A 57671-nucleotide genomic window follows, 5' to 3' on the forward strand; every position below is an offset into this window, starting at 1 on the left:
ATTTCTCGTGTCCGGCGGTACTCTGGATACAGCTGGCTACTTCCCCTTTTCGCTTACGTGGTTCTCACACTCTTTGACCGGCCTTCCCAGACCGTTCAGCTAAGGTTTCGCATGCGTGTTGCTGTCCGAACCCCGAAAGTATTGCTACCCTCGGTTTGGCCTCTTCCGCGTTCGCTCGCCACTACTAGCAGAATCTCATTTTGATGTCTCTTCCTCGCCCTACTTAGATGTTTCAGTTCAGGCGGTTCCCCCCATGCAGCTATTGATTCACTGCACAGTGACTGGATATGTTTCCAGCCGGATTGCTCCATTCGGATGTCTTTGGATCAAAGCCCGCTTACGGCTCCCCAAAGCTTTTCGCAGTTTGCCACGTCCTTCTTCGGCTCCCAGTGCCAAGGCATTCCCCTTGCGCTCTTTGTAGCTTGACCATGTGTTTCTTTTGGTTCTCTAAAACTCGTAAAATTGCAAAATTGTAGTAATTTTTTTAAACTTTACTTGATATCGTTTTTCGCATTCTTTTCTTTATTCAGTTTTCAATGTACAGCTGGGGTTTCCCCCTCTGGTGGGCTTAAGTGGACTCGAACCACCGACCTCACGCTTATCAGGCGTGCGCTCTAACCGGCTGAGCTATAAGCCCATTTCCCGGCTTTCCGGTTCTCACCAGAAGCCCTTGGTGGAGATAAACGGGATCGAACCGTTGACCTCCTGCTTGCAAAGCAGGCGCTCTCCCAGCTGAGCTATACCCCCATACTGGTGGCTTTCTTTCCCTTCCACCACTTTGAGACTCTTAGTTTCCCAAGACCCTCAAAATTAAACAACGATCGACAAGCTTTTGATCCGACCGACCTAGGATTTCGCCTAGCTTGTTTCATCTAAGCTTACTCTCCATAGAAAGGAGGTGATCCAGCCGCACCTTCTGATACGGCTACCTTGTTACGACTTCACCCCAGTCGCCAATCCTACCTTCGGCAGCGTCCTCCTTGCGGTTAGACTACTGACTTCGGGTATTACCGGCTCCCATGGTGTGACGGGCGGTGTGTACAAGGCCCGGGAACGTATTCACCGCGGCATTATGATCCGCGATTACTAGCAATTCCAACTTCATGCAGGCGGGTTTCAGCCTGCAATCCGAACTGAGACCGCTTTTTGAGGTTCGCTCCGCCTCGCGGTTTCGCTGCTCTCTGTTTACGGCCATTGTAGTACGTGTGTAGCCCAGGTCATAAGGGGCATGATGATTTGACGTCGTCCCCACCTTCCTCCGTTTTGTCAACGGCAGTCCTGCTAGAGTGCTCTTGCGTAGCAACTAACAGTAAGGGTTGCGCTCGTTGCGGGACTTAACCCAACATCTCACGACACGAGCTGACGACAACCATGCACCACCTGTCTCTACTTTCCCCGAAGGGCACCTTATGCATCTCTGCTTCGTTAGTAGGATGTCAAGACCTGGTAAGGTTCTTCGCGTTGCTTCGAATTAAACCACATACTCCACTGCTTGTGCGGGCCCCCGTCAATTCCTTTGAGTTTCAACCTTGCGGTCGTACTCCCCAGGTGGATTACTTATTGTGTTAACTCCGGCACGGAAGGGGTCAGACCCCCCACACCTAGTAATCATCGTTTACAGCATGGACTACCAGGGTATCTAATCCTGTTTGCTACCCATGCTTTCGTGCTTCAGCGTCAGTTAAAGCCCAGTAGGTCGCCTTCGCCACTGGTGTTCCTCCCGATCTCTACGCATTTCACCGCTACACCGGGAATTCCACCTACCTCTACTTCACTCAAGCTGAACAGTTTCAATTGCAGGCTATCGGTTAAGCCGATAGTTTTCACAACTGACTTGCTCAGCCGCCTACGCACCCTTTACACCCAGTAAATCCGGACAACGCTCGCTCCCTACGTATTACCGCGGCTGCTGGCACGTAGTTAGCCGGAGCTTGCTGCTTGGGTACCGTCATTATCGTCCCCAAGTACAAAAGTTTACAATCCGAAGACCGTCTTCCTTCACGCGGCGTTGCTGCATCAGAGTTTCCTCCATTGTGCAATATCCCCCACTGCTGCCTCCCGTAGGAGTCTGGGCCGTGTCTCAGTCCCAATGTGGCCGTTCAACCTCTCAGTCCGGCTACCGATCGTCGCCATGGTGGGCCTTTATCTCACCATCTAGCTAATCGGACGCGAGTCCATCTTACAGCGGATTGCTCCTTTGATTACAAAGCCATGTGACTTCGTAATATTATGCGGTATTAGCGTCCGTTTCCAGACGTTATCCCCCTCTGTAAGGCAGGTTCCTCACGCGTTACTCACCCGTCCGCCACTAAACTTTCTACCGAAGCAAAAAGTTTCGTTCGACTTGCATGTGTTAGGCACGCCGCCAGCGTTCGTCCTGAGCCAGGATCGAACTCTCTAAAATATGCTATCTAAACGCCTTTCGGCTGTCTAAATCAATTTCAGAGCTTTCGTAGCTCTCTTTGATACGCTTGCGTATCTTGCTTGTTGTTTTTTTGCGAGTCAACTTCTCGCCATTCCTCTCGGAATTTTCGGGTCCGTTACTTGTCTTTCGTTGTTTAATTTTCAAGGTCCTGCATCTCCGCTTTCCTTGCTCCCCTCTGCTTTCTGTGGGGCGCCTCTCTTGCGGCGACTCATATATATTACCACTGCATTCCCCCTTTGTCAACTCCTTTTTTCACTTTTTTTCGCTTTTTTTAAATTCTTTTTACGCTTGTGCACATGAAGTGTCTTTTTCCGGGCACAATTTTTGTAAAAGGAGGATCTACATGAAAAAAGCAGGTATTACAGCATGGCGTGTGCTGATTGTCATTCTTGTCGCTTGTGTTGCATTCGGGGTAGCTTCTCAGTACAGTCAAAGCACACAAACCCTTTCCCGCGTAGGGTCAAGCGGAGCAGAGGTCACAAAGATCCAGACAAAGCTGAAAAGTCTCGGCCTTTATACCGGCAAGACTGATGGCATTTACGGCAGCTCTACCAGAAAGGCTGTTGTTACCTTTCAGAAACAGCAGGGCATTACTGCTGATGGGGTTGCCGGCAGCCAAACTCTAAAGGCCCTCGGCCTTGGCGGCGGCTCGGCCAGCGCGGCGACCGGCGGCCTTGGTAAGTACTCCAGTAATGACGTAAAGCTTTTGGCAACTATCATCTCTGCCGAAGCGCGGGGTGAACCCTATGAGGGGCAGGTGGCCGTTGCGGCAGTTATTCTCAACCGCATTGATCACCCCTCTTTCCCCAACACCCTTGCCGGCGTTGTCTACCAGCCGGGAGCTTTCAGCTGCCTGACAGATGGCGGTGTCAATGCCGCTGTGGCGGATTCCGCTTACAAAGCAGCACGTGATGCCATTAACGGCTGGGACCCCTCCAACGGCGCAATTTATTACTACAACCCCGCCAAGAGCACAAACAAATGGATTTTCTCCCGCCCGACCATTACCGTTATCGGCAAGCACCGTTTCTGCTCCTGAGTGAAGAAGACGAAAGGTACCCGCTAAAACAAAGCTGGGTACCTTTTTTCATACATATTATTATACAGAAGGTTCTACAGCAGAGAGTCCTCTTCAGGCCTGCTTTTCGTCGTCCGGCTTTTTCCAGAAATTCACCGGCTCATACTCCTGCAGCTTCGCAAGGAAACCCAATTCCTGCAGCTTTTCCTGAATCAGGTCCAATGTCTGCTCATCCTCTGCGACGATAGTATGATAATGGTACCCTGAAGTTACATTCATCAATAGGCTGGACTTTCCGCTCTTTATTTTTTCTACAAATCCTTTTACATCCCTGCGGGAATGAATATTGATATCCGCCCGCACAACACCGTATGCTTTGTGGTAAACAAAGACATCCTTTACCCAGCCGCCCAGGTCAACGACAGCGTCAAGTTCCTTTTCGACATCTTTTTCATCGTGAAAAACTTTTAGGATGCGGCTGCACTCCTCTTTTTTGCGAATCACATATCCTTTGTTTGTAGAATAGACCGCAATATTCTGCGCCCTCATCAGAGCAATATCCTGTACAATGACCTGACGGCTGACAGAAAGCTGCCGTGAAAGTGCCTGCCCGGACAGGGGCACCGCGCTGTTCTGCAGTAATTCTGCAATTTTTTGTCTGCGTTCTCCGCCATTCATGTAAAAAGTCCGTCCTTTCCTATAAATCAAACTGCATGTAAATGTTTCATGGAAATATCCATAATCGGGGCGGCGTACGTCAGTGCACCGCTTGAAATATAGTCTACACCAAGGTCCCTTAGTTTTGCAATGTTTTCACGGTTAACATTTCCCGAAACCTCGACCTCGGCCCGGCCGTCAATCCACGCGACGGCTGTTTTCATTTCCGCATGGCTCATATTGTCCAGCATGATAATATCGGCCCCGGCCCCGATCGCTTCCTTTACCATCTCTAGGTTTTCGACCTCGACCTCAATTTTGCGCACAAAGGACGCGTATTTTTTCGCCATGGTGACCGCCTGCCTTACACCGCCGGCGGCACCGATATGGTTGTCTTTTAAAAGGACACCGTCAGAAAGGTTGTAGCGGTGGTTGTTTCCCCCGCCAACCCGTACAGCGTATTTTTCAAAGATGCGGTTGTTGGGCGTTGTCTTGCGGGTATCCAGCAGCTTTGTTTTGGTGCCCTCTAAAAGCACCGCAACAGAATTGGTATAGGTTGCAATGCCGCTCATGCGCTGCAGATAATTGAGCGCTGTCCTCTCGCCGCAGAGCAGTGCACGGATATCCCCGTAAATTTCGGCCATTGTCTGCCCTTTCTGTACCCGGTCGCCGTCTTTTGCGTGAAAATCCACATGGCTTGCCGGGTCCAGCAGAGCAAAGACGCGCGCAAAGACCTGCAGGCCACAGATAATGCCGTCCTGCTTGCAGATAAGGTCCACCTCTCCCTGCTTTGCTGCCGGCATAACGCTGTTGGTAGACACATCTTCGCTGGTGATATCCTCTTTCAGGGCACTTAAAAGCAACGGGTCTACGCTGAGCTTCATGGTCACTTCGTCGAACATATTGTTTCCTCCTGCGTCTGTGGTTTTCCTTAAGCTGTACGGGCTAATTTGTCCGCTTTCTGTATCTCTCGCTGTACAGCATCTTTGTACACTTGGTCCAAAGCCTTTTCATCGCTGTACGCAGAAAGGTCGGCAGAAGCCAAAACCTTTTCCCGCTGTGCCTCGGCATCCGCAGGAACCCTGCCGTTGTTTTCTGAAATTTCGCGGGCCGCACGCTTGGCAAAGACCAGGCTTTCCAGCAGGGAGTTGCTGGCCAGGCGGTTTTTGCCGTGCACACCGTTACAGGCGGTCTCACCCACTGCGTAAAGGCGCTCCATCGAGGTTCTGCTCTGATAGTTTACCTGTATGCCTCCCATATAATAATGCTGTGCCGGCACGACCGGAATACATTCTTTAAAGACATCATACCCCATTTCCGTGCAGTGTTCAATGATATTGGGAAAATGGGCGCGCAGTTCATCGGCGGGTATGGTGCGCAGGTCTTCCCACACATGGGCAGTATGGTCTTTTTCCATCTGGGCATAAATAGCATTGGTCAAAAGGTCGCGCGGAAGCAGCTCATTTACAAAGCGGTGCATCTCCTTATCATAAAGCTTTGCGCCCTCTCCGCGCACGGACTCGGAAATCAGGAAACTGCGGTCCTCTTCATTTTCGCTGTAAAAGGTGGTCGGGTGAATCTGCACATAGTTGACATTTTTCAGCGCAATGCCGTGCTTGATGGCAATCGCCACGCTGTCGCCGGTCAAATGGCGGAAATTGGTGGAATGGCGGTACAGCCCGCCGATGCCGCCAGTCGCCAGCACGACATCCCCCGCCTCAACAACTTCGGGGGCTTGGTCCTGCTGTTTGATGACCGCGCCGCAGCAGGTATTGTCTCCCTCAAGAATATCCAAAAGGCGCGTGTAGGTCAGAAGCGTCACGTTCGGCAGCTTTTTGACCTGCTCCAGCAGGCAGCTCGTGATTTCTTTCCCCGTAATATCCTCATGGTACAGAATGCGTTTATGCCGGTGTGCACCCTCTCGGGTAAAAGCAAGGCTGCCGTCGGCGTTGCGCTTAAAGTCGACGCCATAGCTCAGAAGGTCTTTCACCACGTCCTGTGAAGAGTGAATCATGATTTCCACTGATTTTTTGTCGTTCTCATAGTGTCCGGCTTTCAGTGTATCCTCAAAGTAGCACTGGTAATCCGACTCGTCTTTCAGCATACACATGCCGCCCTGCGCGAGAAAAGAATCGCTGCTTTCCAGATCAGACTTGGTAATCATCAAAATCTTTTTGTCACGCGGCAGATGCAGCGCACAGTAAAGCCCCGAGCAGCCGCAGCCCACAATTAAAACATCCGTTTTCATTCTTTTATACCCCTTTCTGTACAGACACACTGTGCATTATCCGTTTGCAAGCTCCAGCATTTTATCGAGCGGCTTGAGCGCTGCCTTGCGCAGGTCATCATCTACAAAGACCTCGTTGGTCTCGTTTTTCAGGACATCATAAACCTTTTGCAGCGTGACCTTTTTCATATTGACACAAATCTGCGGTCCCCGGACCGCATAGAACTTTTTATCTGGGCAGCTGTACCGAAGGTTGTGCAAAACGCCGAGCTCTGTCCCGATAATAAATTCTTTTCCGGCGCTGTGCTCCGCGTATTTGATAATGCCCGCTGTGCTGCCGATATAGTCGGCCTCATTTAAGACCTCTGCTGTACACTCCGGGTGCGCGAGGAACTCCGCCTTGGGGTGTTCTTTTTTTGCCTGCAGGACATCTTCTTTGGCAATTGACTGGTGCACCGGACAGAAACCGGGGTGCAGAATGATATTTTTATCCGGAACTTGTTCTTTTACATAATGGCCGAGGTTGCCGTCCGGTATGAAGTAAATATTCTTGTTTGGCAGTGCCTTTACAATCTTGATGGCATTTGAGCTGGTCACGCAGACATCCGAGCAGGCTTTCAGAGCGGCTGTCGAATTGATGTAGCACACGACCGCCAGGTCATCGTATGCTTTTCTCACTTTTGCAACATCTGCCGGGTCTGCCATGTGGGCCATGAAGCAGTCCGCAGCAGCGTCTGGCAGAAAGACGCGCTTGCCGGGATTTAAGATTTTGGCGCTTTCCCCCATAAAGGAAACACCGCAGAAAATAATAGAGTCCGCGCTTGTAGAGGCGGCCACCTTGCTCAGAAAAAAGGAATCACCAACATAGTCGGCAATCTCCTGCACCTCATCTACGACATAGAAATGCGCGAGTATCACTGCATTTTTTTCTTTTTTGAGTTTTTCTATTTCATCAGCCAGCATATCTCTCTGACCTCCCAATGATTTTGCATGTAAGTATACTCCTTTTCTTTACAAGTGACAAGACACATGTAAGTACTTTTTTATATTTCTGTATTTTTATCATCTGTACGCAAAGAAAAGGCTCTTGTTTTGTGCGCTCCGCTGTAAAATTCCGTTTTTTACATGCAAAAACAGATTTTTCCGCGCTGCCGCTCTTTCGCTTTTGAAAAACAGGCATAAAAAAGCCCGGATTGCTCCGGGCGTAAAAAAGAATAGCCTATCGGTAAGTACAAAAAAGCCGCTGCAAAACTGCAGCGGTTCTAAAGATTCAGGACTGAAAGGCTTTGAACTTTTCGGTAGCGGCTTTCTGCAGAGCAACGCTGTCGCTGTCAGACAAAGTATCTTTGTACACCATCATATACTTGCCGTTGTCGCTCAGGCAGGCAGAAATTTTCTTTTCAAACAAGGTAAAGCTGCCGGTCGACTTCACTTCATCCAGCACTTTCTTTGCCGTGGTGCTGGGGTTGGCCGCGTCAAATTCGTAAAGCTCAATGGTAATGGTCTCTTTTTTATTCACGGTTTTGGTATAGCGAAAGCCGCCCTTTGCGCCAATCATCTGATACTCCAGCTGAACACCGCTGCCCTCAATATAGCCGCAGGCATTCATATAGTTGCCAAGGCCCTTTAGGTTGTCTGTGTATTTTGCCGGGTCTACACTGGCGGTGGAACTGGCCGCCTGAGAAGAAGCTGCAGAAGAAGCCGCCGAGGAAGCCGCGCTTTCTGTACCAGAAACCGGTACATTACCCGGCCCGCACGCCGCACACGACAGCACCAGCACAGCCGCAGCCGCAAGGATGAGTGCCTTTTTCATAGTAAACCTCCCGCTGTCTTTTGCCATATAGTAGAAAAACCGCTGCAGAGAGCGGTTTTTCCGGTTCGTTCTTACAGCAAAAGCTGCTTTTTTGGTGGACACGAGGGGACTCGAACCCATGACCTCTCGCGTGTGAGGCGAGCGCTCTTACCAGCTGAGCTACGCGTCCACAGTTGAACAATAATAAAAAGAAATAAGTGGTGACCCGGACGGGATTCGAACCCATGAACCCGCCGTGAAAGGGCGGTGTCTTAACCGCTTGACGACCGGGCCATAATGGTAGCGGCAATAGGATTCGAACCTATGACACTTCGGGTATGAACCGAATGCTCTAGCCAGCTGAGCTATGCCGCCACAAATGGCGCTTCGCACGTTGCGAAGCGCTTATTATTATAGCTGAAATGGACTTGCTTTGTCAAGGCTTTTCTGAAAGAATTTAGTAAAAACAGAAATTCTGCAATGCTGTTTTCCGCTTTCCTGCAAAAAGCGCTTTACTTTGCCTGGTGGCTGCCGGAATCTTTCAACAGGACATCATGCGCGCCCCCCTCGACAATACTGACACTCGAGACCAGCGTCAGTTTTGCTTTCTTCTGCAGCTCGTGGATAGTCAATGCGCCGCAGTTGCACATAGTAGATTTTACTTTGTACAGGGTTGTCTCTACATTGTCCTTTAAGGCGCCGGCGTACGGCACATAAGAGTCTACGCCCTCTTCAAAGGAAAGCTTTTTCGCACCGCCCTGGTCATAGCGCTGCCAGTTGCGGGCACGGTTGCTGCCCTCGCCCCAGTACTCTTTCATATACTGCCCATTGATATTGACCTTATTGGTCGGGGACTCATCAAAGCGGGAGAAATAGCGGCCCAGCATGACAAAGTCGGCGCCCATAGCCAATGCCAAAGTCAGGTGATGGTCATAAACAATGCCACCGTCAGAGCAGATCGGCACATAAATGCCGGTTTCGGTATAATACTCATCGCGGGCCTTTGCTACATCGATAACCGCTGTGGCCTGCCCGCGGCCAATGCCCTTGGTCTCGCGGGTAATGCAGATAGAGCCGCCGCCAATGCCGATTTTTACAAAGTCTGCACCGGCCTCTGCCAAAAAGCGAAAGCCGTCGCCGTCTACAACATTGCCCGCGCCCACTTTCACAGAGTCGCCGTAGTTTTGGCGTATCCACTCGATGGTCATCTTCTGCCAGTCGCTGTAGCCTTCAGAGGAGTCAATGCACAAAATGTCTGCGCCGGCCTCCAGCAGGGCCGGTACGCGCTCTTTATAGTCGCGGGTATTGATGCCGGCGCCGACCATATAGCGCTTCTTGTCGTCCAGCAGCTCACAGGCGTTCTCTTTATGGGCAGAGTAGTCTTTGCGGAAAACAAAATAGCAAAGTTTGCCGTCTGCATCGACGACCGGCAGCGCATTCAGCTTATTTTCCCAAATAATATCGTTGCATTCGGAAAGGGTGGCACCCATTGGGGCAGAGATAACCTTTTCAATCGGCGTCATAAACGTATGGACCTGTGTGTCAACAGACATGCGGCTGATACGGTAATCGCGACTGGTGACTACACCCAGCAGCTTGCCGGTGCCGGTGCCATCGTCTGTTACTGCCACTGTAGAGTGGCCTGTCTTCTTTTTCAGCTCCAAAATATCCGCCAGGGTCTGGTCCGGCTTAATGTTGGAGTCACTCGGCACAAAGCCGGCTTTATAGGCTTTTACGCGGGCAACCATAGCGGCTTCCTGCTCAATGCTCTGAGAGCCGTAAATAAAGGAAAGGCCGCCCTCTTTCGCCAGCGCCACCCCCAGGGTGTCATTGGAGACTGACTGCATAATGGCCGAGGTCATGGGAATATTCAAAACGATGTCCGGCTTTTCCCCTTTTTTAAACTTTGTGATAGGGGTCTTCAGGCTGACATTGTCCGGTATGCACTCAGCAGAAGAGTACCCAGGCACCAGAAGATACTCATTGAAAGTATGGCACGGTTCTTTGAAGTAAAAAGCCATTTGCTTACATCCTCCATTTTTTTGTTTTATTTTTTGTTCTGCACACAGCAGGGTGATAAAAAGGAAGCCGTTAAAAACGGCATTGTTGCACGCGGTTTCAACAGCATTGGCAGTACGAAATTTCATATAAATTTATTGTACATTATAACACCCGCAAAAGCTGATTTCAACACAGGCCGCGCCTTGTTTTGTGCTTTTTCGGGATTTTTTCAGTTTTTCGCTGAAAAACGGAAGAAATGCCGCCTTTTCTAGTGATTTCTCCATTTTACTTTCTTTCAGCATTGCACTAATGCGGAAAAGCTGCGAATCCCCTGTTTGCGCCCAGAAAGCAAAAATCCATTTTTGCGCCGTTCCCCCTGTATCTGCAGCATATCGCCCAACACGGCTTCTGCCATGTAGCTGATATGCACCTGCTGCCAGGCACGGTACTCTTCCGGCAAAAAGTCCTCTACAATATCGCCGTAAATTGTGTTGGTCAGGTGGTGGTTCATATCCAGGTCGCTGTAGCGCACCGGGCGCTCACCCAAAAGCGGCAGGTCCTCATTCACGCGAATCTTTGGCACCTGCTTTTCCTGTGGAACGATATTATCCGGAAAAACATTGTATTTGAAAATTGCTTTCTGCGGGCGCAGCGGACGGTGGGTCTTGCTGTCGACACAGACACTTGCCTGCATAATATCGGCGACCTTTTCCTCCCCGCTGTAAAACAGAAATTCGCGGTAAAGGTGAACCCCAACCGCACCCAGTGCATTGGTGACAATGCGCAGCTGTTCGTTGCGCACCGGCATACGCTGCAGCCTGACCGAATTTTCTGTAATCAACAGGACAATGCCGTCTTGCAGCATTTTTTCATATCCAAGCCCAACCTGGTCCATGTGCTCTTCGCCGGTTTCCTGCTCCATACGCAGCAGCGCGGAAAGGCGCATTTTGCCGCTTGCACCAATCTGATGGCTTTCTACCCGTACGGTCCGCTCAAAGCCGGCCGACTGAGAAGCCCCAACCGTTTTCTGCATTTGTTCATCCTCCTTTTGACATTTTAAAACAGGGCTGTCACGCCGCGCCCTTCTTTGGCACAGACAAGACAGCCCTGAAACATTCTGCTTTACCGGTCTGTCAAAATTCGCCTGCTTCCTTTAGTCTTTATCAGGCCGAATGACATCAATCCCCATATACGGGCGCAGTACTTCCGGCACAGTTACACTGCCATCCGCATTCTGGTACTGCTCCACGATAGCGGGCATGACACGCGAAGTCGCCAGACCAGAGGCATTCAGTGTATGCACAAAGTGCAGCTTGTGGTCAGCATCACGGTACTTGATGTTGCCGCGGCGTGCCTGATAGTCCCGTGCATTCGACGCAGAAGAAACTTCTTTATAAATGCCCATAGAGGGAATCCAGACCTCTATGTCATAGGTGCGCGCCATAGAGAAAGAGCAGTCCCCTGCAGCCAGGCGGCTGACACGGTAGTGCAGGCCCAATTCCTGTACCAAACGCTCTGCCTTGCCAACCAATTCCTGGAATGCGGCGTCGCTGTCCTGTGGTTTCGTGTACTGCACCATTTCTACTTTATTAAACTGATGGCCGCGAATCATACCGCGCTCTTCGCTGCGGTAAGAGCCTGCCTCCCGGCGGTAGCACGGGGTATAGGCAATGTACTTGCGCGGCAGGTCTTTTTCGGTCAGGATTTCATCGCGATGCAGGTTGACCAGCGCTGTCTCAGCGGTGGGCAGCAAAAATTTCTTTTCGCTGCTGGTTGGGTTCTGAATCCAGTACACTTCATCGCTGAATTTCGGGAACTGGCCCGCAACATAGCCGCACTCATAGCCGAGCATGTGCGGCGGCAGAATCAATTCATAGCCATCGGAAAGATGTTCATTGATAAAGAAATTGAGGATTGCCCACTCCATGCGGGCACCCCAGCCGCGGTAAATCCAGGCACCGCTGCCCGCGATTTTTGCGCCGCGCTGATAGTCGATAAGGCCCAGGCTTTCGCACAGGTCTACATGGTTTTTCGGCTGAAAGTCAAAAACCGGCTTCTCTTTGAAGTAGTGATCGGGAATATTGTTTTCCTTGCCGCCGGCCTGTACATCCGGGTCAGGCAGGTTTGGCAGAGAAAGCATCAGCGTTTTCTGCTTGTCGTTAATCTCCTGCAGCTTTGCGTCCGCTTCCTTTACCTCGCCGGAAAGGGCTTTCATGCGGGCCAATACCTCAGAAACGTCGCCGCCGGCTTTTTTAATTTTTGGAATCTCTTTGCTGACAGCATTTTGCTCTGCCTTTTTGCTTTCGACTTTTCCGGTTGCTTCACGGCGCTCTTTGTCCACTGCAAGGATCTCGTCGACCACGCTGTCGAGGTCCATTTCCCGCTTTTTAATGGCCGCTTTGACAAAGTCCGGTTTTTCCCGAATGAGCTTAATGTCTATCATCGTTGATTTCTCCTTTGCAATACCTCTGCATATATAATCTTAAAACAGTTTTTTTCAGTATGGACAGAAAATTCTTTATTCAAACTGCTTGAGCAGTTCTTTTAAGTCATCTTCCCCGCTAAACTCAATGTGCAGCACGCCTTTTTTGCGGTTTCCGGTCACTTTTACGCGGCGGCCGAGCTGCTCATGCAGGGAAAGCGCCGCCTCATCATAATAGGGAATTTCACGGCGCAGGCTGCCCTCTTTCGGTTTCTCTGTTATTTGTCTTGCCAGTTTTTCCAGCTGCCGCACGGTCAAGCCGTCTTTGATACAGCGCAGCGCCATTGGCAGCTGCTGTTCTTCTGGAAAAGCGAGCAGTGTGCGCGCTTGGCCGGCAGTCAATTTATCCTGCTGCAGCAGCTCCTGCACCTCTTTAGGCAGGCGCACCAAACGCAGTGCATTTGCAATCGCCGGGCGGGATTTTCCCACGCTGTCGGCTACCTGCTCCTGCGTCATTTCATAGGCATCCATTAAGGCCTGATACCCCTGTGCTTCTTCCAGCGGATTAAGGTCTGCACGCTGCAGGTTTTCGATCAATGCCATTTCCATGACCTGCTGGTCGGAAAGTTCCCGCACCAAAACCGGCACCTGCTGCAGGCCCGCCATGCGTGCCGCGCGCCAGCGGCGTTCGCCGGCAACAATCTGGTAGCCACTTTCATCTCTCAGCGGCCGCACAAGCAGCGGCTGTAAAATGCCGTGCTTGGTGATGGACTCGGCCAGCTCGGCCATTTCTTCTTCGTCAAATTTGCGCCGCGGCTGGCTGCGGTTTGGTTCCAGGTCATTGATATTGACCACAATAGAGGAGTCAGCGTCCTCAGTATCGTTTTCCGCAAAAATTGCATCCAACCCCCTGCCAAGGCCTCTTTGTTTTGAGGACAATCTTTTCACCTCATCTTTCGTGTTTCTGAATCAGTTCTACAGCCAAATCGTTATAAGCCTTTGCGCCCTTGCAGCTGCCGTCAAAGTACTGAATCGGCTGGCCAAAGCTGGGCGCTTCACTTAAGCGCACCGTGCGCGGAATGACCGTCTTAAATAGGGAATCCGCAAAATGCTTTTTTACTTCATCCACGACCTGCTGGGTCAGGTTCAGCCGGCCGTCGTACATGGTAAGCAGCACTCCCTCAATTTCGAGGCCGCGGTTAAACTGCCGCTTGACCCGGCGCACGCTGTTCATCAGCTGGCTTAATCCCTCCAGTGCATAAAACTCGCACTGAATGGGAATTAAAACGCTGTCTGCCGCAATCAGCGCATTGGTGGTGATAAAGCCGAGAGATGGCGGGCAGTCTATCAGAATATAGTCATACTGGTCTTTCACCTGCACCAGTGCCCGCTTTAAAACGCTTTCGCGATGGGGTTTGTCTACCAGCTCAATCTCAGCGCCCGCCAAATCCAGTGAACTGGGCAGCAAAAAAAGGTTGTTAAACTCCGTTTTGCATATAACCCGCTCTGCTTTTTCGTCACGAATTAAAACATCATATACAGAAAGCTTCAGCTTTCGTCGGTCTATACCAACACCGCTTGAGGAATTGCCCTGTGGATCGGTATCTACCAAAAGCGTCTTTTTCCCGGCTGCACCCAGCGCCGCCGCCAAATTGACCGCCGTGGTTGTCTTGCCCACGCCGCCTTTTTGGTTTGAAACAGCAATGACACGGCTCATGCACAGGCTCCTCCTTCTCTTTTACAATATGTTTTATTATACCACGGAAAAGGCCCTAAAGAAAGAGGAGAATGTTGTTTCACGTGAAACAATGCTTTGCTGTACAAAAAAAGGACCTGCTTTGCAGCAGACCCTTCTTTTGCAAATGATTGCGGAAAAATGATAAGAAAATAGGATTTCTTGTAATCGTAATTGATAGTGTCAAGCTGGCTTTTTGTCTTCTTCCCTTTTAGGAATGCGCACGACCCACTCAAGGTATTCTTCTGTTTCGGTGTGGTAGCTTTCCGCTTCCACGCCTGTGCGCCGCAGAGTAGACACCGCATGCTGAATGGTGTTGCCAAAAATACGCACATCTTTGATAACCGGCATTTGCTTTTGGCGGTGTTTGGGCTCTTCTTTAAGCAGCTTGCTAACCAAAGCGTCAGTCTGCTGCACATTCATGCTGTTTCGCAGAATCAACCCCAGCACCTTCTTCTGTTCATCCGGGTCTTGCAGGCGGAGCAGAGCACGTGCGTGGCGCTCGGTCAAGTTGTTTTCCAAAATGCACTTGCGAACGCTTTCCGGCAGCTTTAGCAGCCGCAGTTTGTTTGCCACTGCGGATTGACTGCGCCCCAGTCGGGCAGCGCACTCTTCCTGCGTAATTTCCCACTCTTCCATCAATCGACGAATCCCCTCAGCTTCTTCAAACATATTCAGGTCTGCGCGCTGCAGATTTTCGGTCAGCGCAAAGATTGCGCTTTCCCTGTCGCTGCAAGATGTAATAAGAACCGGCACTTCGCGCATGCCCAAACTTTTGCAGGCGCGCAGGCGGCGCTCGCCGGCAATCAGCTCATAGGTTCCGCCGGAGCGCCGGCGCACAACGATTGGCTGCAGAAGGCCATTGGAAGCAATGCTGTCTGCCAGTTCTTTTAAGTCCTGCGCTTCAAACGTTCGGCGCGGCTGAGAAGGATTTGGCCTGATACTATCAATCGCCAGTTTTACAATGTGCTGTTGTCCCAGCATGTTTCCTCACCCCTCGCTTGTTCTATCATAGCACTATGGCTCTGTATGATTTTGTTGAAAAGTGATGGGTACAAAAGAATTTTTCACCGGCAAAGTGAAAAACAGCAGAAAAAAGCAGCCGCTTTCCACTAGAAAATCGGCTGTTGAAAGTCTGGTGGGAAACTGCTGTAACGCACTTATTTACTGGATTTTTTATGTGGAAAACTTACAGTGGCTGCTTCTTGATTTTCTGCATTAGGCGCGGATATTTGTTGGGGCAGGGCGAAACACGGCGAATCATAAGGAATACGCGTTTCTCGCCATTTGGCAGCAGATAGGTTTCGTTTCGCTGCACTTTGCCGCCGAGCGCCCGCAGCGCATGTGTGGCTGCGGCAAGTTCGCCCTCTCCGGCAGGGCCTTTCCATGCACAAAAGGAACCACCGACTTTGACAAAGGGCAGGCAGTATTCACACAGCACCGGAAGCGGCGCCACTGCTCGCGCAAAAGCAAAGTCAAACTGCCCACGCAGTTTTGCATTACGTCCCGCTTCTTCTGCGCGCCCATGCACAAAGTCAGCTTTCACCTGCAATGTTTCACAGATATCCTGTAGAGCGGTCAAGCGTTTTTGCAGACTGTCGAGCAGCGTCAGCTGCATCTGTGGCACGGCAAGCTTCAGCGGTATACTTGGAAATCCCGCACCGGTGCCAACATCAATGCAGTTCTTTTTCTGCAGCTGCATCCACTGCAGCGGCCAAAGAGAATCCAAAAAATGTTTTTGCAGAAATTCCTGCGGCTGGGTAATCGCTGTCAGGTTCAGCTTTTGGTTCCACTCTAAAAGGGACTCCATATATTGCTGGAACTGCCGGCTCTGTTCTTTTGAAAGGGAAATGCCGCACTGCGCCGCACCTTGCTGCAACTGTGCTTCGATAGATTCCATTATGGTTTCTCCTTTGTCAGCCAAATCAACAGGACGCTGATATCCGCCGGACTCACACCGGAAATGCGGCTGGCCTGCCCGATATTTGCCGGCTGTACATGATTCAGCTTTTCCTGTGCCTCACTGCGCAGGCCGGTGACCTCTGTGTAGTCAAATCCCTTGGGCAGCAGCTTTCCTTCCAGCCGGCGCATTTCGGCGATGTCTGCTTTCTGCCGGCGGATATAGCCTTCATATTTCAACTCTATTTCAACATTTTCAAAAACTGCATCTGGGTAGGCGGGCCTGTCTTTGTCGATTGGCGCAAGCGCTGCATACGTAAGCTGTGGGCGCTTGAGCAGCTCTGACAGCCGCACACCAGACTGCACCGGCGTTGTTTCACGTGAAACAAGAATCTGATTGAGTGCTTCACTAGGCGGGAAAACTGTACTTTTGGCGCGCTGCATTTCAGTTTTTTTCTGTTCTTCTTTTTCTTGGAATCTCTTCCACCTATTATCTCCAATTAAACCAATTTTACGGCCAATCGGTGTCAAACGCTCGTCGGCATTGTCCTGCCGCAGCACCAGGCGGTATTCGCTGCGGCTGGTCATCATTCGGTAGGGGTCTGTAACCCCTTTAGTTACAAGGTCATCTACCAATGTGCCGATGTAAGAACTGGCGCGGTCTAAAATCATCGGCTCACGGCCCTGCACTTTAAGCGCCGCATTGATACCCGCAACAATGCCCTGGGCGGCAGCCTCTTCATAGCCAGAGCTGCCGTTAAACTGACCTGCGCCGTAAAGTCCCGGCTGGCTGTGGAACTCAAGCGTGGCATCCATCTGCAGCGGGTCAACACAGTCATACTCAATCGCATAGGCACAGCGCATAATCTGCACATGCTCAAGCCCTTTAATCGTATGATAAAACTGCAGCTGCACCTCTTCCGGCAGGCTGGAGCTCATTCCCTGCAGGTACATCTCTTCCGTATGCAGCCCACAGGGTTCAATAAACAGCTGGTGCCGCGGTTTGTCGCGGAAACGCATGATTTTGTCCTCTATACTGGGGCAGTAACGGGGCCCAATGCCGGAAATGCGGCCGCTGTAAAGCGGGCTGCGGCCGATGTTTTTCAGAATCACGTCTTTTGTACGGTCATTTGTCCACGAAACATAGCACACGGATTTGTTTTTTCCGGGCGCCAAAGTATCGTAAGAAAACGGAATGACCGGCTCGTCGCCTTTTTGTACCTGTAAATCAGAAAAATCAATGCTGCTGCGCAGTACGCGCGCCGGGGTGCCTGTCTTAAAGCGGCGCAGCTTCAGGCCAAGCTTGCGCAGCGGCTCGCTGAGAAATCCGGCAGGGAACATGCCGTCCGGTCCGCTGTCGTAGCTGACCTCACCGACATAAATACGCCCACCCAAAAAAGTACCGGTCGCCAGCACAACCGCCTTGACAGTGTACACAGCGCCCATACGGGTCACGATTTCCCATTCATCACCGGCACGGCGAAGGTCTACAACCTCTGCCTGCTTGAGATACAGGTTTTCTTGCAGCTCCAGTACATGCTTCATCGTTTCGCTGTATCTGCGGCGGTCAATTTGGCAGCGCAGGGAATGCACAGCCGGCCCTTTGCCGAGGTTGAGCATACGGCTCTGTAAAAAGCAGGCGTCGGCTGTGCGGCCCATTTCCCCGCCAAGGGCATCAATCTCGCGCACCAGGTGCCCTTTTGCTGTGCCGCCAATGCTCGGGTTGCAGGGACAGTTGCCCACCGCATCTAGATTGATTGTAAAGACCAGTGTCGAGCAGCCCAGCCGCGCACTGGCAAGGCCGGCCTCAATGCCGGCGTGTCCGGCGCCGACCACCGCCACGTCGTATCTGCCAGCAGTATATTCGTGTTCCATCATGTACTCCTCCGCTTTTGCAAGTACCGCATTTTTTGATATAAAGTATCGAAAGATTGTGCTCTTTATTGTAAGGCGTGCAGGCTTTGTTTGTCAAATTCTGTTTTCACCGCAAAAACGGCAGCGGAAAAAATTCCGCCGCCGTAAAAATGCTTTGATTGCTTCCCTGCTACCGAGACATGCCCACAGCAGGCATTGCAGTACTTTCAGTTTTTGGGTACTTTCTATCTGCCCGCTGTCCGTCTGGAATTTTTAAACGCAAAATATGAAAAGCGCTTTTACAGGAATTGTACCAAACATCGCTGTACCCAAATGCCGCGGGGTCCTTCCGTATAGGCATATGCAGTATTCCCGCTGCTGTGGTACGGGTACCGTCCAGGGGACTTTGCTGTGCAATGCGCTTCAAATTTTCAAGCCGCTTCTTCTTATAGCCCGCATGATTTGTACAAAGAACTGCAAAATCTGTTTTCCAACACCCGGAGAAAAAACGCAATTCAAAGCAATTCCAATGACAAGCCTTACTTTCCTACGCAAAATGTCTCAAAGACACGGTCAATCACTGCTTCTGAGGCATGCTCGCCGGTCAGCTCCATCAGGGCAGAGACTGCATCATCAACGCACACGGTCACGGCATCGAGCGTCATGCCGCTGTGCAGGGCCTGCAGTGCCTCATCAAGAGCCTTTTGTGCGCAGCGCGCGGCTTCCTGCTGACGCTGGGTAAACAGCATACCGGAATCCGGATCAATTTTTTGCAGGTGCAGCACCTGCTGTACTGCTTCTTTCAACGCCTGCAGGCCGCTTCCCTGCAGGGCACTAATATATACAATTTGTTTAAATTTTGATTGTATATACGAATTGTCAATTTGATTAAGCAGGTCGCTTTTATTGATAACCGCAATTGCGGGGGTATCGCCAATCAAATCAATAAAGGTGCGATCCTCCTGCCGCAGCGGCTCTGAAGAATCAAATACCGCCAAAACCAGCTGAGCCGCCTCTACCCGGGTGCGGCTGCGCAGCACCCCCAGCTGCTCGACCGGGTCCTCTGTGTCACGCAGGCCGGCAGTATCTGCCAAGCGCAGGGGAACTTCACCCAGCTGAATGGTTTCTTCCACAACGTCGCGGGTCGTGCCCGCATAAGACGTGACAATGCTCTTTTCACAGCCGGTCAAAAGATTCATCAGCGTACTCTTGCCGACGTTTGGCCGGCCGGCAATCACAGTATCCACGCCGTTTTTTAAAATGCGGCCAGTATCAAAACCAGAGAGCAGCTGCAAAAGCGTATGGTCGGCGTGCTGCAGGCTCTTTTCCAGCTGGGCATTCTCTACCTCCGGCACATTTTCTTCCGGAAAATCCGCCCATGCAGCCAAATGTGCCGCCGTGTCGGTCAGCTGTTGGCGCACCGTGCTGATTTTTTGATTCAGCCGGCCCTCCTGTCCAGCACGGGCAGCGCGCGCCGCGCCCTCGCCCTGTGCACAAATCATCTCCATAACCGACTCCGCCTGGGTCAGATCCATCTTGCCATTCAGGTAAGCGCGCCGCGTAAATTCGCCCGGCTGTGCCAGCCGCGCACCGGCATCCAGGCAGGCATTGAGCAGGCGGCGCAGCAGATAGAGCCCGCCATGGCAGGAAAGCTCCACCACATCTTCGCCGGTATAGCTTTTGGGTGCACGGTAATTTGCCGCCACGCACTGGTCAAAGGTTCCTTTTTGGTCGTGAACCGCACCAAACAAAGAGGTATACCCCGGAATATCCCCCAAGGTCTTTCCTGAAACAGAAGTAAAGACGCTGTCCGCCACGCTGCGGGCATTTTCGCCGGAAATACGCACAATGCCAATGCCGCCCGGCGCCAGCGGTGTGCTGATTGCCACAATGGTATGCAAGGAAACCCCATCCTTTCACAAAAAGGGCGGCAGACCATGGGGCCCGCCGCCAAATCTGCAGGAAAAGCGCTGCTTTTCTCTGCATCTATTTATTCTGTGTACAAAATTCTTACTGCTGCGGAGTGCGGTTAATGCGCCCATAAAGCGGCACATCTGGTTTGCTCTCTGCTGTTGCCCCAGCAGCAGGGGAAGCCTGTGTCTGCGGCCGTTTCTGTTCTTCATAAGGTCTGCGGGCATTATTTTTCTGCTGCGGGCGCGGCCCGCGGTTTCCGCTATAGGGGCGGTGACCGCCGCCGTAGGGACGTTTGCCGCTGGGGCGGCCGCTCTGCTGTCTGCGCGGCTGATATTTTTCTCCGCCCTCGGGACCGACAACCACATGGCGGGCCTGGTCTTTGCCCTCACTCCAGCTGGTGGCACCCTCAATCTGCTGAACAGCAGTATGAATAATCCGCCGCTCATAGGGATTCATCGGCTCCAGCGAATTGTTGCGGCCGGTCTTAACAGCTTTTGCAGCCAATTTTTTACCGAGTGCTTCCAGCGTCTCGCGGCGCTTTTCACGGTAATTACCTATATCCAGCGTAATGCGGAAATAGGCATCTTCTGACTGGTTTGCAACCAAACCCGCCAGGTACTGCAGGGCATCCAGCGTTTCGCCGCGGTGGCCGATTACAAAGCCGACATCGCCGCCGGTAATAGAGAGCATGGCACCGGAATTGTTTTCTTCCTTCTGTATATCAATCTGTACATCATCAAGGCCTAAATGTTTGAGAATACTGCCGAGATAAGAAGCCGCTTTTTCAGCCGGCCCTTCTTCGACATAGGCGCGTACTTTTGCGGGACTGCCGCCGAAAAGACCAAGTGTCTTTCGCACAGGCATCTGCAAAATTTCAAATTCTGCTTCGTCCGGATCCATGCCAAGCTCTTGACATGCCTTTGCCCGAGCTTCCTCTACGGTATCGCCGGTTCCAATCGCTTCTTTACGCATGATACAGTATCCTCCTTTATTTTTAGCCTAGAAAAAGGTTGCAGTATTAGGAAAAACACCAGAGAAAATGAGTGTAAAATTACTTTTTCTGCCCCATATAGTCTGCCTTATTCTGTGCTTTGCCGGCTTTGCCCTTTTTGGACTGGCCGCCCTTAGCAGACTTCTTTTTGCCGGCCTCGTCGCTTTCTATGCGGCTCTTGTTGGACAAGCGTTTTGCAAGCTCGGTCTGCACGTTTTGCGGCAAAGGCTTAATGACAGCCTCTTTTTGGCGCATTAGCAGCACATGCGAGCCGTCTGCTTCCGCTGCCAGCATCTGCGGCGAATAGTACTTCTGCATAAGCCAGGAGCGTACAAGGTTCATGACGCCGCTGACTGCATAATAAAGACTCATTGCGGCCGGCAGGGTACAGGTGATGTAGCCGAAGAACAAAGGCATCAGCACCATAAAGCCAGTCATGCAGCCCTGCTGCGGCTGTGCCTGTCCGTTCTTCTTCTGGCACTGGGTCATATAAACGGTTGCGATGATCTGCAGAGCGATACTGGCAAAAGGAAGGATAAACAGCGGTGTTGTGAAAATGGTGCTCCAGAACTGGCCTGAAACCGCCGGTGTCTGCAGCAGGTTCATACCAAGGAACATAAAGCTGCCGCTGAAAACAGACAGCTTTGCAAAATCATGCGCGCTGAAAAGCGGCTGCAGATAATTGCTGATCAAATGAAAATCCTTTGCAATATCCAGTTCGCGGTACTGGTTGGCGTAGTTTCCCATGGTGCTGGCAAGTGCGTCGCCCGGCACACGCTGAATAAAATCAGAGGCACTGGAGATAGCGGAAGCATTCAAATGCAGCACATTAGAAAGCGGGCTGGCGTACGCCCAAAACATGCCCATAAAGATGAGCATAGGCAAAAGCGTCATCAGGCAGCTGCCGCCCATGCCACCCATGCCTTCTTTATTGTACAGTTCCTGCTGGGCTTCCATCAGCTTTGCTTTGTCGTTTCCGTACATTTTCTGCAATTCCTGCATTTTTTTCTGCAGGCGCATGCTGCCAGACATGCTCTTTTGCTGCTTAATGTACATCGGGAAGCTGAGCAGCTGCAAAATAACGGTGAACAAAATGACAGCAACGCCGTAATTGCGCACCAGAAAATACAGAACATACAGCGGGTATCCAATCAACCAGCCAAACCCGTTAAAAATGGTATTAAAAATCTGCATAAGATGTTTTATGCTCCTTTTGTCAGGATTTTCACTTTTTCAAGACTTTCTTTCTCTGTTTCTTTTCCGGCACCGGGTCAAAGCCGCCCTTACTGAAAGGGTTGCAGCGCAAAAGCCGCCACAAAGCCAAAAGCCCGCCCTTTAGCGGGCCAAAGCGCTCGACCGCCTGTATGGCATAATTCGAGCAGGTGGGGTAATACCTGCAGCAAGGCCCATGCAGCGGCGAAAGATTGCGCTGATAAAAATGAAGAAGCTTTATGATCAGCTTTTTCATTGATAAAGCCCCGCTTTTTTCAGTTGCTGCTCCATCGCGTGCTTTACGACCGTGCTTTTTACATACGGTGTCTTTGCCCTGGCTACAAAGATAAAGTCGTGGCCCGGCCGGATATGCGGCAGCAGGGCCCAAAACGCGGCCCTTATCACCCTGCGCGAGCGGTTTCTCTGCACTGCGTTGCCAATGCGTTTGCTGGTAGTAATGCCCATGCGCACTTTACCACAATGATTTTTTAAAGTATAGCAAACAACAACCGGGCTGACAAGGTTTTTCCCCCTGCTGTAAATATGCCGGAAATCTCTGTTTTCTTTGATAGGTTCGTACTCCATACGGTCAGCTCCGTTACATCCGTTACATACAAAGAAAGGCCACACAAGCGGTGGCCCTTAGTTGCCTTCATCAGTAGGTCAGGCTTGCCCGGCCTTTTGCTCTGCGGCGTGCAAGTACCTTGCGGCCGTTTTTAGTAGACATTCTCTTGCGGAAACCATGTTCCTTTTGACGATGCAGCTTTTTAGGCTGATAAGTTCTTTTCATAGGTAAGAAACCCTCCTTTCGGAATAAACCTCTGCAAGTTAGCATTATAGCTTATTTTTGCCGAGCCTGTCAAGCAGTATCTGTTTACAGGCCGCAAAAAAGTGAAATTTTTTCTGTGTTTCAGCCGTGTTTTCTGTCTGCGTGCTTCATTGCAAAAGGTACCACTTTATGCTACAATGAAACAGAATATTATTTAAATGATTTAAATAAGCGCAGGGCTTCGGCCCTTGCTGCTGACGTACAGAGGAGAGCTGCATACATGGATTCCTTCACAGAGGCCTGGGGGCTTATCTGCGACTACTGCAAAACCAAAATTACAGAAGTTGCCTATACGACCTGGATCTCCCGCATAGAGCCAGTAAACCTGGACTTTTCCAGCGGGACCGCCGTGCTGAAAGTGCCAAATGACTTTCACCGAAAGACAATTACGCACTATTACCTTGATACCATCAAAGAAGCTTTTGCGCAGGTGTTTGGCACATCAGACATAAAAATAGACCTGCGCACAGAAGAAGACCTAGCCCCGCAAAAAGCTGCAGAAGAGCCGGAAAACACAGAAAACTACGAATATACCTTTGATACTTTTATTGTGGGCCCAAGCAACAAGTTTGCCCACGCCGCCAGCATGGCTGTGGCGACCAAACCCGCCGAGCTTTATAATCCGCTGTTTATTTACGGTAACTCCGGCCTGGGAAAGACCCATCTGCTGTACGCCATCTGCAATGAAATCAAAAAGAACACCCCCAACATGGACATTGTCTATATTAAGGGAGACGAATTTACCAATGAACTGATCGATGCCATTCAAAAAGGCACCACAGCCGAGTTTCACAACCGCTACCGCAATGCAGACGTGCTTCTGGTAGATGATATTCAGTTCATTGCTGGCAAAGACTCTACCCAGGAGGAATTCTTTCACACGTTCAATACCTTATATGAAGCGAAAAAGCAGATTGTCCTGACCAGTGACCGGCCGCCAAAAGATATTGCTACCCTGGAAGAGCGCCTGCTCACCCGCTTTGAGTGGGGCCTGACAGCCGATATCCAGCCGCCGGACTTTGAAACGCGCATTGCCATCATCAAGCGCAAAGCTGAGCTTCTGGGAATTGAGCTGGACGACAGTGTAACTGAATATATGGCAAACCGGCTGAAAAACAACATTCGTCAGCTTGAGGGCGCTGTAAAAAAGATGAAAGCCTATCATCTGCTCAACGGCTACCCGCTCAATATCAATACCGCCCAGGCCGCTATCAGCGACATCATCAACAACGACCAGCCTGTGCCGGTCACCATTGAAAAAATTATAGAAGAAGTCAGCCGCACCTTTGGCACCACCCCCGAAGACATCCGCTCAAGCAAGCGCAGCGCAAATATCAGCAATGCCCGCCAGGTGGCTATGTATGTGGTGCGCGAAATCACGCAAATGCCCATGGCACGCATTGGCACAGAATTTGGCGGACGCGATCACTCAACGGTCGTCTATGCGATTCAGCAGGTAGAAAAAAACATCAAGAAAAATCCCCGTATGCGCGCAACTGTCGAGGATATTATCAAAAACATCCGCGACCGGTAATTTTTTATGCCTTTTTGTATTCATTTTTATGTATATAAATTCATGTATGCAGTGTATAAATTTAAGTTTATTCTTCAACTTGTTTTCAACTTTCCCCACCGAGTTTTCAACAGAGAGTTGAGAAGTGGAAATGGTCAATTCTTTTAGACAAAGCATCAACTGCCACATGTTTAGAAAATCTGCCGCTTTTTTTCGAGTATCTCGGGCTTTTCTGCCTCTTTCCACTTTTCAGGATCCCCTACTAATATCTCTAAATCTATTCTTTTCAAATTATACTCTAAGTAATCAGGAGGCTGCCTTCTTATGAAATTTACCTGTGACCGCCAGCAGCTGACAGAGGCTGTATTAAATGTGCAGCGCGCTGTATCTGCCAAAAGTTCCATCCCTGCACTGCAGGGTATTCTATTAAAGGCAAAGCAAAACAGTATTTTCCTTTGCGGCTATGATGCCGAAATGCTCGGCATGACCACCGAAATCGCTGCAAGTGTTACAGAAACGGGTACCGTTGTACTTTCTGCCAAGCTTTTCGGCGATATTGTACGCCGTCTGCCTGACGCCGGGGTCCATATTGAAACCGATGACCGCAACATGACAACCATTCAAAGCGGGCAGAGTAACTTTTCCATTGTCGGCATTCCATCAGAAGAGTACCCGGAACTGCCGCATGTTTCCGGTGAGCGCAGCATTCAGCTGCCTGGCTGTGTACTCAAGGAAATGATTCGCCAGACAATCTTTGCTGTAGCCGAAAGCGATGCCAAGCCAATTCACACCGGCACCCTGTTTGAAATCGGCGATGGAAAAATCCGCCTGATCAGTGTAGACGGCTACCGTTTGGCAATCCGCGAAGAACGAGTGCAGAGCGAAGAGCAGAACCTCTCTTTTGTAGTGCCGGGTAAGGCCCTGCAGGAAGTCAGCAAACTGCTGCCGGACAGCGATGAGGCCTGCACGCTGCAGGTTGGCAGCCGCCACATTCTGTTTATGATTGGCAGCTATACGGTCATTGCAAGGCTGCTTGAGGGCGAGTTTTTGGATTACCGTGCGGCAATTCCACAGGCCAACAGCACAACAATCCTGGTAAAGACCAGCGACTTCATCGACAGTGTCGAGCGCGTTTCTCTTTTGATTACTGATCGGCTGAAAAGCCCTATCCGCTGCATTTTTGAGGAAAACAGCGTCCGCCTTTCCAGCTATACACCGATTGGGCGCGCAAGCGATCAATTCCCTGCAAAGCTGACCGGGCAGAATGTGGAAATGGGCTTTAATAACCATTACCTGCTTGATGCCCTGCGCAATGCCGAGGGCGACCAGGTTAAGATTGAGCTGAACGGTCCGCTTTCACCTATGAAAGTACTGCCGACCGAGGGCAACAGCTTTCTGTTCCTTGTTCTGCCGGTCCGTTTGAAAGCTTCAGAAGAAGAAGAATAAGCGCTTTTCCTGCGCAGTTACGATAAAATATCACGAGAAAAAGGATTAAACTATATGAATAGGGAAATTATAACAATCAGTACGCCCTATATTCGCCTGGATGCCCTGCTGAAAATGGCCGGTGCCGTAGATACTGGCGGCCGCGCCAAATATGTGATTCAGGGTGGGCAGGTGCAGGTAAACGGTGAAGTCTGTACAATGCGTGGCAAAAAACTGCGCCCGGGCGATATTGCAGCCTATGCCGGCCGTTCTTTTGAGGTAGCAGGGTGAGGCTGCTTTCGCTTTTCTGCCGCGGCTACCGCAATTTGGAAGAAACACAGTTTACCCCGCAGCCGGGGGTCAATGTGCTGTGGGGGCAGAATGCTCAAGGAAAAACCAACCTGCTTGAGGCCTTGTGGATTTTTACCGGCGGGCGCAGTTTTCGCGGCGCAAAAGACAGCGAGCTGCCCTGCCGCGGGCAGAGTAGTGCCCAGCTGAAACTCACCTATTACAGCGAAGAGCGGGAGCAGTCCGCTGAAATCCGCATTGGGGGCGGGCGGCGGCAGGCCTTTTTAAATGGCATTGCGCTGCGCTCTCCGGGGGAACTAGTGGGGCATGTCTATGCGGTCATTTTTTCGCCGGAACACCTTTCTCTGGTGCGCGGCGGCCCCGCAAACCGGCGCAGTTTTCTGGATGCGGCCCTTTGTCAGATAAAGCCCGGATATGCCCGGCTTTTGAGCCGCTACCACCGTGCACTTTCCCAGCGTAATTCGCTTCTAAAGGACATTCCGCGCCATTGGGAGCTTGCCGATACACTGCCGGTTTGGGATTCGCGTCTGGTACAGGATGGCGAAAAAATCGTGTTTCAGCGTAAAAGTTATCTTGAGCGCCTTTCTGTATTTGCCGATTCTGTTTATGCGGGTCTGAGCCATGGAAAAGAGAAGCTCCAGCTTTCTTATGCCGCTTCTGCAGAAAATCTTGCAGAAGCTCTGCAGAAAGATCAGAAGAAAGATATCCGGCAGGGGTTTACCGGTGCCGGCCCGCACCGGGACGACATAGAAATTTTGCTCGACGGCAGCCCGGCCCGCGCCTATGCTTCACAGGGGCAGAAGCGCAGCATTGTGCTGGCGCTGAAGCTTGCCGAGGCGCGTATTTTAGAGGAGTGCACCGGCGAAAAGCCGGCGGTTCTGCTGGACGACGTTTTGAGTGAACTGGACAGTACCCGGCAGGATTATCTGCTGAATCACCTGACAGAATGCCAGGTCTTTATTACCTGCTGCGAGCCGGCACAGGCGCAGGTCCTGCGCGGCGGCGGTCTGTTTCAGGTACAAGAGGGGCGCATTGTCCCTGCCGGTCCGGCACAACAGAAAGGAGACAGCCATGTATCTGCACTTGGGGCAGAAGACCGTCATTCGCAGTGAAGATATTCTGGGCATTTTTGATATGGAAAAATCTACTCTGTCTGCTTCTACGCGGGCATACCTTGCAAAAAGCGAAAAAGAGGGACATGTGGTCAATGTGTCAATGGAAATGCCAAAAAGCTTTGTGCTGTGCTGCTTTCCAGATGGCCGCGAGACCGTGTATATTACACCGATTGGTTCTGCTACCCTGCTCAAGCGCGCAGGTTTTATGGAAGAACTGAGAAATGTAAATGCTGACAGACAGGAGCTGATAAAATGACCAAACGAAAAAGCCCGTGCTGCCCATACTGCGGAAAACGGGTAAATCCCCTGATGGCTTTTGTACTGAAAGATCAGGGTGAGTACCGCTGCACAAAGTGCCGTGGTATTTCCAATGTTCATCTCAATTACGCAATCTATCGCCTGGCGGTGGTTCTTGTGCTTACCTCCGCAGCAATTCTTTTGATAGAGGAAATCTTTATCCGCCGCTTTTCGTGGTATTCTCCCCTGCTCGTTTTTCTCCCATTTTTGTTTTTTTATCTTCTTTCGCCATTTTATGTGGAGCTGAGACGCCCAATTATTAAGCGCAAGCCCATTGGGCACCGTGCGCCAAACAGCATTACCGGCGGCATCAGTGATGAGGTGTATGCGGCATCTCTTGAAGGCACACAGACAGACAGCGGCGCAGAAGAGCCGACCGTGAGCGTACCTTCTCTGTACGACCGGCCGGCCTACCGCAGACAGCAGAGAACTGCCGCACCAAATGAGGAGCCGACGATTATGATGGACCACGTTAGTCGCCGTCCCGCCGCACAGCGTCCGCTGCGCAGCAGGCAGGAGGAAGTTTCGCCGCAAAAGGCCGTGCAGCAATTGGAAAAGAATGTGGCACAGCAGGCACACCCTGTGTTTTATGAGAAACCGCAAACAAAAGCGCCAGAGGGAAGATATCGCGCCTACCGCGCACCTCTTGGGGAAAATCAGGAGGAAAAACATGAGTAAAAATCCTGCCTGCTGCCCGTGGTGCGGCGCGCATTTTTCGCTGGCAGAGCGCCTGCGCGCAAAACAGGAAAAGACAGACAGCTGCCCATTTTGCGGGAAAAAGACGATGGCCTGCCGCAGCAAAAAAAGGCTTGTGCTGTTTTGGCTTTTGTTTGCGGGCATGTGTGCGGCTGATTTCTTTCTGCTGGTCTTTGGCGTGCCAATACTGGCAGTTTGGCTTTTAACAGCGGCTTTTGCAGCTGCGCTGTGGTTTTTGCGCGGCTGGACAGTTGTATTTCGCAAAAATTTATCCTGAAAAATGGCTTTACATACAAAGACAAAAGAAACCGCAGATACAGAAATAAAAATTGAGGCCGGCGCACAGGCGGCGGCCCCGGTTACAGGCGGGTTTCCCACAGGAGGTTGCAATTTTGAAGATCAATCAGGTAACACATGCAGAGGAAACATATAATGCGGACCAAATACAGGTATTGGAAGGACTGGAAGCGGTGCGCAAGCGCCCCGGCATGTACATTGGCTCTACCGGCGAGCGCGGCCTGCACCATTTGGTGTACGAAATCGTCGACAATGCTGTCGATGAGGCACTGGCCGGCTTTTGCGACCGCATTGATGTAAAAATCGAGCCGGAAAATATTATCAATGTCACCGACAATGGCCGCGGCATTCCGGTGGGTGTCGAACACAAAACCGGCCTGCCCGCGCTGACAGTTGTCTATACCGTCCTGCATGCCGGCGGCAAGTTTGGCGGCGGCGGATACAAGGTTTCTAGCGGCCTGCACGGCGTGGGCGCTTCGGTTGTCAATGCGCTGTCTTCTTGGCTGGAGGTCAAGGTAATCCACGACGGAAAAATTTATTTTCAGCGCTTTGAAAAAGGAAAGGTTGCCTGTGACTTAAAAATCATCGGCGATGCAGAGCCCGGCCAGAGCGGTACCAACGTGCGCTTTTTGGCGGACCCTGATATTTTCTGCGATACGACTGTTTACCGCTATGATATTCTGCAGAAGCGTCTGCGCGAGCAGGCATTCTTAAATGCCGGTGTCAACATCATTTTGACAGATGCGCGCGACCCGGAAAATCTAATTTCAAACCGCTACTGCTACGAAGGCGGACTTTCCAGTTTTGTCGAGTTTATCAATAAAGACAAAGAGGCTGTTCACCCCGATGTAATCCACTTTTCCGCGGTTGCACCAGATGGCAACTCCACTGCAGAAATTGCTATGCAGTACACGGATTCTTACAGTGAGGTGCTTTTGTCTTTTGCAAACGACGTGCACACCACTGACGGCGGCACCCATGTCGAGGGCTTTAAGCGCGCCTTGACTCGCGTGATGAACACCTACGCGCACCAGCACAATCTGCTGAAAGACAGCGATGAAAACCTGAGCGGCGACGACGTGCGCGAGGGCTTAACCGCTATTGTCAGCATTAAAGTAAAAGATGCCCAGTTTGAAAGCCAGACCAAAGCAAAGCTCGGCAATACCGAAATTGGCACCTTGGTCAATTCGGTTGTCGGCGACAAACTTTCCACGTACCTTGAGGAACACCCGGCGGTTGCAAAATCTATTTTTGAAAAAGCACTGGCTGCTTCCCGCGCTCGCGCGGCCGCACGAAAAGCGCGCGACCTGGTGCGCCGCAAATCTGTACTTGAAACCGCTAGCCTGCCCGGAAAATTAGCAGACTGCCAGAGCCGCGACCCCGACGAAACTGAAATTTATATCGTCGAGGGCGACTCCGCAGGCGGTTCTGCCAAAATGGGGCGTGACCGCAAATTTCAGGCAATCCTTCCCCTGTGGGGCAAAATGCTGAATGTCGAAAAGGCGCGGCTCGATAAAGTTTACGGCAACGAAAAACTAATGCCGATTGTCACGGCACTGGGCACGGGTATTGGTGAGGAATTTGATATTTCCAAGCTGCGCTACGGCAAAATCATCATTATGGCCGATGCTGATGTCGACGGCTCGCATATCCGTATTCTGCTGCTGACTTTCTTCTTCCGCTTTATGAAACAGCTGGTCGAGGAAGGACACATCTACCTTGCACAGCCGCCGCTGTACCGCCTGACTAAAAATCAGCAGCATTATTATGCCTATACGGACGCACAGCGTGAAAAACTGATGGCAGAGCTGGGCCAGACAGAAATGCAGCGCTACAAAGGCCTGGGCGAAATGGACCCAGAGCAGCTGTGGGAAACTACAATGAATCCCGACACACGCATTATGCGCCGTGTAGAAGTAGAGGACGCCGCCGCTGCCGATGCCGCCTTTACCGTACTGATGGGCGACAAAGTAGAGCCGCGCCGCCAATATATTGAGGAAAACGCGAAATACGCGGAAAACCTGGATGTTTAACGCCTTTTTCGGCTTTGGATGCGGGCAGGTGTTTTCATTTTTCTTAAAATCTGGTATAATTATTTTATATCCGCCTGCCCAATCTTTAGGCTGGAGAACTGAAAAAGGAGTTACGCAGTATGAGTGAAAAACGAATGGAAGAAGCGATGAAGCCTCCCGAACCGGAGGAACAGGCCGACGACAGCGACGGTATCCGATGGGACGGCAGCGAAGCAGAAATGGTGCCCGATGAGGACGCCAAAGCTTTTGATGAAACCCTGACAGCTGTAAAAATCAGCTATACGCTGACCGATGAAGAACTTTGCCGGGCCTACCTGCGGGTGGGCATGACCCGCACAAACCGGCTTTTACTGGGGGGCATTTCTGTGCTTTCCTTTGCGGCGGCTGCCTTTTACGTGGTTTGGTTCTGCCTGCATTTATCGGGCGCTTCTCTGGCGTTTGCCGTGCTGTTTGCAGCACTGGGTGTCGTAACGGCTGTTTTTCCCCGGCTTTCCATTCGCAGATACGCGAAGAAAAACAATGACCATCAAAAATACATTTTAAAAATTTACCCGGATGTTATTGAGGGCGAACATGGCGGCAGCAAAATCACCATTCCGCTGGACGGCTCTTTTACCCGGGTGCATGAAAAAGGCCTGTTTCTGCTTTACAGCACAAAGGGCCCGATCGACCGCGACCACTTGCTGGTATTACCGCTGCGCAGCGTGGAACCGGATGTTTTAGCGGACGTTGAGGCAATGCTTCGGGTCGGTACATGCCGAAGCAAAGGAAAATCCGTCCGATAAAATTGTTTCGCGGGATAAAAGAAAGAACCGCGGCTCTGCCCCAAAAAGCTTTTGGCGGCTTGCCGTGTACAGCTGCGCACAGGAGGAAATCCTTTCATGGATGAGATTGAAAACGAAAATAACCAGAGAATCATTGATGTCGACTTAGAGGAAGAAGTACAGAAATCCTTCATGGCGTACTCTATGTCGGTCATTGTACAGCGTGCTCTGCCGGATGTGCGCGACGGCCTGAAGCCGGTGCACCGCCGCATTCTGTATGCAATGTATGAGGACGGCATTACGCCGGATAAGCCCTATAAAAAGTGCGCGACCACCGTGGGCGATGTACTGGGCCGGTACCATCCGCACGGTGATGCCTCGGTGTATGACGCACTGGTGCGTCTGGCACAGGACTTTTCCATGCGCTATATGCTGGTCGACGGCCACGGCAACTTTGGCTCTGTTGATGGCGACCCGCCTGCTGCTTATCGTTACACAGAGTCCCGTATGAGCAAGCTGTCTGTCGAAATGCTGCGCGATATTGATAAAGAGACCGTCGACTTTGGGCCAAACTTCGACGACAGCCGCAAAGAACCCAAAGTGCTGCCCAGCCATTTTCCAAACCTTTTAGTCAACGGCTCCACCGGCATTGCTGTCGGCATGGCGACAAACATTCCGCCGCACAACTTGGGGGAAGTGATTGACGGCGTCTGTGCACTGATTGACAACCCCGACATTACTCTTGATGGTTTGATGGAGCACATTAAGGGCCCAGATTTCCCGACCGCCGGCATTATTATGGGCCGTGCCGGAATCCGCGCCGCCTATGCTACCGGCCGCGGCCGCATTACTGTGCGCGCCCGTGCAGAGATTGTGGAGGAAAAGAATGGCCGCTTCAGCATTGTTGTGACCGAGCTGCCCTATCAGGTCAACAAAGCGCGCCTGATTGAAAGCATGGCTGACCTGGTCAAAAATAAGCGTATCAACGGCATTTCTAATATTGAGGACCATTCCGACCGAAACGGCATGCATATTCTGATTACGCTTAAGCGGGACGCTTCCCCGCAGATTGTGCTCAATCAGCTGTATTCCTATACTCAACTGCAGACAACTTTCAGTGTGAATATGCTGGCAATTGTCGGCGCACACGAAAATTACGGCGGCGAGCCAAAGCTGCTGACCTTAAAGCAGATTCTGGAGTATTACGTCGATTTTCAGAAAGATGTTATTACCCGCAAAGCAAAGTTTGACCTGAAAAAAGCACTGGCCCGCGCACATATTTTAGAGGGTTTAAAAATTGCTGTCGACAACATCGACGAAATCATTGCCATTATCCGTTCTAGTCGCGACCGCGCGACCGCGCGTGCACGCATGACCGAGCGCTTTGGCTTGGACGATATCCAGACCCAGTCTATTGTACAGATGCCTTTGGGTGCTCTTACTGGTTTGGAGCGCAAAAAGCTGGAGGAAGAGCTGGCCGCTATCGAGGCGAAAGTCGCCGACCTGCGTGATATTTTGGCGCATGAAGAGCGTGTGCTGGCAATTATCAAGGAAGATGCCCAAAACGTAAAGAAGAAGTTTTCGGATGAGCGCCGTACAGAAATTGTTTCTGTTTCCGGCGAGGTCGATATTGAGGACCTGATTCCAGAGGAAGAGTGCGTGCTCACGCTTACCAATTTTGGCTATGTCAAGCGCTTGGCAGCTGACACGTACCATACGCAGAACCGCGGCGGCCGCGGTATCAGCGCCATGACCCGCCGCGATGAAGATGTCGCGAGCGAAATGTTTGTCTGCGGCAGCCACGACTATGTGCTGTTCTTTACAAACTTTGGCCGGGTCTACCGTTTGAAGTGCTATGAAGTGCCAGAGGGCAGCCGCACCAGCAAAGGTGTCAATATTGCCAACCTGCTGCCGATTTCACAGGGCGAAAGCGTCACTTCCATGATTCGCGTACCGGAATTTGACGATGAAAGTTACCTGTGCATGGTTACCCGCAACGGTATTATCAAGCGCACCCCGCTCTCAGCCTACAACACCGCACGTAAAGGCGGCGTGATTGCGCTTGACCTCAATGAGGGTGATGAACTGTGCTGGGTGCGTCTGACGACCGGTGATGATGAGCTGCTGGTTGCAACCCATTTGGGTATGGCAATTCGCTTTAACGAAAATGATGTGCGCCCTATGGGGCGTGTTGCACACGGTGTAAAGGCCATCACGCTGAAAGACAGCGACTATGTTGTCGGCATGAGTATTCTGCGCGAGGGCGGCCGGGTGCTGACCGTCAGCGAGACCGGCTTTGGTCGGCTGTCGCCCATTGAGGACTACCGCATGCAGAACCGCGGCGGCAAGGGCCTGACAAACTACCATATCGACAAATACGGCTGTGTGGCGGCGATTAAGGTCGTAGACCTGACAGATGATATCATTTTAATTTCTGAAGAGGGTATTATTATCCGAATTCCCGCCGATTCCATCCGCATTTGTGCGCGCCCAAGCAAGGGCGTCAAGGTTATGCGCCTGACCGGCACCGATAAGGTCATCACGCTGGCCCGCACTGAACACGAAGACGATACACCTACTGATGCCCTGCCGGACAATGATGATGATGCAGACGAAGAATCGGAAGACGACCTACAGACGGACGAAGACGACGAAAATACAGAAAAACCCGACGAATCCACAAATGCTGAGGGGAAAACAAATGATACAGACTGAGAAAACACTGAAGCGCAAAGATGTGTATCATGGCCGCATTCTGCAAATGCACGTCGATCAAGTACAGCTGCAGGACGGCAGCATTTCCACCCGGGAATGCGTTGACCACCCGGGCGGCGTCTGTGTAGCGGCAATTACAGCAGAAAACGAAGTTCTGCTGGTTACGCAGTTCCGCTACCCGTACCGGGAAGCGGTGATCGAGGTGCCCGCCGGCAAACTGGACCACCCCGGTGAGGACCCGCTGGAAGCTTGTAAACGGGAGCAGAAAGAAGAAACCGGGACGGCGGCTGACCAATATGTGCCGCTCGGTGTGCTGTACCCCTCCCCCGGCTACACCAATGAAAAGCTGCATTTGTTTGCCTGCCGCATTACTTCTCAGGGCAGCCAGCACTTAGATGACGGCGAATTTCTGGAAGTGGAGCGCGTTCCGCTTGTCCGGGCACTTGAAATGATTGACCGCGGCGAGATTCGGGACGCAAAGACACAGGTCGTTATTTTGCGCGCTGCGCAGCTTGTAAGAGACGGAAAACTGTAAAGAAAACGCTTGTTTTGTGAAAAAGTTTATTTTTTTGCAGATTTTTATTGATTTTTTGTATTGTATGTTGTATGATATAAGCAACCGAAATTGTTTGTTTTAGAGAAAGAGCAAAACGAGCAAGGGCTTCGCCTTTGTTTGCTTTGCTCTTTTTTTTGCGACACAAAGGCAAAATCCTATCAAAGACAGGAGGAAATCTATATGTACGATGTAGCAATCATAGGCTGCGGCGTGGTTGGTGCCGCAACTGCCTATGCGCTTTCCCGCTACGACATGAAAGTGGTCGTGCTGGAAGCAGAGAATGACGTTGCCGAAGGTGCTACAAAGGCCAACAGCGCTATTTTACACGCAGGCTTTGACCCAGAACCCAACACCAGCATGGCACGCCTGAATGTTGATGGCATTGCTCTGGCAAAGCAGATCTGTGACCGTTTGGATGTTCCATATAAGATCTGTGGAAGCTTGGTACTGGCGCTTTCTCCAGAGGAACTGCCGCATTTGCAGCATTTGTATGACAATGGGATTGCAAATGGTGTGCCGGATATTCATCTGCTCTCTGCAGAAGAGACTCTGCAGCGTGAGCCGAACCTTTCCAAGACGGTGCAGGGTGCTTTGTGGGCGCCGAGCGCCGGAATTATCAGCCCGTGGGAGTACGCGCTGGCTATGATCGAGGTCGCTGTACGCAATGGCGTAGAGCTGCGCCGCAGCTGCCCGGTTTCCAACATCCGCAAAAAAGACGGCGTCTTTTCTGTATCTATTCCCAGTGATACAGTAGAGGCGAAATATGTGATCAATGCTGCCGGTGTTTATTCCGACAAAATTCACAACATGATTTGCAAGCCAAGCTTCCATATTATTCCGACCCGCGGCGAATATTATGTGCTGGACAAAAACGAGGGCGAGCTTGTGCACTCTACCATTTTCCAGTGCCCAAGCAAGGTAGGCAAAGGCGTTTTGGTTTCGCCAACGGTTGACGGCAACCTGATTGTAGGCCCGAATGCCGAAGAAGTTGGGCCGGAAGATCGCGGCTGCACCGCCGCAGGTCTCAGCTTTATTGCAGAGACTGCTCGCCGCAGTGTGCCGGGTTTCAGTCTTGGCGACTCTATCCGCAACTTTGCCGGTGTGCGCGCCAATGTCGATACAGGCGACTTCATCATCGGTGAGGCACCGGATGTAGAGAACTTTATCGATTTAGCCGGCATCAAGTCACCGGGCCTTTCTTCCTCTGCAGCGATTGCACTGGAAGTCATTAAGATTTTCCAGAAAAAGCGCGTCTTGCCGGAAAAGAAGAAAGACTACAAAGATGGCCGCAAAAAGATTCACTTTAAGCAACTTTCTGCGGAAGAAAAGGCAAAACTGGTGCACGAGCATCCAGAGTACGGCCGCGTCATCTGCCGCTGCGAAACAGTGACCGAGGGCGAAATCCTCAACGCCATTCACAGCGACGTGCCCGCAAGAACTATAGACGGCGTCAAGCGCCGCTGCAATGCCGGCATGGGCCGCTGCCAGGGTGGCTTCTGTGGACCGCGTGTCCTTGAAATCCTGTGCCGCGAGCTGCACATAGACCCGCTGCAGGTTCTGCAGGACCGCGACGGCAGCTATGTACTGGAATCTGAAACAAAGCAGGGAGGGAAACACCATGTATGATCTGGTTGTAATTGGCGGCGGCCCTGCTGGCCTGGCCGCAGCATATCAGGCATATCAGCACGGCCTGCGCAATATTCTGATTTTGGAACGCGATAAGGAGCTGGGCGGCATTTTAAACCAGTGCATTCATAATGGCTTTGGCCTGCACCGCTTCGGCGAGCAGCTGACCGGCCCGGAATATGCCGGCCGCTTCATTAAAATGCTCAATGACACCAATGTACAGGTCAGCTTGGACACCATGGTGCTGGATGTGACCCCCGACAAAAAAGTACATTGTGTTTCTAAAAAAGAGGGATACCGCATTATTGACGCAAAAAGTGTCATTCTCTGCATGGGCTGCCGGGAGCGCACCCGCGGCGCCATCGGCATTCCGGGTACACGCCCGGCCGGTATTTACACCGCCGGCACCGCACAGCGGTATGCCAATATCGAGGGCTATATGGTGGGCAAGCGCGTGCTGATTTTGGGCAGTGGCGATATCGGCTTGATTATGGCTCGCCGTATGACACTGGAGGGTGCAAAAGTGCTGGCCTGTGTCGAGTTAATGCCGTACTCCAGCGGCCTGACCCGCAACATTGTGCAATGCCTGCAGGATTTCAATATTCCGCTGTATCTTTCCCATACGATTACGGATATCCAGGGCAACGGCCGTGTTGAAAAGGTAATCGTCGCCAAAGTCGGCCCCGACCGCAAGCCGATTCCCGGTACCGAAATGGAATTTGACTGCGATACCATTCTGCTCAGCGTTGGCTTGATTCCAGAAAATGAGCTAACCCGCCAGGCCGGCATTGAAATGGACCCGCACACAAAGGGCGCTGTGGTCTATGAGAATATGGAAACCAGTATCCCCGGCGTTTTTGCCAGCGGCAATGTGGTACAGGTGCATGACCTGGTCGACTTTGTTTCCGGTGAAAGTGAATTGGCCGGTGCTTCTGCTGCCGAATATGTAGAAAAAGGCGAGCCGGAAAGCGGCCGCGTACTGAATTTGCAGGTCGGCGACGGAGTTGGCTATACGGTGCCGCAGCGCGTGCGCATGGGCAATGTCGACAAGAATGTGACAGTTTCTTTCCGTGTACGCCGTATTTACGGTACCAGCAGCATTGTGGTCAAGAGTGGGGATACTGTTGTCGCACGCTTTAAGCGCGAGCGCATGACCCCCGGCGAGATGGAACATATCACGCTGCCCCGTGTTCTGCTGGAAAAAGCCCCGCAGGATACGCTGACAGTACAGGCTGAGGAGGCACAAAAATCATGAAAGAAGTCATTTGCATCTGCTGCCCCAAGGGCTGCCATCTTCAGGTAGATGAAGAACATGATTATAAAGTGACCGGCAATGGGTGCCCAAACGGCCTTGCTTACGGCAAAGAGGAAATTACAAATCCTACCCGCATTGTTACCAGCACCGTGCGTGTGACGGGCGGCATTCACCCCCGCTGCCCTGTCAAAACAGACAAGGCAGTGCCCAAAAAACTGGTACCCGCAGTGATGGAGGCGCTGAACGATATCGACTTAAAAGCGCCGGCAGCCGGCGGTGCAGTCGTTATAGAGCATGTCTGCGGCACCGATGCCAATATTGTGACAACACGCAGTATCTGATAAAAAAGCTTACAACAAAAAGGCCCAATCCCTGTAAAAGACCGCTGTGCTTTTGCATAGTGGTCTTTATTTGTTGAGTTTGCACTATATTTATGAATGTGATACAATAATTTAAATAATTTTTCATAGGAGGAAAATAAATGCACGCATTAGGGGAACGAATTATTGCCAATCCGGTTATTGCGGCAGTGAAAACCGAAGGGGCCCTGCAGGATGCGCTGAAATCTGATTGTGACGTTATTTTCCTGTTGACTTCAACGGTCATGGATGTAAAAGAATGTGTAGAAAAGATTCACGAAGCGCAAAAGCTGGCTGTTGTGCATGTCGATTTAGTAGAGGGACTCAGCACCAGAGAAATTGCGGTAGACGGTCTAATTTCTATTTGTCACCCCGACGGCATTATTTCCACACACCCCACCCTGATTCGGCGGGCGCGCCACCGTGGACTGCTCACTGTGCAGCGTGCATTTATCCTGGACTCTATGTCGATTACAAGCCTGTACCCGCAGCTAGAGCTTGGCAAACCCGACTTTGTCGAAATTTTGCCCGGCATTATCCCGCGCGTGGTTGGGGAACTATGTAAGAATGTTTCCATTCCTGTCATTACCGGGGGCCTGATTCACACCAAAGAAGAAGTGATGGCAAATATGGCAGCCGGAGCAGTGGCTATTTCCACTTCCTGCCCAGATGTATGGGCCATGTAGGGCTGCATACAGAAACAAACCATTTGCGCCGCGGCCGGATATTTTTATGATGAATAAAGGCGTCTCACAGATTTCAAACGAAGTCTGCGGGGTGCCTTTTTAAATTTGATTTTTTAGAGCGAAAATACAGGGATTTCTTTTCATACGGAAAGCTGCGGAATCGTTCATAAAGCAGGGGCTTCCGATAATATAAATAACATGTACATGTAAAAAGAAGGGAACCCAAAAATACAAAAACAGTAGAGAGAGGAAACTGACACATGGCAGCCAAAGCACAGCAGAAAATTTTGCAGGCGCTTGTTTTGCTGATGCGCGGGTATTTGCAGAAAACTTCCGGTACAGAAACAGTAAAAAATGTACAGCTGTTGTCTTTTGCGCGGCAGCATTCGGTTATCGGGTTGACTGCCCAGGCTCTTTCTTTAGACCCTACCCTAGAAGCTGCCCAGCGTCGGTACTGCACCGGGGTGGAGATGGCCGTTTTGCAGCGTACGTGTGAAAAAAACTTTGCTTTTTCACAGATTGCAGAGGCCTTTGAAGCACAGAAAATCCCCTGCCTGCCGGTAAAAGGATTCCGCATTGGCAGGGCGTACCCGGTTCCGGAACTGCGTGAAATGGGAGATTGGGATATTGTCATTCACCCCGAAGATCGGGAAGCGGCGGCATCTGTTTTTGCTAAGGCCGGCTATGCGGCGGGGGAACATTCGGAAAGCAGCAGCCAGTATCAGAAAGACGAAATTGTTTTTGAAATACATACCCTGCTGTTCCCATCCCTGTGCCGCTTATATCCCAAATGCCGGCCGTTTCTGCAAAACCTATGGCAGTGCGCGCGCCAGGCCGAAGCTTCTCAGCAGTTTTTTCTGACGGAAACGGCTGAATTTCTAATGATGGTTTTACACATGGCGTCCCATTTTTACTATGGGAACTGCGGCATTCGTTTTTTTTTGGATCTTGCCATGTACCTTGATCAGTACAGCATGCAGATAGACTGGAAAATTGTTTTGGAGCAGATGCAGACTTTTGGCTTAAGCCGGTTTCTGCGGGAAATGCTCGCGCTGACTGCAAAGTGGTTTCCGGTGAATCTTCCAGACGACATTTTGCAGACAGAAACTTTCCAAAACAGGCGCTTAGAGCAAATGATTCTGTCGGGGGGCACATACGGATATGTTGGGCGCAGCAATCTGTCGCTCGCTGTCAAAACAGACTATGCGCTGTCTCACAAAAAAACAGGCGCAAAGCATCTATTGTGTGCATGGATTTTTCGTCCGATTAACCATTTACAGGGAGAATACACCTACTTAAAAAAGTACCCGTTTCTGTACCCACTATCGTTTTTTCAGCGGGCAGTCCGCTGGCTGCGCAGACGAAAAGGCAGAGACACTTTCGCAAGTGTCCGCGACCTTCCCAAAGAAGCAGATAGGGTATCGCAGGAATTTGATCTTCTTCACAAGATAGGACTAAAATAAATGTTTTTCTCATCGGGGGGCAAAACCGTATGGATGTTATCAGCCTTTGTAACTTGTCTGTAGAGCTGCAGGGAGAACTTTCTTTGCCGCAGTCTCTGCAAAAATTCAGGGCAGCGGAAAAAGCGCCGCCGTGCCTGCGGGTGCGCACAGTGCATGCAGCAGCAAATCCTCACCTGCCCGAAGATTTCCGCATCTCTATTTTGGCTTTTGCAAAAGAAGAAAACGGCGACGCTAAGCAGGTGTGGAATACCTATTCCGACGCGGCCCTGCTGACATTTGAGGAAGGCGGCTGCGCTTCTCTTTCCGAAACAGATGAATACAGCGATGATATGTACCTAAATCTATTACTGGCGGCTTTTCTGCCGCAGCTGGCACAGCAAAACGGCCTGATGATGCACGCTTCTTTGGTGGAGTGTGCGGGCGGGGCGGTCGTTTTTACCGCGTCTCCGGGCGTTGGAAAATCTACACAGGCAAAGCTGTGGCAGAATTTTTTAGGTGCCCGTATCCTCAATGGAGACAAAGCGTTTATCCGCTCTGTCAAGGGCAGATGGGATGCGTACGGTTCCCCGTGGTGTGGTTCTTCAGAGTATGTCTTAAATGCTCATGCCCCACTGCGCGCGGTCGTGGTTTTGCAGCAGGCAAAGCAGAACCGGATTCGCCGCCTTTCCGGTATGGAATTGCTGCAGAAAGTAACCCCGCATATCTATTATCCCAGCTGGAAATCCGCAGCAGCCGTGCAGACAATGCAGACGCTAGACACGCTTTTGGCGGATATTCCGGTTTATCTGCTTTCCTGTCTGCCAAATCGGGAAGCTGCCCTTTTGACAAGGAATACGCTTTTTGGGGAAGAGGGGAATGGCCATGGAGATAATCTCTGTTCCTGCGGCTGATTTATATGCGTTTTTTAAAACCCCGGCAGCGGCGGGCGCTGTCTGCCCAATGCTAGTCAATGGGACCAGTATGCAGCCCACTCTGCACCATTTGCGGGACACGGTGTGGCTGACAGCCCTAAACCGCCCCGCGCGGCGCGGCGATATTGTTTTATTTCGGCGAAAAAACGGCCAAGTTGTTTTGCACCGGGTCCTGCACGCCCAAAAAGGCATACTGGAAATGAATGGGGACGGCCAGATGTTTACGGAAAACGTACCCGAATGCTGCGCAGCTGCGTTGGTGCGGCGCTTTCAGCGCAGCGGAAAAATGATAGACTGCCGGGCACCGCTTTACCGGACTTACAGCAGACTTTGGTGCGCGGTGCGGCCTGTCAGGCCGCAGATTTTCCGCTTTTGCAGCATGTGGAGGCGGCTTTCGGAAAGGGAAAGTTCATGTGGGAAAAAATCAAAAAGCTGATTTCGGACAGAGACAGCCAAAAGCGCTACGCTGTCTGGATTTTTCAGCAGAGCCGCCCATACGCCGGCCGGCTCACAGTGCTGATGCTCATAAAAATCTCCGTTGTGCTGTTTGGTGTCTTTTCCGCGGCAGTCGATAAGCTGGTTATAGACTGCGCTTCCGCGGCTTTGGGGCTGAAATGGTCCCTCACCCTGCTGGTTGCTCTCAATCTGCTGTCCCTGGTTTTGGGTATCGTGCTGGACCTTTTGACGACTTTGTGGACAGAAAAATTCTCCTATCAAATTCGCAATCATCTGTACGACCAAATTCTACAGACCAAATGGAGCGCTCTGCAGCAGTTTCACAGTGAGGAACTGCTTTCCCGTATGACCAGCGATATCGGTGCCGTGACCAACGGCATTGTAAATCTTTCAATCTACTTAGTTTCCCTGGCAGTGCAGATCATTTCCGCGTTTTTGCTGCTCTATCATTACGACAAGTCCTTGGCAGTGTTTGCCTTGATTCTGGGACCGATTGCCGCCGCGGCTAGTATTTTATTTGGCGTGAAACTCAAAAAGCTGCAGGTCCATCTTCAGCAGTCAGAGGCAGATTACCGCATTTTTTTACAGGAACATCTGTCGCATGTCACTATTTTGAAAGCTTTTTGTCAGGAAGAGCAGAGCCGGGCCGGGCTAGACCGGCTGCAGGGGGAGCGCTTCCTTTGGGTGTGCAAAAAGAACGCCATGAGCGTTGCGGCAAATGCTGTCATCGGCTTATCCTTTTTTGTAGGATATTTATTCGCATTTATCAGCGGCGTACTGAAACTTGCAAAAAAAGCGATTGGGTATGGCACCCTTTCTGCCTTTCTCTCTTTGGTGGGACAGATTCAGGCGCCTATAATGGGTTTGGCGGACACTCTGCCGCAGGTTATCTCTGTTTTGGCTTCCGCCGGCCGCATTATGGATATTGACGGCCTACCCAAAGAAACACTGCCGGCAAAACGGGAAAGCGCTCCCCTTGCCGGCAGACTTGGCGTTTTTGCGAAAAATATTTTCTTTTCGTATGGCGGCCAGGCAGTTTTTCAGGACGCGTCTTTTTCCATTGCGCCGGGTGCTGTGACAGCAGTTGTAGGAGAGTCGGGTGCGGGCAAGACAACGCTGATTCGCCTGCTGCTGGCATTCTTAGAACCGCAGAAAGGCAGAATTGTCTATCAGGACAGAGCCGGTCATTCTCTGCCCTGCTCTGCCGCTGCGCGCGCTTACATCAGCTATGTACCACAGGGCAACACCCTTTTCAGCGGAACAATCCGTGAAAACCTGCAAATGGGCAGCAGCGGCGCAGCCGATGATGACATGGAGCGCGCTCTGCGCGCCGCGGACGCATGGCCGTTTGTCTCTGCGCTTCCCAATGGGCTGGAAACCACCCTGGGGGAAACGGGCGCCGGCCTTTCAGAGGGGCAGGCACAGCGGATCAGCATTGCGCGTGCGCTGCTGCGAAAGGTTCCGGTCCTGCTTCTAGACGAAGCAACTTCTGCGCTTGACGAAAAAACTGAACTGTGCGTGCTGCAGCAGATTGCGCAGCTGCCAGAGCACCCGACCTGCATCTTCATCACGCACCGCAGCAGTGTGCTGGCATACTGTACGCAGATTTTGCGTGTAGAGGAAAAGAAAATCACGGAAATACAGAAAAACAAATTGCTGTAGCTGCATTTTCAGGCCAATTTGTGCCGCTTTTCTGGTGAGGTAGCTGCTTTTTATATCTGGTGTATTCTCGTCTGTTCTTTTGGCGGAGTGCACCTTTTTATGTATCAAAGGCTGGAACAAAAGCGCCTGCGGCCGACGCATCTGCAGATACGCAGAAAAAAGCCACCGGAAACTTCAACAAAACTGCCTGTGAGCAGTGACAATTTTGCAGAAGAAATTCCGGTGACTTACAGCCGGCAGAACTATGGGACACAGCTTGCCCTGAAAATAAAGAACGTAGAACCGCTTATCTTTTGACGGCCTGCTCTGTTTTCAGCCGCTGCTGCGCTGGCAATACAGCAGCTGTGGAAAGCCCGGGTTTTCCTTTTCGCTGTCGTGCATACTGTGCCGGCTGCATTCTCTGTACAAACGTTTATCGGTTTTGGTTTCTATTTGGTTCAAGACAATCCCCAGTATTTTGCCCTTTACGCTGCGGATTTTGTCCGCTGCGCCGGTCAGCGTATCCGCTGTTGTAGTGCCAGCTTTTGCAATTAAAATAGCACCCGCTGTGCGCGGAATTACAGAAAGCGAGTCAACAACCATTTCAACGGGAGGTGTATCCATTAAGACATAGTCATATTCCTCGGTCCATGTTTCCAAAAGGCTGCGCATTTTTTCACTTGCCAGCAGTTCAGCCGGATTGTCTGGCACCGGCCCTGCAGTCAGCAGAAAAAGCCCAGGTTCCTCCGGAAAAGGGTGTATAACCTGCCCTATAGGTTCCTGTTCACTGAGCAGTGTAGAGAGCCCGGCGGCATTGGGCTGCTCAAAAATCCGATGCTGCGTCGGCTGCCGCAGATCCCCATCGACCAAAAGGATGCGCGCACCTGTCTGTGCCAAAGAAACGGCGAGGTTCGCTGCTACCACAGACTTGCCGACACACGCTTCTGCGCTTGTCACTACCACAATTTTCTGATCTTCACTTAGGGTAAATAATAAATTGGTACGAAGAAACTTAAATGCTTCGGCAGCTTTGAAATCTTGAGCCGCTTTTGCCGCACTTTGCGTATGCAGAGTGCGGTTCCTTTTTTTATCCGGCTTTTTTTTCAAGGAATTCGCCTCCTCTTTCTTATTTCCGGAATTTCGCCGAGAATCGGCAGATTCAGCCGCGCGAGGTCCTGGGCGGTTTGAATCCGCTTGTCCGTCAGTTCTTTTACAATGCAGATTATCAGCACAATGATAAAACCCGCCAAAGCGCCGATCAGGGTATTTTTTTCCACGTCCGGGGAAGAGGGCGCGCCGGCGGGTTTTGCTGCGCTGATGAGTTCTGCGGACCCGGCTTTTACGACACGCTTGAGTACATCCGGCGCTATTCTGGCTATGGTATTGCAGACCTCTGCCGAAAACTGAGGGCTTTCGGTAGAGGCGGAAATCGACAGGACTTCCGTTTCATTTACAGCGGAAACGGATACCGCATTTTTCAGTGCCTGCACGCTGATCGGCTGGCTGAGTCTGTCTGCCACCTGCTGCATCACATCAGTATCTTTTAGAATCACGATGTAAGTAAACGCCAATTTTTGAGAGGTTTCAAGGTCCATGGTTGTAATATTTCTCTCCGTTTTGCTGGAAGTATAGACATACATGGTAGCGGTAGATGTATAGAGCTTTGGCATACAGAAAAGACTGATAAGCCCGGCAATAACAGCGCCGGCGGCAAGCCCCCCGAGCAGCAGGTACCAGTGCTTTTTAAGAGAGCGGAAAAGCCTTCCTAAGTCGATTTCTGTATCTTCTTGTTCCTGCACGATAAACCTCCTTTGATGGGGCGCAAAAATCTTTCACTGTTTTCATACAGAATGGCTTCCGCAAAAATGTCTGTACACAAAATGGTTTAGACAGTACGCAGCAGAAAAATGAAAGGACAGACCCCCGAAAAAATCATGAAAAGGACAAGACTGTTTTTAGCTTCCTTGTGTCGAACAAGAGCAGAAACAATTACCAGGCAAGGTGCTCTTCACGGGTTTTGTGCAGCAGCAGGCAACCTTTTCTTCCGCTTTGATCTGAAACAGTTTTGCCTGAGGGACCAGATACTTTTTTCGCATAGCATTCACCTCCTTATATAAAAATGGAAGCCATTCTGTATAAAAGCACTTAAGATATGTGTCCTTTGTTTATTAAGCTCAGGCTACACAGATGTAGACGCGGCGTTAGAGCTGAGATATCTTTTTTTGGCCAATGCACAGTGCTGTGGGAAAATCATTTCCGGGCTGCCTGTGTCTGCATCTCGTGAACCAGGGCACGAGGTACAGAAATCGTAATACTGGCAGGTGCTGCATTCTTCGGGCAGCTTCAGCTGTGCTGTTTTGCTGCACAGCGCTTTCCACGCGGCAGAGAAGCCCTGCTCAAACGGTTTCGTTTGAATGGACGACAAGCTTGCGCACAAACCCATTTTTCCGTCCCAGGTAACCCAAAATCCGCACTGGTCGCTTCCACATTTTGACAAAGGCTGCCGCTCACGGTTTTTGGCGCGCTTTGGCGGCGCTTTTGGATGCTCCGCCGGTGTCCGCTGTATGGCAGAGAACTGTATTTTTTTAATATCGTCATCGGTGACCATATAGGACAGCGCGTCCTGCTGTGCACCGCGCACCGCCGAAAGCAGATTTACCGTATACTCAAACGCCACGTCCAGTTTTTCGGAAATCTTCTGTACAGCGGGCAGGTCAGACAGATTGCATTTTGTGCCGGTAAAAGCCAGTGCTACTGCAATCTTGGCTTTCAGCAGGCGGTGAATGTTTTTCATTACACGGTCGTAGCCGTCTGGTACGCCGCACAGGGCTTGGTAGGTTTCATTGGAAGCGCCGTATAAGGTAATTCGAAATAATTTCGGCGGATATTTGCGCAGGACAGCAAGCATTTCATCTGAAAGAGAGTAGCCGTTGCTGTAAATAACAATTACAAATCCCATTTCAGAAAGCCCGCTGTAGATTTCTGCAAAGTCCGGCCGCGTCATCACCTCGCCGCCAGTCAAGAGCAGGGTCAGTGTTCCGGCGGCTCTTGCCTGCCGCCCCAGGAAAAGCCATTCCGCTGCAGTGCGCAGATGGCCAATTTTTTTCATCTGTTCCGGCCGCAGATGCACATAGCACATTTTACAGCTGAAATTGCACAGCGGGGTCAGCTCAAATGTCCCCAGCAGCGGAATTCGCTTTTTGCGTGTTTCCTGTTTCAACATTTCGCGGTACTGTGTCCAGTTCATATCCAAAAAGGATTGATTCTGTCTTTCAGGCATCCAACCACCCCTTTTCTTGTAAATCGGCTAAAAAGGTTTGCAGGTCCTTTTGTGCTTCTGCTTCGTCCACTTCATATTCCGCTGTTAGCGCGTGCAGAAGCGTTTCCTTTGTTGTGTCCTGTTCCAGCAGCTTCCATAGAAAAGCACCGGTTTCATTAAGCGCAATTACACCCGGAACGTCCTGTGTGCGCTCCCCTACAGGAACCACCATGTAGTTCCCTGCAATATTTCGAAGCATCAGCTGTGATTTCAGTTTCATAACAGGTACTCCTTTACAGATCAATTTTTTTGCACTGCCGCAGTTTTTGCTGCGCTGCTTAACGTTTGATAAGTTGGCATTGACAATTCATGAATATGCGGGAAATACCTTTCGTATACCCGCAAAAAATGGAATGAACTCTTTTTTAAAAGGAAAAGAGGAGAAAATATTTTCAGTGTTTTCTCCTCCCTTTTGTGCAGCTTTTTCAGCCGCACTTTCCCGTTCATATCTTCCCTGTTTGTCACATAGACTTGAAAAAATGAAGAGGGAAAAAAGAAGCGCAGAAGAATGCGCTTTGCCGTGAAATTTTTTTTTAAAAGGCGGAACAAAGCCGCGCGGAAACAAAATATAAATCTGCGGGAAGATGTACTGCAGACCGCGGCAAAAAGCCGTTCCCGCAAAACAGGAAACAAGGGATTTTTAAAGCCTAAAAAATTTGTGACAGGGATTTTTGTATTGCGTCAATTTTGTGCAGAAACTTCCTGTTTACAGGAAAGTATTTACAAAATACAGAGTGTGATTCGGGGGATTCGGTATGGAAAAACGCAGAATTTACACAGTAAAAAAACAAAAAAAGCACAGGGCATTTTCTGCGGTTGTCATTGGTACAGCGGTCCTTTGTGCCTGTGTACTGGGTCCTTTCTTTTATGTCAACAACATGCTCGCGAAAATCCACTATGCGCCGGCTGCAGGCAGAAAGCAATCGGCGTCCTCTGTGCCGGAGGGCGCCAAATACCACCAGGATGTTTTGAATGTGCTGCTTATTGGTACGGACAATCGGGCGGCGGCAGCGGGCAGCCGGTCAGATACGATGATTTTGGTTTCTGTCAACCGTGAAACGTCTAAGGTCGTTCTTACTTCCTTTATGCGTGACAGCTGCCTGCCGATTCCGGGGCACGGAAATAACCGTTTGAATGCAGCCTATTCTTTTGGCGGCGCGGCTCTGCTGATGCAGACCATACAGCAGAATTTTAAAATTCAAATTGACCGGTATGTGCAAGTCAATTTTTCTTCCTTTATTGCAATCATCGATTCCCTGGGCGGCATTCAAATGGACGTAACAGAGAAAGAACTTCCCGCATGTAATCAGTATGTAAAAGAACTCAACAGCCTGCAGAAAAGCGCTGCAGCAGACGGCCTTTTGCAGCACGCGGGAAAGGGGCTTACGCTGACTGGCAAGCAGGCGCTGGGCTATTCCCGTATCCGCTCTGTAGGCGGAGATTACCGGCGCACTGAGCGGCAGCGCACGGTGCTGATGAAAATACTGGAAAAGGGAAAGAAACAAAATCCGGTGCAGTTAAACAGCACGATGAATCTTCTGCTTCCTAATATCACAACAAACTTGACGCAAAGCGAAGTTTGGTCGCTGGTCCGCTCTTTCCCCACCCTTTCAAAATATAAGGTTGTGCAGGACCGCATCCCTATAGACGGCGCTTACACCGAAAAAGTGATAAATGGCATGGACGTTCTGCAGATTGACTTTGAAAAAAACTGCACGGAATTGCAGGGGAAAATCTATGGGTAAAGCGGCTCTTTTACTTTTTTGGCAGTACAGATGAACGTATCTGCACGAAAAAATCCGGAAGGAAACAAGTATCGATGAGCAGAAAGGAGATCCTTTTATGAAAAGTGTCGAGAGCGTCGGCTCACTGAGGAACGGCAGAAATTACAAAAAAAGCTGTGAGCGCTTTTACAGAAAGACAGAAAGCAGAGCGGAGCAGAAAAAACAGGGCTGCTATCTTTTTGTGAAACGGACAGCAGACATTGTTTTCAGCCTTTTGGCGATGGCCCTGCTCTCTCCACTGCTGTTGGCGGTGGCCATTGCCATTCGATTTGACAGTCCCGGCCCGGCGATTTTTGTTCAGGAACGGATCGGGAAAAACAAAAAGCATTTTCGCATGTACAAATTCCGCAGTATGTGCGGCGATGCAGAGCAAAAACTGCAGGGCCTACAGGGAGAAAACGAGCGAGACGGGCCGGCGTTTAAATTATCGAATGACCCGCGGGTCACAAAAATCGGGAAAATCCTGCGGCAGACCTGCATAGATGAGCTGCCGCAGCTGGTGAATATTTTAAAAGGAGATATGAGCCTAGTGGGGCCGCGCCCGCCGCTGCCAGAGGAAGTAGAGCAGTATACAGCGTATCAATGCGGGCGCCTGCAGGTAAAGCCGGGGCTTACCTGCTATTGGCAGATTCAAAAAGGCAAAGTGTCTACCTTTGATGACTGGGTCAACCTGGACCTACAGTACATAAAAGAACGCAGCCTGCGGCTGGATTTGAAATTGATATTAAAAACCGTTGCGGTTGTCCTGTGGCGCAAAGGCGAAGAATAGCTGCCTTTGCTGGGTATGCTTTTCGGGTTTTGCGTCCCGAAATTTTGAGAAACAGGAGTGGTCTTTATCAAGAAGAAAAAAAGCATGCAAAAAGAGCGAGAACTTTCTGTTTTCTTTTTTGTACTGTGCTGCGCCTGTTTGGTCATGATTTTTCGCTTTTCCAGCCAGACTTCTAATCAGAGCAATACGCTGAGCGGGCGCTTGTCCGGTGCAGTCTGTGATTTTTTGGAGAAAGAACGTCTGATGCCACCAGGGGAGAAAGAAAGGTATTACCAGAATATCAATTTCTTTCTCCGAAAATGCGCACATTTTACGGAATATTTTTTGCTGGGGCTTTGTCTGAGCCTGTTTTTCCATTATCGCCGGCGGTTTTTTCCGCGCAAAACTGCTGCATGGGTGCTTCTGCTTTCTTTTTTGTTTGCCTGCGGCGATGAAATCCATCAGATTTTTGTTTCTGCCAGGACCCCTGCCATGCGAGATGTTTTTATCGACACGGCAGGTGCTTTTTTCGCGGTGCTGTTGTTGTATGCTTTGCTCAAGGGCCGGCGAAACAGAAAGCTTGCACCAGACAGCCCCCAGACAAGGTTCCCCTGATGAGGAGCAAAACCATGCAGAAAAAGGACGACAGCACGAAAAAATTGAAAATCGCAATGCTTGGGCACAAACGCATTCCGTCAAGGGCAGGCGGCGTCGAGGTTGTAGTAGAGCAGCTCGCGGTCCGTATGGCCGCACAAGGCCATGCAGTGACCTGCTATAACCGCCGCGGGCGCTGTGCCGGCGAAAAGAAGCAGACAAAATACCGGGGCGTGCGGCTGAAATCGATCTTTACGATAGAGGGCAAAGGTTTGTCGGCGGTGAGTTCATCTTTTTGTGCCGCAGCCTGTGCGGCATTTGGGGACTATGATGTGGTCCACTTTCATGCGGAAGGGCCGTGCGCCATGCTGTGGCTTCCAAAGCTTTTTGGGAAAAGGTGTATTGCCACCATACACGGGCTCGATTGGCAGCGCAAAAAGTGGAAAGGCAGCTTTGCCGCCCCCTACATTCGCTTCGGTGAAAAAGAGGCAGCAAAAGCTGCGGACGAAATCATTGTTTTAAGTGCCGATATGAAGGCATACTTTAAGGCCGCCTATGGGCGCGAAACCTCTTTTATTCCAAACGGCGTCTCACGCCCGTCCCTCCATTCTGCAGAGTTGATTCAGAAAAAATGGGGATTGGAAAAGAACGGATACCTTCTTTTCCTCGGGCGGCTGGTTCCGGAAAAAGGGCTTCGATACCTGATCAATGCTTTCAAAGGGGTAAAAACAGAAAAACGGCTGGTGATTGCTGGGGCGGCTTCTGACACAGACCATTTTGTGGCAGAACTGCAGGAATTGGCGGCCAGTGATAAGCGTATTCTCTTTACGGGCTTTGTAGAGGGGCTGGCCCTTGCAGAGCTTTACAGCAACGCGTATCTCTATACCCTGCCCTCGGATTTAGAGGGGATGCCGCTCAGTCTGTTGGAGGCGATGAGTTATGGCAACTGCTGTGTTGTGAGTGATATTGCGGAATGCACAGAGGTTGTCGAGGACAAGGCAGCTGTGTTTCAAAAGGGAAATGAAACCGATTTGCGGCAAAAGCTGCAGGAACTGTGTGACAACCGAGAAAAAGTACAGAAGTATCAGCAGCAGGCGGCGGATTTTATCTGCGGGAAATACAACTGGGACGATGTGACAGAGCAGACCCTGAACCTCTATAGAAAGGGCAGCTGCCCAAAAAGCGCGAAAGGAGGGAGAGTTTCATACAATGAAAGTGCTGCTGATCAATAAGTTCCTGTATCCAAACGGCGGCTCGGAAACCTACATCTTTCAGCTTGGAAAGTACCTGCAGGAACAGGGGCACGAAGTGCAGTATTTCGGCATGGAACACGCCGGGCGCTGTGTAGGAAACCGTGTGAATGCCTACACTGCAGACATGAATTTTCACAGCGGTGGCAGGCGGCAAAAGCTGGCCTGCGCGATAAAAGCCATCTATTCAGCAGAAGCGCGAAAGCAGATTCGCCGGGTACTTGATGATTTTGTGCCGGACGTCTGTCATTTGAATAATTTCACCTATCAACTTACGCCGTCTATCCTATTAGAAATACAGAAATGGGAAAAACAGACCAGGCACAGCTGCAAAGTCATTTTTACAGCGCATGACTACAATTTGGTGTGCCCAAACCATATGCTGCACAACCCCAATACCCATGAAAACTGCGAAAAATGTCTGGGCGGCCATTTCATAAACTGCATCAAAGGCAGGTGTATTCACGGTTCTGCTGCAAAAAGCGCCGTTGGGGCGCTGGAAGCGTCCTTTTGGAAAGCAGCCGGCGTGTACAGGTACATAGACACCATTCTCTGCTGTTCGGCGTTTATGAAGCAAAAAATGGACAGCAATCCCCTCTTTGCAAAAAAAACGGAGGTGCTGCATAACTTCGTTGAGCAGACAGCGTGGAAAGACACAGCGAAAAAAGAGTATGTTTTGTACTTTGGGCGCTTCTCTGCAGAAAAAGGAATTGGTACCCTGCTGAAAGTGTGCAGAGCACTGCCAGAGATTCCATTCGTCTTTGCCGGCGCTGGCCCGCTTGAAAAAGAACTGGGGGGCATCCCCAGCCTGAAAAACGTTGGATTCCAGAAAGGGACAGCGCTGGAGCAGCTGATTCGGGAGGCACGCTTCAGCGTATATCCCTCTGAATGGTACGAAAACTGCCCGTTTTCTGTGATGGAAAGTCAGCAGTACGGCACGCCGGTCCTCGGGGCCGATATCGGCGGAATTCCAGAGCTTATTGAGGACGGCAGAACCGGAGAACTTTTTGAAAGCGGAAATGGCAAAGACTTGAGAGCAAAAATCCAGAAGCTGTGGCAGGAAAAAGGAACAACCGCCCAGTACAGCAAAAACTGCAGAAATGCCGGTTTTAATACGGTTTCCATGTATTGTGGCAAACTGATGAAAATTTACGAAAAAAGAGAGAGCGAAAACCTTAGCGGACAGCGCAAAAAGGAGCACAAAATGACGGCAGAAACGAAAAAGTTAAACGGCACCGTGATTGTTACATACCGCTGCAATGCGCGCTGCTCCATGTGCAGCCGATACAAGGCGCCCTCTATACCGGAAGAAGAAATCGGGCTTGAGACAATCCGAAAACTGCCGCAGATGTACTTTACCAATATCACGGGCGGCGAGCCGTTTCTTCGTACAGACCTAAAAGAGATTGTGCGCGAACTCTACAAAAAAAGCGACCGCATTGTCATTTCTACCAACGGCTTCTTTACGGACCGCATTGTAGACCTCTGCAAAGCATTTCCACAGGTTGGCATCCGTATCTCTATTGAGGGGCTGGAAAAGACAAATAATGAAATCCGCGGTTTGGAAAATGGCTTTCAGCGCGGGTACGGCACCCTGAAAAAACTGCACGAAATGGGCATAAAAGACATCGGTTTCGGTATGACTGTGCAGGATAAAAACGCCCCCGACCTTGTGCCGCTGTACCGGATTTCCAACGACATGGGAATGGAGTTTGCCACGGCCTCCCTGCACAACAGCTTCTATTTTGTCGAGTCAAATAACAGTATTTATGACCGCCCAATGGTTGCACAAAACTTTGAAAACCTGATTAACGAACTTTTAAAGACAAACAGCCCCAAAAAGTGGTTTCGCGCGTACTTTAACCACGGCTTAATCAACTACATCTACAGCCAAAAGCGTCTGCTTCCCTGTAATATGAGTTTCGATACTTTTTTTATTGATCCATACGGGGACGTAATGCCCTGCAACGGCACCAAGGACAAAGAAGTGATGGGAAACCTTCATACACAGACATGGGCGGAACTTTGGCACAGCCCGGCGGCGGAAAAAGTACGCGCAGAGGTCCGCTGCTGTGACCGCAGCTGCTGGATGATCGGTTCCGCTTCCCCCGCCATGCACAAGTACATCTGGGAGCCGGCTGCTTGGGTTTTGCTGCATAAATTTAAAGCACTCTTCAGCAAGCGGCCGTACAGTATGTATGAGCTGCCCATTGTCCGGGATTACCGAGACGGAAAAGTAACAAAAGAACAGCTGGACCAGTGCAGCACCTGCGACAGCAGTGCAAAAGCCCATAACGGTTTGCGTGCGGTCTCTGCGGAGCAGCTGAGAGTAGGTGACGGTGCCGGTGAAGCGTATCCTGTATCTTACAAACATTGAGGTCCCGTACAGGGTGCGGTTTTTAAATGAACTGGCAGAGCACTGCCAGCTGACAGTCCTTTATGAAAGGGAAAAATCGGGAAATCGTGATGAAAAATGGGCAGGCTGTGAAAAAAGGAAGTATCGTACAGAGTACTTGAATGGCTTAAAAATCGGGGTGGAAAACACTTTTTCATTTTCTATTTTAAAGGTTCTCTTTTCCTCTTACGATGGTATTATCGTGGGGTGCTGCAACAGCCCGGTCCAGCTGTTTGCGGTTTTGGTTATGCGCATGTTCCACATCCCGTTTCTGCTCAGTACAGACGGAGAGCTTTTCCTTGACCGGCCGGGGCTCAAAAATGCAGCCAAGCGCTTTTTCCTTTCGGGTGCGACAGGGTATTTGGCCGCCGGAGAACAGGCCGCGAAATCGCTAAAAAAAACAGCAGGTCCCTCAAAAATTACGGTGTACGGTTTTAGTTCGCTGTATGAAAGGGAATTAAGTGCCCATGCCAAAGCGGGCCTGCATGCCAGGCGAAACGGCAGGGTGCTGGTAGTAGGCCAATATTTTCCGTATAAAGGAATGGACGTTGCACTGCAGGCAGCAGCTAAAAACCCTGCCATTCGGTATCAATTTGTCGGCATGGGCAGCCGCACGGCGCGTTTTATCAGGGAGCAGAAAGCAGCTGCACTGAAAAATGTAGAAATTGTGCCATTTCTCACAAAAGAAGCGCTGGAAAAAGAATACGCAGCATGTGCCATGCTGCTTCTTCCGAGCAGGCAGGAGTGCTGGGGACTGGTGGTCAACGAAGCCGCCTCTTTTGGGATGCCGATTGTATCCACGTGGGGAAGCGGCGCCGCCGTGGAGTTTTTAGGGGACAAATACGCGCGCTATCTTGCGAAGCCGGGAGATGCGGAAGACTTATATCAAAAAGTTCTGCTGCTTTTGCACGACCAAAACAAAGAACAGTATACAAAAGATCTAATTTTAAAATCCCAGCATTATAGCCTAGAGCACATGGTGAAAGCGCACTGCTGTGCGCTTCATTTAGACGAGAAAGGTATATAACACATGAAAACGATTGCCTATGTTGTCCCCTATTTCGGCAGGCTGCCGCGGGGCTTTCCCTTTTGGCTGATGAGCTGTACAGAGAACCCAACGGTTACCTGGCTGCTGTTTACAGATGACCGTACAGCATATCTGTATCCGCCAAATGTGCAAGTGACATACTGCACCCTGCCGGAAATCAAAAAGAAAGCACAGCGGCTGTTTGATTTTCCCATTCGTTTAGAGAAAGCATACAAGCTCTGCGACTTTAAGCCGGCATACGGTGAAATCTTTTCAGAGGAGCTTGTGGGTTATGACTTTTGGGGGCACTGCGATTTGGATATGGTCTGGGGCAGTATTCGCAGCTTTCTCACCGACGATATCCTTGAGAGGTACGAAAAGGTGGGCAGTCAGGGGCACTCTACCCTTTACAAAAATACGGCGGAGGCAAACGCCAGATACCGCACATGCGTACCCGGAAAGGCGGATTATCGAAAGGCCTTTTCCACTGATGCACCGTGCACTTTTGATGAGCCGCCCATGGAGCGGATTTATCAGTATTTGCATCTTCCGTATTACCATAAAGTCAATTACATACATCTCAAAAAGTACGATTACGGCTTTTTTATGGATCTGCTGCCGGAAACAGATAACTGGAAAAACAAATATCAGGTCTTTACCTGGAAAAATGGAGAAATTACCCGGTACTATTTGCAGAATGCTTCCCTACAGACGGAAAAATACATGTATCTGCACTATTGGTGCCGGCCCACTACGTTTCGCATTTCTGTATATGACCCCCGAAAACAGTACTTCATATACCCGGATACAACCACAGAGCGGGACGGTGAGATTACGCCGGATCTGGTGCGCCGAAAAAGCAGACGGAGCAAACTGCGGTACTATGCCAAGAGCATTTGGTTTAGCCGAAAAAAACTCACCGCAAAACGAATTTTATTTAACCTTAAAGGAATGGCGTCCTACCGAAAGGAGGAATGGAAATGAGGCTCTACGCGCTTTACGACCGGTTTCGCAGGTATTGCCGCCAGGTAAGAATGCTGACCATTCGGGACGGCTGGAAAAAAATGAAGTACCTTCAGAAAAACAGAATTTTTGCCGAGGTTGGCGAGCACTGCTATTTCCAGTCGAATCTTCTGCCGGCAGAGCCTTTTTTGGTCCATTTTCACGACAACGTGGTCATTTCGGCCGGCGTCCGGCTCATCACGCACAGCGCGGCCAACGCGGTTTATAACTACGAAGAACAGACAGATACCTATTTGTGCAGATTTGGAAAAATAGAAATTTGGGACAATGTCTACATCGGCGCAGACGCGGCTGTCAATTACGGGGTGACCATCGGCCCAAACTGCATTGTTGCGGCGGGTGCGGTCGTGACGAAAGACGTGCCGCCTGGCAGCATTGTCGGCGGGGTCCCGGCTCGGGTTATCGGCTCTTACGAGGAAGCAAAAAAGAAAGCCAGGGCTTTTCAGCAGCCGTACTTAAAGCTTGGCCTGCGGGAACCCTGCACCGTAGAAGAAATGCTGAAAAGAAAGAAATAGGACCGAGGGGGCGGTTTATGTCAGAGAGAGGAAGAATCTACTGGATTGATTGGATAAAAGTATTTGCGTGTGTATTAGTCGTTTTAGGGCATTTTTACATGTCAATGAAGGCGTGCGGCTATTGTAAAGAAACAGAATTTTTTTACTGCTGGCCCATTCAGACCATTTATACCTTTCATGTTCCGCTCTTCTTTGTCTGCAGCGGCTTTTTGTACCAAAACAGCAACAAAAGGTTTGAAAAAAGAGAGCACTTGTCCGTTATCGAAACGAAGCTTCTGAATTTTGGGGTGCCGTACTTTGCCTTTTCTGCCATAACGCTGCTGCTGAAAAACAGGTTTTCCTCTGATGTAAACAACCCAGCCACGCCTTTTTTTAAAACACTATTTTTAGAGCCCACCGCCCCTTATTGGTTTTTATATGCGCTGTTTTTTGTGTTTTTGATTATTCCAAGATTTCGAAGCGAGAATAAACTGCAAATCGCCTGTGCGGTTTCATTTCTGCTGAAAATTTTATATATTCTTCATTCGCAATGGTCGGCAGTGTGCCCTTATGCCGTTCACACGCTGCTTCTCAACACACCCTGGTTTTTATATGGAATGAGTCTGACTGTATTCTTGAGGCGGAGAAGAAAAGCAAATCGATGGGTACCGTGGGCTGCCCTGCTGCTCGGCATTGCGGGTTCGAGCATTGTTTATCGGCGGCCAAACCAGTCTGAAATGATGAAGATGCTGTTCGGGTGTATTTTTGTATTTTCAATTACAGAACTTGCGTGGCAGCATGAAAAAAGATTTGAAACACAGGCGGCGGTACTCGACAAGCTGAGTCAAATTTTTATGCCGGTCTTTTTAATGCACACGATTGCCGCAGCAACGGCCAGGACTTTCCTCTTTAGGTGCGGAATCGCTTCCTTATGGGTACACGTATTTGTGGGAATACCTGCAAGCTTCCTGCTTCCGCTCTTAATTTATCAGACTGCCAAAAAGCATTGGTTGCTTCTGTTTTGGATAGAGCCTAAAAAGGCGTTCATGATGAGAAAAAAAGGCCGAAAACGAAAAAAGCGATACATAAAGGAAGAAGGGGAAAAAATATTGAATCGTCAAAAGTGCGTGCAAAAAAGTCTGCAGTCACACACCTTAGCGGCTGATTCCTTTGGGTATCTCTTGACGGCGGCGGGTTTTGCGGATCAGTATTTAGCGGGTCAGGTGACCATGTATCGGGCGTACACCTGGCTTAAAAAGAAATTCGGCAGAGAGGTGGGCACTTTTGCAAAAGCCGAGCAGCAGCCGGCCCAAAAGGATTATGTTTGGTTTTGCTGGCTGCAGGGCATGGAGAATGCCCCGGAAATTGTGCAGAGCTGCTATGAATCCGTAAATTATTGGCTTAAAGGGAAAGAAATGATTGTCATAACCAGACACAATCTATCGGAGTATGTCCTGTTTCCCCAATACATCCTTGACAAATGGGAACAAGGAATCATTACCGATACACATTTATCCGATTTGCTGCGATTAGAGCTATTGATTCGGTACGGCGGCTTATGGCTGGACGCGACGACGTATTTGACCGGGCCGCTGCCCCGGTATGCACAGGAGAGCGATTTCTTCGTGTTTCGTAACGGCTGGATGGATATGGAAACACTTTGGATTGGAAGCTGGCTTATGCTGAGCAAACGGACAAATAACATTTTGCTGCTGGAAACAAGGAATCTTTTGTACAAGTATTGGCAGAAATATGATTATTTGAAAAACTATTTTCTGCTGCATTTGTTTTTCAGAATGGCGGCAGAGGCCCATTGTGCGGAGTGGGAGAGCGTTTTGCCAGTTAATCACGTCCATTCGCACTTGCTGATGCAGGAATTGCCACACCCCTATCACCAAAAACGCTGCGAACAAATTAAACAGCTTACGTCGATTCATAAATTGA

At 50.6% G+C, this 57671-nt stretch carries 54 protein-coding genes, 5 tRNA genes, 2 rRNA genes and 1 pseudogene (2 of these 62 running past the window's edge); 30 read left to right on the forward strand and 32 right to left on the reverse strand.

The features are described from left to right. From LKE53_10290 to LKE53_10305, 4 genes are all read right to left on the reverse strand, one after another. Positions 1-428 (reverse strand): 23S ribosomal RNA (locus LKE53_10290) (it extends 2404 nt beyond the left edge of the window). 132 nt (positions 429-560) lie between these two features. Continuing rightward, positions 561-637 (reverse strand) — tRNA-Ile (locus LKE53_10295). 34 nt (positions 638-671) lie between these two features. Then, positions 672-747 (reverse strand) — tRNA-Ala (locus LKE53_10300). A 144-nt stretch (positions 748-891) separates the two neighbouring features. After that, positions 892-2404 (reverse strand): 16S ribosomal RNA (locus LKE53_10305). The 16S and 23S rRNA genes sit together here with 2 tRNA genes alongside, the layout of an rRNA operon. A 364-nt stretch (positions 2405-2768) precedes the next feature. On the opposite strand from LKE53_10305, the gene sleB reads away from it, so the two are divergent. Next, positions 2769-3464 (forward strand): spore cortex-lytic enzyme, encoded by a 696-nt coding sequence (gene sleB / locus LKE53_10310; protein ID MCH3973129.1) that lies wholly within the window; start codon positions 2769-2771, stop codon positions 3462-3464. Positions 3465-3557: 93 nt separating this feature from the next. Here sleB and LKE53_10315 read toward each other — a convergent pair whose 3' ends face one another. The 22 genes from LKE53_10315 to rpmH all read right to left on the reverse strand — a co-directional run bounded on the left by LKE53_10315 (position 3558) and on the right by rpmH (position 22937). Beyond that, on the reverse strand, positions 3558-4121 hold the full coding sequence (locus tag LKE53_10315; protein ID MCH3973130.1) for a transcription repressor NadR: 564 nt from the start codon (positions 4119-4121) through the stop codon (positions 3558-3560). Positions 4122-4147: 26 nt separating this feature from the next. Further along, positions 4148-5002 (reverse strand): carboxylating nicotinate-nucleotide diphosphorylase, encoded by an 855-nt coding sequence (gene nadC, locus LKE53_10320; protein ID MCH3973131.1) that lies wholly within the window; start codon positions 5000-5002, stop codon positions 4148-4150. A gap of 29 nt (positions 5003-5031) precedes the next feature. Then, positions 5032-6348, reverse strand: coding sequence for an L-aspartate oxidase (locus LKE53_10325; protein MCH3973132.1), 1317 nt, complete (start codon positions 6346-6348; stop codon positions 5032-5034). A 36-nt stretch (positions 6349-6384) separates the two neighbouring features. Further along, entirely contained in the window at positions 6385-7290 is a 906-nt protein-coding gene (gene nadA, locus LKE53_10330; GenBank protein MCH3973133.1) for a quinolinate synthase NadA, read from the reverse strand. Between the two features lie 307 nt (positions 7291-7597). Continuing rightward, on the reverse strand, positions 7598-8140 hold the full coding sequence (locus tag LKE53_10335) for a hypothetical protein (protein ID MCH3973134.1): 543 nt from the start codon (positions 8138-8140) through the stop codon (positions 7598-7600). Between the two features lie 92 nt (positions 8141-8232). Continuing rightward, positions 8233-8309 (reverse strand) — tRNA-Val (locus LKE53_10340). Positions 8310-8338: 29 nt separating this feature from the next. Beyond that, positions 8339-8413: transfer RNA gene (locus LKE53_10345), tRNA-Glu, on the reverse strand. Between the two features lie 4 nt (positions 8414-8417). Next, positions 8418-8494, reverse strand: a tRNA-Met gene (locus LKE53_10350). A gap of 137 nt (positions 8495-8631) precedes the next feature. Beyond that, positions 8632-10140, reverse strand: a complete 1509-nt coding sequence (locus tag LKE53_10355; GenBank protein MCH3973135.1) for an IMP dehydrogenase — start codon at positions 10138-10140, stop codon at positions 8632-8634. A gap of 275 nt (positions 10141-10415) precedes the next feature. Beyond that, positions 10416-11153, reverse strand: coding sequence for a thioesterase (locus LKE53_10360; GenBank protein ID MCH3973136.1), 738 nt, complete (start codon positions 11151-11153; stop codon positions 10416-10418). Between the two features lie 120 nt (positions 11154-11273). Next, positions 11274-12563 (reverse strand): serine--tRNA ligase, encoded by a 1290-nt coding sequence (serS, locus tag LKE53_10365; GenBank protein ID MCH3973137.1) that lies wholly within the window; start codon positions 12561-12563, stop codon positions 11274-11276. Positions 12564-12638: 75 nt separating this feature from the next. After that, positions 12639-13448 carry a ParB/RepB/Spo0J family partition protein gene (locus LKE53_10370; protein MCH3973138.1) on the reverse strand — a complete coding sequence of 270 codons (810 nt, stop codon included), beginning with the start codon at positions 13446-13448 and terminating at the stop codon, positions 12639-12641. A gap of 43 nt (positions 13449-13491) precedes the next feature. Beyond that, the gene (locus LKE53_10375; protein MCH3973139.1) at positions 13492-14259 is read right to left on the reverse strand and encodes an AAA family ATPase; all 768 of its coding nucleotides are present in this window, start codon (positions 14257-14259) and stop codon (positions 13492-13494) included. A gap of 201 nt (positions 14260-14460) precedes the next feature. Further along, complete coding sequence (locus LKE53_10380; GenBank protein MCH3973140.1) at positions 14461-15261, reverse strand: ParB/RepB/Spo0J family partition protein; 801 nt, start codon at positions 15259-15261, stop codon at positions 14461-14463. Positions 15262-15466: 205 nt separating this feature from the next. After that, positions 15467-16177 (reverse strand): 16S rRNA (guanine(527)-N(7))-methyltransferase RsmG, encoded by a 711-nt coding sequence (gene rsmG / locus LKE53_10385; GenBank protein ID MCH3973141.1) that lies wholly within the window; start codon positions 16175-16177, stop codon positions 15467-15469. Then, positions 16177-18054, reverse strand: coding sequence for a tRNA uridine-5-carboxymethylaminomethyl(34) synthesis enzyme MnmG (gene mnmG, locus LKE53_10390; protein ID MCH3973142.1), 1878 nt, complete (start codon positions 18052-18054; stop codon positions 16177-16179). The genes rsmG and mnmG overlap by 1 nt, the downstream gene beginning before the upstream one ends. Before the next feature lie 515 nt (positions 18055-18569). Further along, a complete protein-coding gene (mnmE, locus tag LKE53_10395) occupies positions 18570-19931 on the reverse strand; it encodes a tRNA uridine-5-carboxymethylaminomethyl(34) synthesis GTPase MnmE (protein ID MCH3973143.1) in 1362 nt (453 codons plus the stop codon). A gap of 109 nt (positions 19932-20040) precedes the next feature. Then, the gene (locus LKE53_10400) at positions 20041-20916 is read right to left on the reverse strand and encodes a protein jag (protein ID MCH3973144.1); all 876 of its coding nucleotides are present in this window, start codon (positions 20914-20916) and stop codon (positions 20041-20043) included. A gap of 79 nt (positions 20917-20995) precedes the next feature. Next, positions 20996-22129: a YidC/Oxa1 family membrane protein insertase gene (locus LKE53_10405; protein ID MCH3973145.1), complete on the reverse strand. Its 1134-nt coding sequence runs from the start codon at positions 22127-22129 to the stop codon at positions 20996-20998. 31 nt (positions 22130-22160) lie between these two features. Next, positions 22161-22403, reverse strand: a complete 243-nt coding sequence (gene yidD / locus LKE53_10410; protein MCH3973146.1) for a membrane protein insertion efficiency factor YidD — start codon at positions 22401-22403, stop codon at positions 22161-22163. Further along, positions 22400-22732 (reverse strand): ribonuclease P protein component, encoded by a 333-nt coding sequence (rnpA, locus tag LKE53_10415; GenBank protein ID MCH3973147.1) that lies wholly within the window; start codon positions 22730-22732, stop codon positions 22400-22402. The genes yidD and rnpA overlap by 4 nt, the downstream gene beginning before the upstream one ends. Before the next feature lie 70 nt (positions 22733-22802). Beyond that, positions 22803-22937, reverse strand: coding sequence for a 50S ribosomal protein L34 (rpmH, locus tag LKE53_10420; GenBank protein MCH3973148.1), 135 nt, complete (start codon positions 22935-22937; stop codon positions 22803-22805). A gap of 259 nt (positions 22938-23196) precedes the next feature. Here rpmH and dnaA point away from each other — a divergent pair, with 259 nt between their 5' ends. From dnaA to LKE53_10520, 20 genes are all read left to right on the forward strand, one after another. Further along, positions 23197-24510, forward strand: coding sequence for a chromosomal replication initiator protein DnaA (gene dnaA, locus LKE53_10425; GenBank protein ID MCH3973149.1), 1314 nt, complete (start codon positions 23197-23199; stop codon positions 24508-24510). A gap of 303 nt (positions 24511-24813) precedes the next feature. Then, positions 24814-25935, forward strand: a complete 1122-nt coding sequence (gene dnaN, locus LKE53_10430) for a DNA polymerase III subunit beta (protein MCH3973150.1) — start codon at positions 24814-24816, stop codon at positions 25933-25935. Between the two features lie 54 nt (positions 25936-25989). Further along, positions 25990-26205, forward strand: coding sequence for an RNA-binding S4 domain-containing protein (locus LKE53_10435; GenBank protein MCH3973151.1), 216 nt, complete (start codon positions 25990-25992; stop codon positions 26203-26205). Next, positions 26202-27335, forward strand: a complete 1134-nt coding sequence (recF, locus tag LKE53_10440; GenBank protein ID MCH3973152.1) for a DNA replication/repair protein RecF — start codon at positions 26202-26204, stop codon at positions 27333-27335. The genes LKE53_10435 and recF overlap by 4 nt, the downstream gene beginning before the upstream one ends. After that, positions 27295-27594 (forward strand): DUF370 domain-containing protein, encoded by a 300-nt coding sequence (locus LKE53_10445; protein ID MCH3973153.1) that lies wholly within the window; start codon positions 27295-27297, stop codon positions 27592-27594. The genes recF and LKE53_10445 overlap by 41 nt, the downstream gene beginning before the upstream one ends. Next, complete coding sequence (locus LKE53_10450; GenBank protein ID MCH3973154.1) at positions 27591-28313, forward strand: hypothetical protein; 723 nt, start codon at positions 27591-27593, stop codon at positions 28311-28313. Before LKE53_10445 ends, LKE53_10450 begins: the two co-directional genes overlap by 4 nt. Then, positions 28306-28608 (forward strand): hypothetical protein, encoded by a 303-nt coding sequence (locus LKE53_10455; GenBank protein MCH3973155.1) that lies wholly within the window; start codon positions 28306-28308, stop codon positions 28606-28608. The genes LKE53_10450 and LKE53_10455 overlap by 8 nt, the downstream gene beginning before the upstream one ends. A gap of 115 nt (positions 28609-28723) precedes the next feature. Beyond that, positions 28724-30661, forward strand: coding sequence for a DNA topoisomerase (ATP-hydrolyzing) subunit B (gene gyrB / locus LKE53_10460; protein MCH3973156.1), 1938 nt, complete (start codon positions 28724-28726; stop codon positions 30659-30661). A 119-nt stretch (positions 30662-30780) separates the two neighbouring features. Further along, positions 30781-31446 (forward strand): hypothetical protein, encoded by a 666-nt coding sequence (locus LKE53_10465; protein MCH3973157.1) that lies wholly within the window; start codon positions 30781-30783, stop codon positions 31444-31446. A gap of 105 nt (positions 31447-31551) precedes the next feature. Beyond that, positions 31552-34140, forward strand: a complete 2589-nt coding sequence (gyrA, locus tag LKE53_10470; protein ID MCH3973158.1) for a DNA gyrase subunit A — start codon at positions 31552-31554, stop codon at positions 34138-34140. Next, a complete protein-coding gene (locus tag LKE53_10475; GenBank protein MCH3973159.1) occupies positions 34127-34675 on the forward strand; it encodes an NUDIX hydrolase in 549 nt (182 codons plus the stop codon). The genes gyrA and LKE53_10475 overlap by 14 nt, the downstream gene beginning before the upstream one ends. Before the next feature lie 201 nt (positions 34676-34876). Beyond that, positions 34877-36322: an NAD(P)/FAD-dependent oxidoreductase gene (locus LKE53_10480; protein ID MCH3973160.1), complete on the forward strand. Its 1446-nt coding sequence runs from the start codon at positions 34877-34879 to the stop codon at positions 36320-36322. Then, a complete protein-coding gene (locus tag LKE53_10485) occupies positions 36315-37577 on the forward strand; it encodes an NAD(P)/FAD-dependent oxidoreductase (GenBank protein MCH3973161.1) in 1263 nt (420 codons plus the stop codon). The genes LKE53_10480 and LKE53_10485 overlap by 8 nt, the downstream gene beginning before the upstream one ends. After that, positions 37574-37918 carry a DUF1667 domain-containing protein gene (locus LKE53_10490; GenBank protein MCH3973162.1) on the forward strand — a complete coding sequence of 115 codons (345 nt, stop codon included), beginning with the start codon at positions 37574-37576 and terminating at the stop codon, positions 37916-37918. Before LKE53_10485 ends, LKE53_10490 begins: the two co-directional genes overlap by 4 nt. 140 nt (positions 37919-38058) lie before the next feature. Beyond that, complete coding sequence (locus tag LKE53_10495; protein MCH3973163.1) at positions 38059-38622, forward strand: glycerol-3-phosphate responsive antiterminator; 564 nt, start codon at positions 38059-38061, stop codon at positions 38620-38622. Between the two features lie 260 nt (positions 38623-38882). Then, positions 38883-40085 (forward strand): nucleotidyltransferase family protein, encoded by a 1203-nt coding sequence (locus LKE53_10500; GenBank protein MCH3973164.1) that lies wholly within the window; start codon positions 38883-38885, stop codon positions 40083-40085. Positions 40086-40114: 29 nt separating this feature from the next. Then, the gene (locus LKE53_10505; protein ID MCH3973165.1) at positions 40115-40975 is read left to right on the forward strand and encodes a hypothetical protein; all 861 of its coding nucleotides are present in this window, start codon (positions 40115-40117) and stop codon (positions 40973-40975) included. Then, positions 40947-41432: a S24/S26 family peptidase gene (locus tag LKE53_10510; protein ID MCH3973166.1), complete on the forward strand. Its 486-nt coding sequence runs from the start codon at positions 40947-40949 to the stop codon at positions 41430-41432. The genes LKE53_10505 and LKE53_10510 overlap by 29 nt, the downstream gene beginning before the upstream one ends. After that, entirely contained in the window at positions 41408-43114 is a 1707-nt protein-coding gene (locus LKE53_10515; GenBank protein MCH3973167.1) for an ABC transporter ATP-binding protein/permease, read from the forward strand. The genes LKE53_10510 and LKE53_10515 overlap by 25 nt, the downstream gene beginning before the upstream one ends. A 99-nt stretch (positions 43115-43213) precedes the next feature. Further along, positions 43214-43411, forward strand: a complete 198-nt coding sequence (locus tag LKE53_10520) for a hypothetical protein (GenBank protein MCH3973168.1) — start codon at positions 43214-43216, stop codon at positions 43409-43411. Positions 43412-43426: 15 nt separating this feature from the next. Here the strand turns inward: LKE53_10520 and LKE53_10525 are convergent, their stop codons facing one another. From LKE53_10525 to LKE53_10545, 5 genes are all read right to left on the reverse strand, one after another. Further along, positions 43427-44200, reverse strand: a complete 774-nt coding sequence (locus tag LKE53_10525) for a CpsD/CapB family tyrosine-protein kinase (GenBank protein MCH3973169.1) — start codon at positions 44198-44200, stop codon at positions 43427-43429. Continuing rightward, the gene (locus LKE53_10530) at positions 44197-44892 is read right to left on the reverse strand and encodes a Wzz/FepE/Etk N-terminal domain-containing protein (GenBank protein MCH3973170.1); all 696 of its coding nucleotides are present in this window, start codon (positions 44890-44892) and stop codon (positions 44197-44199) included. Before LKE53_10530 ends, LKE53_10525 begins: the two co-directional genes overlap by 4 nt. Positions 44893-45272: 380 nt before the next feature. Continuing rightward, positions 45273-46373, reverse strand: coding sequence for a radical SAM protein (locus LKE53_10535; protein MCH3973171.1), 1101 nt, complete (start codon positions 46371-46373; stop codon positions 45273-45275). Next, entirely contained in the window at positions 46366-46632 is a 267-nt protein-coding gene (locus LKE53_10540) for a PqqD family protein (protein ID MCH3973172.1), read from the reverse strand. Before LKE53_10540 ends, LKE53_10535 begins: the two co-directional genes overlap by 8 nt. 87 nt (positions 46633-46719) lie before the next feature. After that, positions 46720-46977 (reverse strand): hypothetical protein, encoded by a 258-nt coding sequence (locus LKE53_10545; protein MCH3973173.1) that lies wholly within the window; start codon positions 46975-46977, stop codon positions 46720-46722. Positions 46978-47167: 190 nt separating this feature from the next. Between LKE53_10545 and LKE53_10550 the strand changes: the two genes are divergently transcribed. After that, positions 47168-48157, forward strand: a complete 990-nt coding sequence (locus tag LKE53_10550) for an LCP family protein (GenBank protein MCH3973174.1) — start codon at positions 47168-47170, stop codon at positions 48155-48157. 97 nt (positions 48158-48254) lie between these two features. Continuing rightward, the gene (locus LKE53_10555) at positions 48255-48965 is read left to right on the forward strand and encodes a sugar transferase (protein MCH3973175.1); all 711 of its coding nucleotides are present in this window, start codon (positions 48255-48257) and stop codon (positions 48963-48965) included. Here LKE53_10555 and LKE53_10560 read toward each other — a convergent pair. Beyond that, the gene (locus tag LKE53_10560) at positions 48921-49406 is read right to left on the reverse strand and encodes a hypothetical protein (protein ID MCH3973176.1); all 486 of its coding nucleotides are present in this window, start codon (positions 49404-49406) and stop codon (positions 48921-48923) included. The two genes, LKE53_10555 and LKE53_10560, sit on opposite strands and share 45 nt — an antisense overlap. Before the next feature lie 167 nt (positions 49407-49573). Here LKE53_10560 and LKE53_10565 point away from each other — a divergent pair, with 167 nt between their 5' ends. The 7 genes and pseudogenes from LKE53_10565 to LKE53_10595 form a co-directional block, all read left to right on the forward strand. Further along, positions 49574-50770, forward strand: coding sequence for a glycosyltransferase family 4 protein (locus LKE53_10565; GenBank protein MCH3973177.1), 1197 nt, complete (start codon positions 49574-49576; stop codon positions 50768-50770). Continuing rightward, positions 50748-51944 (forward strand): annotated as a pseudogene (locus tag LKE53_10570) (glycosyltransferase). Before LKE53_10565 ends, LKE53_10570 begins: the two are co-directional and overlap by 23 nt. A 48-nt stretch (positions 51945-51992) precedes the next feature. Next, the gene (locus tag LKE53_10575) at positions 51993-53165 is read left to right on the forward strand and encodes a radical SAM protein (GenBank protein ID MCH3973178.1); all 1173 of its coding nucleotides are present in this window, start codon (positions 51993-51995) and stop codon (positions 53163-53165) included. Further along, positions 53134-54210, forward strand: a complete 1077-nt coding sequence (locus LKE53_10580; GenBank protein MCH3973179.1) for a glycosyltransferase family 4 protein — start codon at positions 53134-53136, stop codon at positions 54208-54210. The genes LKE53_10575 and LKE53_10580 overlap by 32 nt, the downstream gene beginning before the upstream one ends. Positions 54211-54213: 3 nt before the next feature. Next, entirely contained in the window at positions 54214-55194 is a 981-nt protein-coding gene (locus LKE53_10585) for a hypothetical protein (protein ID MCH3973180.1), read from the forward strand. Further along, positions 55191-55748: an acyltransferase gene (locus LKE53_10590; GenBank protein MCH3973181.1), complete on the forward strand. Its 558-nt coding sequence runs from the start codon at positions 55191-55193 to the stop codon at positions 55746-55748. Before LKE53_10585 ends, LKE53_10590 begins: the two co-directional genes overlap by 4 nt. 1088 nt (positions 55749-56836) lie before the next feature. Continuing rightward, positions 56837-57671, forward strand: partial view of a capsular polysaccharide synthesis protein gene (locus tag LKE53_10595; GenBank protein ID MCH3973182.1) — the 5' portion only. It continues 74 nt past the right edge of the window; the window shows 835 of its 909 coding nt (coding positions 1-835); its start codon is at positions 56837-56839; its stop codon lies off the right edge, out of view.

It is taken from the genome of Oscillospiraceae bacterium, from assembly GCA_022483045.1.
Lineage (GTDB): Bacteria > Bacillota > Clostridia > Oscillospirales > Acutalibacteraceae > Caproicibacterium.

Coding starts and splice junctions, on each gene's coding strand:
- rnpA (MCH3973147.1), bottom strand. CDS start 22,732: ATGGAGTACGAACCTATCAAAGAAAACAGAGATTTCCGGCATATTTAC.
- LKE53_10315 (MCH3973130.1), bottom strand. CDS start 4,121: ATGAATGGCGGAGAACGCAGACAAAAAATTGCAGAATTACTGCAGAAC.
- LKE53_10455 (MCH3973155.1), top strand. CDS start 28,306: ATGAGTAAAAATCCTGCCTGCTGCCCGTGGTGCGGCGCGCATTTTTCG.
- LKE53_10505 (MCH3973165.1), top strand. CDS start 40,115: ATGGATGTTATCAGCCTTTGTAACTTGTCTGTAGAGCTGCAGGGAGAA.
- LKE53_10480 (MCH3973160.1), top strand. CDS start 34,877: ATGTACGATGTAGCAATCATAGGCTGCGGCGTGGTTGGTGCCGCAACT.
- LKE53_10475 (MCH3973159.1), top strand. CDS start 34,127: ATGATACAGACTGAGAAAACACTGAAGCGCAAAGATGTGTATCATGGC.
- LKE53_10495 (MCH3973163.1), top strand. CDS start 38,059: ATGCACGCATTAGGGGAACGAATTATTGCCAATCCGGTTATTGCGGCA.
- LKE53_10325 (MCH3973132.1), bottom strand. CDS start 6,348: ATGAAAACGGATGTTTTAATTGTGGGCTGCGGCTGCTCGGGGCTTTAC.
- LKE53_10360 (MCH3973136.1), bottom strand. CDS start 11,153: ATGCAGAAAACGGTTGGGGCTTCTCAGTCGGCCGGCTTTGAGCGGACC.
- LKE53_10585 (MCH3973180.1), top strand. CDS start 54,214: ATGAAAACGATTGCCTATGTTGTCCCCTATTTCGGCAGGCTGCCGCGG.
- LKE53_10500 (MCH3973164.1), top strand. CDS start 38,883: ATGGCAGCCAAAGCACAGCAGAAAATTTTGCAGGCGCTTGTTTTGCTG.
- LKE53_10575 (MCH3973178.1), top strand. CDS start 51,993: ATGACGGCAGAAACGAAAAAGTTAAACGGCACCGTGATTGTTACATAC.
- LKE53_10450 (MCH3973154.1), top strand. CDS start 27,591: ATGACCAAACGAAAAAGCCCGTGCTGCCCATACTGCGGAAAACGGGTA.
- yidD (MCH3973146.1), bottom strand. CDS start 22,403: ATGAAAAAGCTGATCATAAAGCTTCTTCATTTTTATCAGCGCAATCTT.
- LKE53_10380 (MCH3973140.1), bottom strand. CDS start 15,261: ATGCTGGGACAACAGCACATTGTAAAACTGGCGATTGATAGTATCAGG.
- rsmG (MCH3973141.1), bottom strand. CDS start 16,177: ATGGAATCTATCGAAGCACAGTTGCAGCAAGGTGCGGCGCAGTGCGGC.
- LKE53_10375 (MCH3973139.1), bottom strand. CDS start 14,259: ATGAGCCGTGTCATTGCTGTTTCAAACCAAAAAGGCGGCGTGGGCAAG.
- mnmG (MCH3973142.1), bottom strand. CDS start 18,054: ATGATGGAACACGAATATACTGCTGGCAGATACGACGTGGCGGTGGTC.
- LKE53_10565 (MCH3973177.1), top strand. CDS start 49,574: ATGCAGAAAAAGGACGACAGCACGAAAAAATTGAAAATCGCAATGCTT.
- LKE53_10515 (MCH3973167.1), top strand. CDS start 41,408: ATGTGGGAAAAAATCAAAAAGCTGATTTCGGACAGAGACAGCCAAAAG.
- LKE53_10560 (MCH3973176.1), bottom strand. CDS start 49,406: ATGGATTTCATCGCCGCAGGCAAACAAAAAAGAAAGCAGAAGCACCCA.
- LKE53_10485 (MCH3973161.1), top strand. CDS start 36,315: ATGTATGATCTGGTTGTAATTGGCGGCGGCCCTGCTGGCCTGGCCGCA.
- serS (MCH3973137.1), bottom strand. CDS start 12,563: ATGATAGACATTAAGCTCATTCGGGAAAAACCGGACTTTGTCAAAGCG.
- LKE53_10490 (MCH3973162.1), top strand. CDS start 37,574: ATGAAAGAAGTCATTTGCATCTGCTGCCCCAAGGGCTGCCATCTTCAG.
- LKE53_10510 (MCH3973166.1), top strand. CDS start 40,947: ATGGAGATAATCTCTGTTCCTGCGGCTGATTTATATGCGTTTTTTAAA.
- LKE53_10445 (MCH3973153.1), top strand. CDS start 27,295: ATGTATCTGCACTTGGGGCAGAAGACCGTCATTCGCAGTGAAGATATT.
- LKE53_10540 (MCH3973172.1), bottom strand. CDS start 46,632: ATGAAACTGAAATCACAGCTGATGCTTCGAAATATTGCAGGGAACTAC.
- LKE53_10435 (MCH3973151.1), top strand. CDS start 25,990: ATGAATAGGGAAATTATAACAATCAGTACGCCCTATATTCGCCTGGAT.
- LKE53_10400 (MCH3973144.1), bottom strand. CDS start 20,916: ATGCGTAAAGAAGCGATTGGAACCGGCGATACCGTAGAGGAAGCTCGG.
- LKE53_10535 (MCH3973171.1), bottom strand. CDS start 46,373: ATGCCTGAAAGACAGAATCAATCCTTTTTGGATATGAACTGGACACAG.
- dnaN (MCH3973150.1), top strand. CDS start 24,814: ATGAAATTTACCTGTGACCGCCAGCAGCTGACAGAGGCTGTATTAAAT.
- LKE53_10405 (MCH3973145.1), bottom strand. CDS start 22,129: ATGCAGATTTTTAATACCATTTTTAACGGGTTTGGCTGGTTGATTGGA.
- LKE53_10335 (MCH3973134.1), bottom strand. CDS start 8,140: ATGAAAAAGGCACTCATCCTTGCGGCTGCGGCTGTGCTGGTGCTGTCG.
- LKE53_10550 (MCH3973174.1), top strand. CDS start 47,168: ATGGAAAAACGCAGAATTTACACAGTAAAAAAACAAAAAAAGCACAGG.
- LKE53_10590 (MCH3973181.1), top strand. CDS start 55,191: ATGAGGCTCTACGCGCTTTACGACCGGTTTCGCAGGTATTGCCGCCAG.
- sleB (MCH3973129.1), top strand. CDS start 2,769: ATGAAAAAAGCAGGTATTACAGCATGGCGTGTGCTGATTGTCATTCTT.
- LKE53_10355 (MCH3973135.1), bottom strand. CDS start 10,140: ATGGCTTTTTACTTCAAAGAACCGTGCCATACTTTCAATGAGTATCTT.
- nadA (MCH3973133.1), bottom strand. CDS start 7,290: ATGCTGGCTGATGAAATAGAAAAACTCAAAAAAGAAAAAAATGCAGTG.
- LKE53_10520 (MCH3973168.1), top strand. CDS start 43,214: ATGTATCAAAGGCTGGAACAAAAGCGCCTGCGGCCGACGCATCTGCAG.
- dnaA (MCH3973149.1), top strand. CDS start 23,197: ATGGATTCCTTCACAGAGGCCTGGGGGCTTATCTGCGACTACTGCAAA.
- nadC (MCH3973131.1), bottom strand. CDS start 5,002: ATGTTCGACGAAGTGACCATGAAGCTCAGCGTAGACCCGTTGCTTTTA.
- rpmH (MCH3973148.1), bottom strand. CDS start 22,937: ATGAAAAGAACTTATCAGCCTAAAAAGCTGCATCGTCAAAAGGAACAT.
- LKE53_10465 (MCH3973157.1), top strand. CDS start 30,781: ATGAGTGAAAAACGAATGGAAGAAGCGATGAAGCCTCCCGAACCGGAG.
- LKE53_10555 (MCH3973175.1), top strand. CDS start 48,255: ATGAAAAGTGTCGAGAGCGTCGGCTCACTGAGGAACGGCAGAAATTAC.